The organism is Shinella sp. WSC3-e (genome assembly GCF_945994535.1).
GTDB classification, from domain to species: Bacteria; Pseudomonadota; Alphaproteobacteria; order Rhizobiales; family Rhizobiaceae; genus Shinella; species Shinella yambaruensis.
Map to the genome: position 1 here is coordinate 227,501 of NZ_OZ000532.1, position 55,780 is coordinate 283,280.

Annotated in this window: 52 protein-coding genes (2 of these 52 cut by a window edge); 18 read left to right on the top strand and 34 right to left on the bottom strand. The window is 66.6% G+C overall.

Annotated elements, in window-relative coordinates:
- From AABF56_RS27770 to AABF56_RS27795, 6 genes are all read left to right on the top strand, one after another.
- Window positions 1-168: the 3' portion of an FAD-dependent oxidoreductase gene (locus tag AABF56_RS27770; protein ID WP_272808303.1), read on the top strand. It extends 945 nt beyond the left edge of the window; only the last 168 of its 1,113 coding nucleotides appear in the window; its start codon lies beyond the left edge, outside the window; the stop codon is at window positions 166-168.
- A 124-nt stretch (window positions 169-292) separates the two neighbouring features.
- Complete coding sequence (locus tag AABF56_RS27775) at window positions 293-919, top strand: hypothetical protein (RefSeq protein WP_272808304.1); 627 nt, start codon at window positions 293-295, stop codon at window positions 917-919.
- Window positions 920-1,016: 97 nt separating this feature from the next.
- Window positions 1,017-2,771, top strand: coding sequence for an alkaline phosphatase (locus AABF56_RS27780; RefSeq protein WP_272808305.1), 1,755 nt, complete (start codon window positions 1,017-1,019; stop codon window positions 2,769-2,771).
- A gap of 72 nt (window positions 2,772-2,843) precedes the next feature.
- The gene (locus tag AABF56_RS27785) at window positions 2,844-3,308 is read left to right on the top strand and encodes a hypothetical protein (RefSeq protein ID WP_244770260.1); all 465 of its coding nucleotides are present in this window, start codon (window positions 2,844-2,846) and stop codon (window positions 3,306-3,308) included.
- A gap of 2 nt (window positions 3,309-3,310) precedes the next feature.
- Window positions 3,311-3,997: an ABC transporter ATP-binding protein gene (locus AABF56_RS27790; protein ID WP_272808306.1), complete on the top strand. Its 687-nt coding sequence runs from the start codon at window positions 3,311-3,313 to the stop codon at window positions 3,995-3,997.
- The gene (locus AABF56_RS27795; RefSeq protein ID WP_272808307.1) at window positions 3,994-5,256 is read left to right on the top strand and encodes an FtsX-like permease family protein; all 1,263 of its coding nucleotides are present in this window, start codon (window positions 3,994-3,996) and stop codon (window positions 5,254-5,256) included. The genes AABF56_RS27790 and AABF56_RS27795 overlap by 4 nt, the downstream gene beginning before the upstream one ends.
- 77 nt (window positions 5,257-5,333) lie before the next feature.
- Here AABF56_RS27795 and AABF56_RS27800 read toward each other — a convergent pair whose 3' ends face one another.
- From AABF56_RS27800 to AABF56_RS27825, 6 genes are all read right to left on the bottom strand, one after another.
- Window positions 5,334-7,034 carry a dihydroxyacetone kinase family protein gene (locus tag AABF56_RS27800; RefSeq protein WP_272808308.1) on the bottom strand — a complete coding sequence of 567 codons (1,701 nt, stop codon included), beginning with the start codon at window positions 7,032-7,034 and terminating at the stop codon, window positions 5,334-5,336.
- A 35-nt stretch (window positions 7,035-7,069) separates the two neighbouring features.
- Entirely contained in the window at window positions 7,070-8,008 is a 939-nt protein-coding gene (locus AABF56_RS27805) for a sugar phosphate isomerase/epimerase family protein (protein ID WP_272808309.1), read from the bottom strand.
- A 39-nt stretch (window positions 8,009-8,047) separates the two neighbouring features.
- Window positions 8,048-9,586, bottom strand: coding sequence for a tripartite tricarboxylate transporter permease (locus AABF56_RS27810; protein WP_272808310.1), 1,539 nt, complete (start codon window positions 9,584-9,586; stop codon window positions 8,048-8,050).
- 33 nt (window positions 9,587-9,619) lie between these two features.
- Window positions 9,620-10,120 (bottom strand): tripartite tricarboxylate transporter TctB family protein, encoded by a 501-nt coding sequence (locus AABF56_RS27815; RefSeq protein WP_244770254.1) that lies wholly within the window; start codon window positions 10,118-10,120, stop codon window positions 9,620-9,622.
- A gap of 64 nt (window positions 10,121-10,184) precedes the next feature.
- Complete coding sequence (locus AABF56_RS27820; RefSeq protein WP_272808311.1) at window positions 10,185-11,177, bottom strand: Bug family tripartite tricarboxylate transporter substrate binding protein; 993 nt, start codon at window positions 11,175-11,177, stop codon at window positions 10,185-10,187.
- A gap of 70 nt (window positions 11,178-11,247) precedes the next feature.
- Window positions 11,248-12,282, bottom strand: a complete 1,035-nt coding sequence (locus AABF56_RS27825) for a 4-hydroxythreonine-4-phosphate dehydrogenase PdxA (RefSeq protein ID WP_272808312.1) — start codon at window positions 12,280-12,282, stop codon at window positions 11,248-11,250.
- 187 nt (window positions 12,283-12,469) lie between these two features.
- Here AABF56_RS27825 and AABF56_RS27830 point away from each other — a divergent pair, with 187 nt between their 5' ends.
- The 6 genes from AABF56_RS27830 to AABF56_RS27855 all read left to right on the top strand — a co-directional run bounded on the left by AABF56_RS27830 (window position 12,470) and on the right by AABF56_RS27855 (window position 19,239).
- Window positions 12,470-13,171 (top strand): GntR family transcriptional regulator, encoded by a 702-nt coding sequence (locus AABF56_RS27830; RefSeq protein ID WP_272808313.1) that lies wholly within the window; start codon window positions 12,470-12,472, stop codon window positions 13,169-13,171.
- A 583-nt stretch (window positions 13,172-13,754) separates the two neighbouring features.
- Window positions 13,755-14,717: a galactofuranose ABC transporter, galactofuranose-binding protein YtfQ gene (ytfQ, locus tag AABF56_RS27835; protein WP_272808314.1), complete on the top strand. Its 963-nt coding sequence runs from the start codon at window positions 13,755-13,757 to the stop codon at window positions 14,715-14,717.
- 105 nt (window positions 14,718-14,822) lie between these two features.
- Window positions 14,823-16,343, top strand: a complete 1,521-nt coding sequence (gene ytfR / locus AABF56_RS27840; protein ID WP_272808315.1) for a galactofuranose ABC transporter, ATP-binding protein YtfR — start codon at window positions 14,823-14,825, stop codon at window positions 16,341-16,343.
- Window positions 16,340-17,362 carry an ABC transporter permease gene (locus tag AABF56_RS27845; protein WP_272808316.1) on the top strand — a complete coding sequence of 341 codons (1,023 nt, stop codon included), beginning with the start codon at window positions 16,340-16,342 and terminating at the stop codon, window positions 17,360-17,362. Before ytfR ends, AABF56_RS27845 begins: the two co-directional genes overlap by 4 nt.
- Entirely contained in the window at window positions 17,359-18,327 is a 969-nt protein-coding gene (yjfF, locus tag AABF56_RS27850; protein WP_244770247.1) for a galactofuranose ABC transporter, permease protein YjfF, read from the top strand. The genes AABF56_RS27845 and yjfF overlap by 4 nt, the downstream gene beginning before the upstream one ends.
- Before the next feature lie 189 nt (window positions 18,328-18,516).
- Window positions 18,517-19,239, top strand: coding sequence for a FadR/GntR family transcriptional regulator (locus AABF56_RS27855; protein ID WP_272808452.1), 723 nt, complete (start codon window positions 18,517-18,519; stop codon window positions 19,237-19,239).
- 17 nt (window positions 19,240-19,256) lie between these two features.
- On the opposite strand, the gene AABF56_RS27860 is transcribed toward AABF56_RS27855, so the two are convergent.
- The 9 genes from AABF56_RS27860 to AABF56_RS27900 form a co-directional block, all read right to left on the bottom strand.
- Window positions 19,257-19,961 carry a cytochrome c3 family protein gene (locus AABF56_RS27860; protein ID WP_272808453.1) on the bottom strand — a complete coding sequence of 235 codons (705 nt, stop codon included), beginning with the start codon at window positions 19,959-19,961 and terminating at the stop codon, window positions 19,257-19,259.
- Between the two features lie 2 nt (window positions 19,962-19,963).
- Window positions 19,964-20,455: a nitrate reductase cytochrome c-type subunit gene (locus AABF56_RS27865; protein ID WP_244770245.1), complete on the bottom strand. Its 492-nt coding sequence runs from the start codon at window positions 20,453-20,455 to the stop codon at window positions 19,964-19,966.
- Entirely contained in the window at window positions 20,425-22,929 is a 2,505-nt protein-coding gene (napA, locus tag AABF56_RS27870) for a periplasmic nitrate reductase subunit alpha (RefSeq protein ID WP_244770244.1), read from the bottom strand. The genes AABF56_RS27865 and napA overlap by 31 nt, the downstream gene beginning before the upstream one ends.
- The gene (locus AABF56_RS27875; RefSeq protein ID WP_272808317.1) at window positions 22,904-23,188 is read right to left on the bottom strand and encodes a chaperone NapD; all 285 of its coding nucleotides are present in this window, start codon (window positions 23,186-23,188) and stop codon (window positions 22,904-22,906) included. Before AABF56_RS27875 ends, napA begins: the two co-directional genes overlap by 26 nt.
- Window positions 23,181-23,681, bottom strand: coding sequence for a ferredoxin-type protein NapF (gene napF, locus AABF56_RS27880; protein WP_272808318.1), 501 nt, complete (start codon window positions 23,679-23,681; stop codon window positions 23,181-23,183). The genes AABF56_RS27875 and napF overlap by 8 nt, the downstream gene beginning before the upstream one ends.
- A 10-nt stretch (window positions 23,682-23,691) precedes the next feature.
- Window positions 23,692-23,859: a periplasmic nitrate reductase, NapE protein gene (gene napE, locus AABF56_RS27885; RefSeq protein WP_398432221.1), complete on the bottom strand. Its 168-nt coding sequence runs from the start codon at window positions 23,857-23,859 to the stop codon at window positions 23,692-23,694.
- Window positions 23,860-24,253: 394 nt separating this feature from the next.
- Window positions 24,254-25,333, bottom strand: a complete 1,080-nt coding sequence (locus AABF56_RS27890; protein ID WP_272808319.1) for a siderophore-interacting protein — start codon at window positions 25,331-25,333, stop codon at window positions 24,254-24,256.
- A gap of 9 nt (window positions 25,334-25,342) precedes the next feature.
- Window positions 25,343-26,443 (bottom strand): ABC transporter substrate-binding protein, encoded by a 1,101-nt coding sequence (locus AABF56_RS27895; RefSeq protein ID WP_272808320.1) that lies wholly within the window; start codon window positions 26,441-26,443, stop codon window positions 25,343-25,345.
- Between the two features lie 41 nt (window positions 26,444-26,484).
- Window positions 26,485-28,710, bottom strand: coding sequence for a TonB-dependent siderophore receptor (locus AABF56_RS27900; protein WP_272808321.1), 2,226 nt, complete (start codon window positions 28,708-28,710; stop codon window positions 26,485-26,487).
- Between the two features lie 222 nt (window positions 28,711-28,932).
- On the opposite strand from AABF56_RS27900, the gene AABF56_RS27905 reads away from it, so the two are divergent.
- Entirely contained in the window at window positions 28,933-29,943 is a 1,011-nt protein-coding gene (locus tag AABF56_RS27905) for a helix-turn-helix transcriptional regulator (RefSeq protein ID WP_244770237.1), read from the top strand.
- A gap of 10 nt (window positions 29,944-29,953) precedes the next feature.
- Here the strand turns inward: AABF56_RS27905 and AABF56_RS27910 are convergent, their stop codons facing one another.
- From AABF56_RS27910 to AABF56_RS27935, 6 genes are read right to left on the bottom strand one after another with little or no spacing between them, the layout of a single operon-like run.
- Complete coding sequence (locus tag AABF56_RS27910; RefSeq protein ID WP_272808322.1) at window positions 29,954-30,943, bottom strand: phosphotransferase enzyme family protein; 990 nt, start codon at window positions 30,941-30,943, stop codon at window positions 29,954-29,956.
- A gap of 4 nt (window positions 30,944-30,947) precedes the next feature.
- A complete protein-coding gene (locus AABF56_RS27915) occupies window positions 30,948-32,231 on the bottom strand; it encodes an aspartate aminotransferase family protein (protein ID WP_272808323.1) in 1,284 nt (427 codons plus the stop codon).
- Window positions 32,228-33,592: an aspartate aminotransferase family protein gene (locus AABF56_RS27920; RefSeq protein WP_272808324.1), complete on the bottom strand. Its 1,365-nt coding sequence runs from the start codon at window positions 33,590-33,592 to the stop codon at window positions 32,228-32,230. The genes AABF56_RS27915 and AABF56_RS27920 overlap by 4 nt, the downstream gene beginning before the upstream one ends.
- Before the next feature lie 11 nt (window positions 33,593-33,603).
- Entirely contained in the window at window positions 33,604-34,257 is a 654-nt protein-coding gene (locus AABF56_RS27925; protein WP_272808325.1) for an HAD family hydrolase, read from the bottom strand.
- The gene (locus AABF56_RS27930; protein ID WP_272808326.1) at window positions 34,254-35,510 is read right to left on the bottom strand and encodes a Tm-1-like ATP-binding domain-containing protein; all 1,257 of its coding nucleotides are present in this window, start codon (window positions 35,508-35,510) and stop codon (window positions 34,254-34,256) included. The genes AABF56_RS27925 and AABF56_RS27930 overlap by 4 nt, the downstream gene beginning before the upstream one ends.
- On the bottom strand, window positions 35,507-35,722 hold the full coding sequence (locus tag AABF56_RS27935; protein WP_272808327.1) for a hypothetical protein: 216 nt from the start codon (window positions 35,720-35,722) through the stop codon (window positions 35,507-35,509). Before AABF56_RS27935 ends, AABF56_RS27930 begins: the two co-directional genes overlap by 4 nt.
- Window positions 35,723-36,088: 366 nt before the next feature.
- Here AABF56_RS27935 and AABF56_RS27940 point away from each other — a divergent pair, with 366 nt between their 5' ends.
- A complete protein-coding gene (locus AABF56_RS27940) occupies window positions 36,089-37,582 on the top strand; it encodes a pyridoxal phosphate-dependent decarboxylase family protein (RefSeq protein ID WP_272808328.1) in 1,494 nt (497 codons plus the stop codon).
- Window positions 37,583-37,642: 60 nt separating this feature from the next.
- On the opposite strand, the gene AABF56_RS27945 is transcribed toward AABF56_RS27940, so the two are convergent.
- Together AABF56_RS27945 and AABF56_RS27950 are read right to left on the bottom strand one after the other, a co-directional pair.
- Entirely contained in the window at window positions 37,643-39,121 is a 1,479-nt protein-coding gene (locus tag AABF56_RS27945) for an aldehyde dehydrogenase (protein ID WP_272808329.1), read from the bottom strand.
- 46 nt (window positions 39,122-39,167) lie between these two features.
- Window positions 39,168-40,619, bottom strand: a complete 1,452-nt coding sequence (locus AABF56_RS27950) for an APC family permease (RefSeq protein WP_272808330.1) — start codon at window positions 40,617-40,619, stop codon at window positions 39,168-39,170.
- A gap of 270 nt (window positions 40,620-40,889) precedes the next feature.
- On the opposite strand from AABF56_RS27950, the gene AABF56_RS27955 reads away from it, so the two are divergent.
- Window positions 40,890-41,639, top strand: coding sequence for an IclR family transcriptional regulator (locus tag AABF56_RS27955; RefSeq protein WP_064334037.1), 750 nt, complete (start codon window positions 40,890-40,892; stop codon window positions 41,637-41,639).
- A 15-nt stretch (window positions 41,640-41,654) separates the two neighbouring features.
- On the opposite strand, the gene AABF56_RS27960 is transcribed toward AABF56_RS27955, so the two are convergent.
- The gene (locus tag AABF56_RS27960) at window positions 41,655-42,119 is read right to left on the bottom strand and encodes an Lrp/AsnC family transcriptional regulator (protein WP_064333838.1); all 465 of its coding nucleotides are present in this window, start codon (window positions 42,117-42,119) and stop codon (window positions 41,655-41,657) included.
- Window positions 42,120-42,244: 125 nt separating this feature from the next.
- Here AABF56_RS27960 and alr point away from each other — a divergent pair, with 125 nt between their 5' ends.
- Window positions 42,245-43,375 carry an alanine racemase gene (gene alr, locus AABF56_RS27965; RefSeq protein ID WP_272808331.1) on the top strand — a complete coding sequence of 377 codons (1,131 nt, stop codon included), beginning with the start codon at window positions 42,245-42,247 and terminating at the stop codon, window positions 43,373-43,375.
- A gap of 27 nt (window positions 43,376-43,402) precedes the next feature.
- Window positions 43,403-44,653: a D-amino acid dehydrogenase gene (locus AABF56_RS27970; RefSeq protein ID WP_272808332.1), complete on the top strand. Its 1,251-nt coding sequence runs from the start codon at window positions 43,403-43,405 to the stop codon at window positions 44,651-44,653.
- A gap of 46 nt (window positions 44,654-44,699) precedes the next feature.
- Here the strand turns inward: AABF56_RS27970 and AABF56_RS27975 are convergent, their stop codons facing one another.
- From AABF56_RS27975 to AABF56_RS27990, 4 genes are read right to left on the bottom strand one after another with little or no spacing between them, the layout of a single operon-like run.
- Complete coding sequence (locus tag AABF56_RS27975; protein ID WP_272808333.1) at window positions 44,700-45,749, bottom strand: extracellular solute-binding protein; 1,050 nt, start codon at window positions 45,747-45,749, stop codon at window positions 44,700-44,702.
- 17 nt (window positions 45,750-45,766) lie between these two features.
- Window positions 45,767-46,540: an ABC transporter permease gene (locus AABF56_RS27980; protein ID WP_272808334.1), complete on the bottom strand. Its 774-nt coding sequence runs from the start codon at window positions 46,538-46,540 to the stop codon at window positions 45,767-45,769.
- Window positions 46,537-47,409 carry an ABC transporter permease gene (locus AABF56_RS27985; protein WP_272808335.1) on the bottom strand — a complete coding sequence of 291 codons (873 nt, stop codon included), beginning with the start codon at window positions 47,407-47,409 and terminating at the stop codon, window positions 46,537-46,539. Before AABF56_RS27985 ends, AABF56_RS27980 begins: the two co-directional genes overlap by 4 nt.
- Window positions 47,406-48,473: an ABC transporter ATP-binding protein gene (locus AABF56_RS27990; RefSeq protein WP_272808336.1), complete on the bottom strand. Its 1,068-nt coding sequence runs from the start codon at window positions 48,471-48,473 to the stop codon at window positions 47,406-47,408. Before AABF56_RS27990 ends, AABF56_RS27985 begins: the two co-directional genes overlap by 4 nt.
- A gap of 562 nt (window positions 48,474-49,035) precedes the next feature.
- Here AABF56_RS27990 and AABF56_RS27995 point away from each other — a divergent pair.
- The gene (locus tag AABF56_RS27995) at window positions 49,036-50,271 is read left to right on the top strand and encodes a flavin-containing monooxygenase (protein WP_272808337.1); all 1,236 of its coding nucleotides are present in this window, start codon (window positions 49,036-49,038) and stop codon (window positions 50,269-50,271) included.
- 49 nt (window positions 50,272-50,320) lie between these two features.
- On the opposite strand, the gene AABF56_RS28000 is transcribed toward AABF56_RS27995, so the two are convergent.
- The 6 genes from AABF56_RS28000 to AABF56_RS28025 all read right to left on the bottom strand — a co-directional run.
- On the bottom strand, window positions 50,321-51,373 hold the full coding sequence (locus AABF56_RS28000; RefSeq protein WP_272808338.1) for a D-alanyl-D-alanine carboxypeptidase family protein: 1,053 nt from the start codon (window positions 51,371-51,373) through the stop codon (window positions 50,321-50,323).
- Between the two features lie 159 nt (window positions 51,374-51,532).
- Window positions 51,533-52,846, bottom strand: a complete 1,314-nt coding sequence (locus tag AABF56_RS28005; RefSeq protein ID WP_272808339.1) for an MFS transporter — start codon at window positions 52,844-52,846, stop codon at window positions 51,533-51,535.
- A gap of 223 nt (window positions 52,847-53,069) precedes the next feature.
- Window positions 53,070-53,726 carry an SGNH/GDSL hydrolase family protein gene (locus AABF56_RS28010; RefSeq protein WP_244770217.1) on the bottom strand — a complete coding sequence of 219 codons (657 nt, stop codon included), beginning with the start codon at window positions 53,724-53,726 and terminating at the stop codon, window positions 53,070-53,072.
- Window positions 53,727-53,758: 32 nt separating this feature from the next.
- Window positions 53,759-54,709: an ABC transporter permease gene (locus AABF56_RS28015; protein ID WP_272808340.1), complete on the bottom strand. Its 951-nt coding sequence runs from the start codon at window positions 54,707-54,709 to the stop codon at window positions 53,759-53,761.
- 2 nt (window positions 54,710-54,711) lie between these two features.
- Complete coding sequence (locus tag AABF56_RS28020) at window positions 54,712-55,686, bottom strand: ABC transporter permease (protein WP_272808341.1); 975 nt, start codon at window positions 55,684-55,686, stop codon at window positions 54,712-54,714.
- 16 nt (window positions 55,687-55,702) lie between these two features.
- A protein-coding gene (locus tag AABF56_RS28025) for a sugar ABC transporter ATP-binding protein (protein WP_272808342.1) crosses the window boundary here: on the bottom strand, window positions 55,703-55,780 show its end. The gene runs 1,416 nt beyond the window's last position; 78 of the gene's 1,494 nt are visible here — the last part of the coding sequence; its start codon lies off the right edge, out of view; it ends in the stop codon at window positions 55,703-55,705.

The following is a 55,780-nucleotide window of genomic DNA, read 5'->3' on the forward strand; positions in this document are numbered from 1 at the left end:
CGCGGGGAGAAGGGCGGCATCGTCATGGCCGGACGCCTCGCCACGCAGGTCGGGAAGGACCCGCGCATCCATCTCGTCGGCTACGGCCCCTCCGCCTCCACCATCGGCGCCAACCGCGCGGGCGCGGCGGCGGCGCGCGAGCTTGCGACCCATCTCGGCCTGTTGTGAGCCCTGCACGGGCCGCGGCGTCGGAACGGCAAGGCGGCTGCGATCGAGCCGCGCCCTGAAAGGAAGACGACGAGTGCCGCTTGGGGATAGGATGGCGCATCGTCCCTGATCCCGGTGGAGCACCATGCCCCTTCAAAACCGCGTCACCCCCTTCGGCGAGATCGTCGCGCTCCCGCAGCGCGGCCTCTTTACCGGCAATCGCGGCATCATCCATGACCCGGCGACGAAGACGCTGCTTTCGAAGCGCTGGGCGTCCAGGGCCTGGCTGGTCTGCCTCTGCGACTTCCAGGGTCGCCGCCGGAAGGTGATGGGAGGGCGGAGCTGGACCGAGCTGTTCTTCCTCGACGAGGCGGTCGCCCTTGCCGCCGGCCATCGGCCCTGCTTCTTCTGCCGCAGGGAGGCAGCGCAGCGCTTCCAGGCGTGCTGGGCATCGGCGAAGGACGAGCCGCCGCCCGCCGCCGGCGCAATGGATGCCGTCCTGCACGGCGAACGCCTGGAGCGCCGGCGCAAGCGCCTGCACCCGATCGCCGGGCCGCTGGCGGCGCTTCCCGACGGCGCCGTCGTGGCGGCGGGCGGGCACGCCTTCACGCTTCGTGCCGGCCTCGCCCACCGCTGGACCGCCGAAGGCTACGCCCTACCGCAACGCCTCGACAGCGCGGATGCCCTGCTGACGCCGCCGTCGACGGTCATGGCCCTCGGTGCCGGCTATCGGCCCGTCTTCCATCCATCGATCGAGCGAGGTCCGGTTTGAGCGACGATCACAGGAGTGTCACGGCCGTGTAATACGCCTGTCATCCAGGCTTTCTATGCGCAGGGGGCCAACGCACCGCTCAAGAGAGGCTCCTCCCATGCGTGAACTCATCCTCGCCCTGGCATCGGCAACGATCCTGGCCGGCACTGCAAACGCCGCAACCGTCTATCCCATCGATCGCGCGACGATCCTCGTCGGCTCGCCATTCGACTTCAAGGTCGAGTTCGATGCGGTCGTGACACCGGAAGACGTGAAGGTCACCGTCAACGGCAAGGACTATGCCGACGTCTTCGGCAAGGCCGCCGAATTCGTCGCGGAGGAAAAGGGCGCCGAGGACAAGGTACTGGGTTCGGCGCTCATCCTGCGCGACCTGGCGATCGGCACGGCCGGCGCCTACACGGTCGAGGTTTCCGCCGGCGGCGAAACACAGTCGGTCAACTGGGAGGTCTACGAGACCGCCGCCCAGCCGAAGGCGAAGAACATCATCTTCCTGATCGCCGACGGCCTGTCCGTCGCCCACCGCACCGGTGCACGCATCATGTCCAAGGGCATGACCGAGGGCAAGGCGAACGGCCGCCTGGCGATGGACGACATCCCGCCGGTCGCCTTCATCGGCACGTCCTCCACCCATTCGATCGCCACCGACAGCGCCAACACCATGTCGGCCTACATGACCGGCCACAAGTCGCGCGTCAACGCGCTCGGCGTCTATGCCGACCGCACGCCGGCAAGCCTCGACGACCCGAAGGTCGAGACCATCGCCGAGGCGCTGCGCCGGAACACCAAAAAGTCCATCGGCATCGTCTCCACCTCGGAACTTCAGGATGCGACACCCGCCGCGCTCGTCGCCCATACGCGCAAGCGCGCCGACAAGGCCGAGATCGTCGGCATGATGCTCGACGTCAAGCCGGACGTCCTGCTCGGCGGCGGCTCGGCCTATTTCCTCTCCAAGGATGTGCCGGGCTCCAAGCGCAAGGACGACAAGGACTATATCGCCGAGTTCCGTAATGCCGATTATGCAATCGCGACCGACAAGGCCGAGCTCGCCGCGGCCGCAGGATCGAACCAGGAGCGTCTGCTCGGCCTGTTCCATACCGGCAATCTGGACGTGACCCTCGACCGCGAATTCCTCAAGAAGGGCACCGTCGACAAGTTCCCGAGCCAGCCCGGCCTCGTCGACATGACCAGGGCCGCGCTCGACAAGCTTTCCAAGAACCCGGAAGGCTTCTTCCTGATGGTGGAGGCCGCGTCGGTCGACAAGATGAGCCACCCGCTCGACTGGGACCGCGCGCTCGTCGAGACGATCGAGTTCGACAAGGCCGTCGGCGTTGCCCGCGAATTCGCCGAGAAGAACCCGGACACGCTGATCGTCGTGACCGGCGACCACACGCACGGCGTCGCCATCATCGGCACGGTCGATGACGAGAAGCCCGGCGAGGTGATGCGCGAGAAGGTCGGCACCTATGACGATGCCGGCTTCCCGAACTACGAGGACAAGGACGGAGACGGCTATCCGGACCGCATCGACGTCTCGCGCCGCCTGTTCCTGGCCGCCAACAACGGCCCGGACCATTACGAGACCTTCCGCCCGAAGCTGGACGGCCCGTTCGTGCCGGCCGTGCAGAACGAGGCGAAGGAATACGTCGCCAACGAGGCCTACAAGGATGTGCCCGGCGCCGTCTTCGTCGAGGGTAACATCCCGAAGGAAGGCGACACGGGCGTGCATGCCGTGGACGACGTCGTGCTGCAGGCCGCAGGTCCCGGCTCCGAAGGGTTCCGCGGCTACATGGAGCAGAGCGACGTCTACCGCGTGCTGGCCGATGCCTTTGCGCTCGGCGTACCGAAGGAATGACACCAGACCTTGCTGGACAGGCGGCCCGCGCCGCCTGTCCACGCTCCTGCCGATAAAGAAGGAGGCCCGGCCATGACGCAGATGGACCGCGTGTCGTTCGAAAGGCGCCGGCTGCTTTGCGCGCTGGCGGCCTTGCCCGCTCTCGCCCTTTCCCGCCCGGCCCTTGCCGGCGAAACGCTCGGCTTCGGCGAACTCTACAAGAGCTTCGGCGTGCTCGGCCTCGAATTCTCCGACAAGGTGAAGCGGCTGAACGGGCGGGAGGTCGCCATGAAGGGTTTTATGGCCCCGCCGCTGAAGGCCGAGGCGAATTTCTTCGTGCTCACCGAAATCCCGATGTCGCTCTGCCCCTTCTGCTCCTCGGATGCCGACTGGCCGGACAATATCCTTGTCGTCTACCTCGCCGAAAAGCAGACCTTCGTGCAGTACAATGCGCCGATCGAGGCGCGGGGCATGCTGGAATACGGCTCGTGGGTCGATCCCGAAACCGGATTCGTCAGCCAGCTGCGCCTGCGCGACGCCGCATTCGAGACGGTCTGACGATGCTCGCGCTCGATATTGCCGCCCTGGAGATGCGCTTTCCCGGCCTTGATGCGCCGGTGCTTTCCATCGAAAACCTGCACCTTCCCGCCGGCGGCGGACTCGCGATCACGGGCGCCTCCGGTTCGGGCAAGAGCACGCTGGTCAATGTCGTCACCGGGCTGGAGCCCGCAACGCAAGGGTCCGTTTCCTGGGGGGACATGGAAATCACCCGCCTGCCCACCGGCCGGCGCGATGCCTTCCGCGCCGCCCATATCGGCCTCGTGATGCAGGATTTCCACCTCTTCCCCGGCCTTTCGGCCTACGAGAACGTCGTGCTGCCGGTGCGGCTCGCCCGCCGCCTGAAGCCGGGCGAGCGCGAACGCGCCCTCCACCTGCTCGAAATCAGCGGCATTGCCCGCCCCGGCCAGCCCATCGAGACGCTGTCGCGCGGCGAGATGCAGCGCGTGGCGGTGGCGCGGGCGCTGCTGCCGAAACCCGGCGTGATCGTCGCCGACGAACCGACGGCGAGCCTCGACCGCCGCATCGGCGGCGAGGTGGCCGACCTCATCGTGCGGCTTGCCCGCGCGGAAGGTGCCACGCTGCTCGTCGTGACCCACGACCCGGCCCTGGTGGAGCGCATCGGCCGGCATATCATCCTCGACGGCGGCCGCATCATCGAGGACGCCGGGAAGGCGGAAGCGGCATGATGGGCTTCATCCTCGCCGATCTTCGCCGGTTCAAGGGCGGCGCGCTCGCCGTCGTCGTGCTGATCGCGCTTTCGGTCGCGCTCAGCGTCGCCGTCACGCTGCAGGAGCGGGCCGTCCGGCTCGGCAGCGCGCGGGCGGCGGAAAAGTTCGACCTCGTCGTCGGCGCTGCCGGCAGCGAGACGCAGCTTGCCCTGTCGGCCGTCTTCCTCCAGCCATCCCCCCTGCCCCTGATGTCCGGCGCCGTGCTGGAAAAGCTCGCGCGGGATCCGCGCGTTTCCTTCGCCGCCCCCGTCGGCTTCGGCGATTCCGCCGATGGCCGCCCGGTCGTTGGCACGACGACGGCGCTGGTCGCCGCCCTGTCGCCGACGCTTGCGGAAGGGGCGGTCTTCGCCCGCCTCGGCGAGGCGGTGATCGGCGCCGACGTGCCGATGCGCCTCGGGGCGCAGATCAAGCCGATGCACGGCGCGGCCGATAGCGGCGGCCATACCCATGTCGAACTCGCCTATACGGTGCGCGGCCGCATGGCGCCGACCGGCACCGCCTGGGACCGGGCGATCCTCGTGCCGATCCGGGCCGTCTGGCAATTGCACGGCATGGGAGCGGAGGCCGAACACGAGCACGACCACGGCGACGAAGCGCCAGACGGCGCCGCGGCGGAGGATCATGACCACGCGGTCCATGTCGAGCCGGACGCGGCGCTCGACGAACATTTCGATGCCGAAACGCCCGGCATCCCCGCCGTCCTCGTCAAGCCGAAGACCATGGGCGACGCCTACCGCCTGCGCCAGGAATATCGCAGCGAGACGACGCTCGCCGTGTTCCCCGCCGAAGTGCTGACCCGTCTCTATGCGACGCTCGGCGATGCCCGCAGCTTGCTGCTCGCGATCGCCATCGCCACGCAGGCGATCGTCGTCGCCGCCATCCTGCTCGTCACGATCATGCATGTCGGCGCCCGCCGGCGGCAGATCGGGGCGCTCAGGGCCTTTGGCGCCCCGCGGCGGGCGGTCTTCGCCATCGTCTGGGGTGAACTCTTCCTGCTGCTGCTGGCCGGTTTCGCCCTCGGCCTTGCCGTCGGCTATGGCGCGGCGCGGGCCATCTCCGCCGCCCTCGCCTCCGCGACGGCGGTCCATATGCCCGTGGAATTCGCCCGGGCGGATCTCCCGCTGGCGATATGGTTCGCCGCTCTTGCGGTGCTGGTGTCGATCGTACCGGCGCTCTCGGCTCTCCGCCTCAGCCCGGCGGCCGCCTTGAGAGCCTGATGCAGCTGAAGGCAGGTTGGTCCGCATGGCCCGGCAAAAATCGCCGGGCCCGTTTCCGGAATTGCTCTGTCGACCGGTCAGATAGCCTCGCCGATGATCTTTGCGACCAGCGCCAGTGAAATCGCGCCGGCGTCCGGATGGCCGATGCTGCGTTCGGCGAGCGGGCGGGCACGGCCGAGTTTCGGCGTCAGCGCGGCGGTGGCGTCGGCCGCTGCCGTCGCAGCGGCCGCAGCATCGATCCAGGCGGATTTCAGCGGCTTGCCGGCCGCAAACGACGCCTCCAGCGCCTCGACGAAGGGCACGAGCGCATCGACGAGGGTCTTGTCGCCGACGCGGGCGCGGCCAAGCCGCGTCACGGCATCGAGCGCAAGACGCGCGCCCCTGACCACGGCAGCGTCATCGAGAACGGCATCGTCGGAAAGCGCGTTGCTCCAGGCGCGCAGCAGCAGGCCCCAGATGGCACCCGACGTGCCGCCCGCGCGGTCCGCCCAGGCATCGCCGGCGACCGCAAGCGTGCTCGCGGCGCCGGCACCGGCGGCGAGTGCCTGCCTGACGGCGTCCGCGGCGGCGGCGGAGCCGCGGCGCATGCCCTGGCCATGGTCGCCGTCGCCGGCCTGCGCGTCGATGCGGCCCAGCTCGTCCTCCGCGTCCTTCAACCCTTTCGCGGCAAGGCCGAGAAGCCTTGCGATGCAGGCCGCGTCCTTGCGCGAGGCGGCCGAGGACGGGCCGAAGGTCGGCGCGGCATCCTCGTTGACGATGGCGTCGGTGGCACGCTCCGTGCGGATCTCGCCGCCGCGGCGGAGGACGGGCGCATCGCAGGCCGCTGTCCAGTAGGTTTCGAGCTCCGCATCCAGCCACATCAGCGTCAGCGAGCAGCCCTGCATGTCGAGGCTGGTGACATATTCCCCCGCCTCGGGTGCCACGATCTCCAGCCCCGCCGCCTTCAGCAGCCCGGAGATCGCGGTCCAGAGGACGAAGAGCTCCTCGTATTTCGTGGCGCCGAGACCGTTCAGCACCGCCGCGACACGCGTGACGCCCTGCGGGCGCTCGGCAAGAAGCCTTTCGACGAGGAGGGCCGCAAGATCCTTCGCCGGCACGACGGCCTCCTCGCGGATGCCCGGTTCGCCATGGATGCCGAGGCCGAGCGCCATGCGGCCTTGCGGCACGGTGAAGAGCGGGCCGCCGGCGCCGGGCAAGGTGCAGCCGTCGAAGGCGACGCCGAAGGAGACGGTGCGGTCGTTGGCATGGCGCGCAATGCGCTCCACCTCGTCGAGGGAAAGACCGGCTTCCGCCGCCGCGCCCGCGACCTTGAACACGGCAAGATCGCCCGCAATGCCGCGGCGCTTTCCATGCGCCTCGGCCGGCGCGCTCGCCACGTCATCGGTGACCGGAACGATGCGGACATCGATGCCCTCGGCCCTGAGACGCTCGGCGGCGACACCGAAATTCAGCACGTCGCCGGCATAGTTGCCGAAGCCGAGCAGGATACCGCCGCCGTGATCGGCCTGCCGGCAGACGCGGGCGACCGCCGCCGTCGAGGGCGAGGCGAAGACATCGCCGGCAACCGCCGCGTCCGCCATGCCCGGGCCGACATAGCCGGCAAAGGCCGGATAATGCCCCGAACCGCCGCCGACGACGACCGAGACCTTGCCCTTCGGTACCCGCGTCGCCCGCACCACGCCGCCGCGCACGAGGCGGACATGGCGGCTGTAGAGATCGGCAAAGCCGGCAAGCGCGGTGGCCGCGAAATCCTCCGGTGCATCGAAGATGGTGGTCATGGTGATCGTCCCTCGTCTTGTGCTGGATCGTCTTGTCAGCGGCGCGGCAGGATGCGCCGCAGGTAATCGCGGTTGGCTGCCGAGACCGAAAGGCCATCGCCGCCGTAGTGCTCGCAAAGGAAGGCGCTGCGGAAGCCGTGCGCAAGCGCCATGCGGATGGCGGCGCGGTAATTGATGATGCCGGTCTCCAGCGGCGCCGGATGGGTGACGATCGCCCCCGTTCCCGGATCCTCCGTGCGCGTATAGTTCTTGACGTGCCAGTATTTCGCGAAGGGCGCGACCTTCTCCATCATCTCCTGCCAGTGCTCCACGGGGCGGTGCAGGCGGATGAGGTTGCCGATATCCGCGTTGATGCCGACATTCGGCAGGCCGACCGCCTCGACGAAGCGCACGCTGCTGTCCGCCGTGCCGAGATAGGTGTCCTCGTACATTTCCAGCGCCATCTCGATGCCGAGCTCCTCGGCATGGCGACCGAGCTCGCGGATGCGCGCGACGGCCTTCTGCCAGACGGCCGGATCATCGGGATTACACGGGCCATCGACCGTCCAGAACCAGAGCGCCTTCTTCTGCCCGGCCGTCAGCGGCTCGAAGAGGCCGAAGGAGACGGCGCTCGCGCCGATCGCCTTCGCCGTGTCGATGACGCGGTGGCCATAGGCGAGATAGGCATCGCCGTGGACGGCATCGATAACGCTGCGGCGGGAGGTCGAGATCGCCGGGATCGTCAGGCCGAGCGAGCGCACCAGCGCCATGAAGGCGTCGAGCCGTGCCGGCGAAAGATCGGCGAGCCGCAGCCAGCTGTCCGTCGGGTCGAGCTCGGTGAAGCCGGCATCGACGACGTCGTCGAGCGTCGCGGCCCATTCCTCGACGGACTGGTCCTGCACCGAACGGCCATCCGCCAGGAGGTTCGGATACTGGATCATCGCGGCCGCGATCGGCCAGGTTTCACGGGTCCATGCGGGCGCCGGAACGGTCATGACGAACTCCTGGTGCGGAAAAGGCGGGGAGCCGGCGGATCAGACCGCCGGCGTGCCGTCCTGCGGGGACTTGGGAACGCCGAGCCGGCGGCGGCGCGAGATGCCGAGGAGCCAGAAGACGAGCGGCGAGAAGAGCAGCGCAAGGCCGACCAGCATCAGCGTCGTCACCAGCCCGTTCGACCAGAAGACCGAGAGCTGGCCGCCGGACAAGAGCATGGACTGCCGGAAGGCATCCTCCGCCTTGTCGCCGAGCACCATGGCAAGCACGAGCGGGGCAAGCGGATAATCGAGCTTCTTGAAGACATAGCCGAGGAGGCCGAAGAGAAGCACCAGCCACATGTCGCTGACGGCATTGCCGACCTGGTAGGCGCCGGACAGGATGATGGCGACGATGATCGGCCCGATGATGGCGAAGGGCACGCGCAGGATCGAGGCATAGAGCGGCACGGTGGCGATCACCAGCACGACGGCGACGATGTTGCCGAGATACATGGAGGCGATCAGGCCCCAGACGAAATCCGGCCGGTCGGTGAAGAGCGTCGGACCGGGCGTCAGGCCCCAGATCATCAGGCCGCCCATCATGACCGCCGCGGTGGCCGAGCCCGGCACGCCGAGCGCCAGCATGGGCAGCAACGCGGAGGTGCCGGCGGAATGGTCGGCCGTCTCCGGCGCGACGACGCCGCGCGGATCGCCCTTGCCGAACTGCGACTTGTCGCGGGCCGAGCGGCGGGCGACGCCGTAGCTCATGAAGGAGGCCGCCGTCGGGCCGGCGGGCGTGATGCCCATCCAGATGCCGATCAGCGTGGAGCGGGCAATGGTGAACCAGTAGCGCGGCATCTCGACCAGCGTGCGGCCGATCTCGACGAGCCTCACGCGCGCCTTGATGCCCTCGAAGCGCAGCCCCTCCTCCGTGGTCAGCAGCAGTTCGCCGATGCCGAAGAGACCCATGACGGCGATGAGGAACGAGACGCCCTTGATGAGTTCGGGAATGTCGAAGGTCAGGCGCAGGTTGCCCGAGATCGTGTCCATGCCGACGGAGGCGAGCGCGAAGCCGATCATCATGGAGACGAGCGTCTTGAACGGCGACTGGGCGCCCATCGAGATGAAGCTTGCGAAGGCGAGGAAATAGACGGCGAAATATTCCGGCGAGGAGAAGCGCAGCGCGAAATTGGCGACCCAGCCGGAGAGCAGCGTGATCATCACGACACCCGCAAGCGCGCCGAGGCCGGCCGAGACGAAGGCGAGCGTCAACGCCCGGCTCGCCTCGCCCTTCTTGGCCATCGGATAGCCGTCGAAGGTGGTGGCGACGGAAGAGGGCTCGCCCGGAATGTTGAAGAGGATGGAGGTCGTCGACCCGCCGAAGAGCGCGCCCCAATACATGCAGGAGAGCAGGATGATGGCCGAGATCGGATCCATCGAGAAGGTGAGCGGCAGGAGCAGCGACACGCCGTTGGGCGCACCGAGGCCGGGCAGCACGCCCACCAGGATGCCGAGCGTGACGCCGAGCATCATGAGCAGGATGTGGTTGAAGCTCAGGATATGGCCGAAGCCGTCCATGAGAAGACCGATATTTTCCATGTCTTTCCTCCGAAGACCGGCGCCCTCGCGCGATCAGTAGATCCCGAAGAAGGCCTCGACCGGACCCTTCAGGAGCGGAACCTTGAAGCCGATCTCGAAAATGACGAAGAAGAAGAGGGCGACGCCCATGCCCGCGGCAAGGCCGGCCCACCACTTGTACTTGCCCTGGAAGGTCATCGTTCCGGCGATGTAGAGCGCCGTGCCGACATAGAGGCCGAGGAGGGTGGAGACCGCCGCGAAGGCGACGAGCGGCAGCAGGAAGCCGAGCACGACCTTGAAGCGCGCCATGTCGACGAAGATCTCGCCGCTGCCGCGATGCTTGACGACAGCGTAGACGAGGTTCATCGCGCTGCCGAAGACGATCAGCAGGCCGATATAGAAGGGGAAATAGCCGGCATCCGGCCCCATCTCCGTCCAGCCCGCGCCGGCCTCTATCGAGCCGTAGGCGACGGCGATGCCGAAGGCGCCCGTCAGGAGGGCGACGCCCGTTTCCATGGCGAAACGGGAAAGCCCATTCGCGCTGTTCTCACGCATGGATCAGACCTTTCCGAAAGGGGGTGCGGATGCCGTGGGGCATCCGCGCGGAACCTTGGGAGGTTCAGTTCGCAAGCCAGCCTTCGCGTTTCAGCACGGCGCTGACGGCGGCTTCGTCCTTCTTGATGAAGTCCGCAAACTCCGCGCCGCTCATATAGGTGCCGGACTGCGAGGTGTCGGCAAGATATTTCTGCCATTCCGGCGTCTCGGACACCTTCTTCAGGACATCCGCATAGAAGCTGACGACCTCGGGCTCGACACCGGCGGCAAGCCAGACGGTGCGCGGCATGGCGTAGTTGTCGATGGCGATGCCGCTGTCCTTGCAGGTCGGGATGTCAGCCCAGCCCTGGTCGCCGGCCACCTTCGCATCGCTCTTCAGCTTTTCCGACTTGAAAACGCAGACCGGCTTGACCATGCCGGCCTGCCACTGGCCGAGGTTCTCGCTCGGATTGTTGACATTGGCCGCGACGTGGTCGCCGGCAAGCTGCACGGCCGCCTCGCCGCCGCTCTTGAACGGAACGTAGCCGATATCGGCACCGGTCGCCTCGTTGATCATCGAGGTGAGGATCTGGTCGACGTCCTTGGACTGGCTGCCGGCGACCTTCAGCGTGCCCGGCGCCGCCTTGGCCTTCTCGACGAAATCGGCGGCCGTCTTGATGTCGGACTTGCCGTTGACCCAGAGCACGAACTCGTCGGAGGCGAGCGCGGCGACCGGCGTCAGGTCGGCGGCGGTGTAGGGCACCTTGGCGCGCACGGGCAGCAGATAGGCATTGTTCGTCCCGAAGGTCAGCTTGTGGGCATCGCCCTTTGCGGTCGCGGCATAGACGAAGCCCTCCGCGCCGCCGGCGCTGCCCTTGTTGGTCACCACCACCGGCGCCTTCATCAGCTCGTACTTGGCGATGATCGACTGGATGGTGCGGGCGAAGATATCCGTGCCGCCGCCGGGGCCGGCCGTGACGACGAATTCGACCGGGCGCTCCGGCTCGAAGGCGAAGGCCGGCAGGGCGACGCCCGATGCGGCCGCGACGATGCAGGCAATGGTAAGGGACTTTTTCATCTTGCTCCTCCGTTGGGATGATCCCGGCACGAACCTCCTCCGTGCCGGTATACCTCAAAAATTCGACAGGTCAGGCGGCGGCCGAAAGCGCGGCGGCCTTTTTCGCCATGCGCGCGGCCAGAAGCAGCGCCTCGCGGCTCGCCCCGACATCGGCAATGCCCTTGCCGGCAATGTCATAGGCCGTGCCGTGGGCCGGCGTGCAGAGCGGGAACGGCAGGCCGCCCATCATGGTGACGCCCTTGTCGAAGCCCATGAGCTTCATCGCGATCTGGCCCTGGTCGTGATACATGGTCATGACCGCCTGGAAGCCGTCCTTCAGGGCACGCAGGAAGACGGTATCGGCCGGGAACGGACCCTCGACATCGAAACCGCGCGCCTTCGCCGCCGCGACGGCAGGCTCGATGATGTCGATCTCCTCCATGCCGAAGGAACCGCCGTCGCCGGCATGCGGGTTGAGGCCGGCGACCGCGATCCTCGGATTGTCGTAGCCGGCATTGCGCAGGCAGGCCGCGGTGAGCTCGATCTCGGCGAGGATCGCCTCGACCGAAAGCGCCGCCGCCACGTCCTTCAGCGGAATGTGCGAGGTGACGCGCGCATTCCAGACCTTTTCCAGCACGTTGAACTCGCGGACCTTGCCGGTGAAGCCGATGACATCGGCGACGAAGCGGATCTCGTCGTCATAACCCGGATAGGCATAGCGCATGGCCTTCTTGTTGAAGGGCGTGAAGCAGACGGCCCCGGCCTTGCCCTGATCGGCAAGCTGCAGCGCGGTGCGGAAATTGGTCGTCGCGAATGTGCCGCCGGCAAGCGTCGCCTCACCGCGCGCCACGTCCGCCGGATCGAGATGGGCAAGGTCGATGAAGACATGGCGCTCGCCGCCCGCCGCACCGAAGGTCTCGAGCGTTGCGGCCTCCAGGTCGAGGGTGAGGCCGGCCGCTTTCGCGCCCTCGTCGAGAATGCGGCGATCGCCGATCACCACGAGATGGGCCGCGGCCTTGACGTCGTCGAGCGCGATGATGCGGGCGGTCAGCTCGGGGCTGATGCCGGCCGGGTCGCCCATGGCGAGCGCGATAACGGGACGCGCGTCTTTTGCGCTCTCGGTCATGATGAAGCTCCTCCGCTGCATTCTGTATGCAGCTTTCATACGGCATCCAAAATGCTGCATCAAGTCTTTTGTATTCTGTATGCAGCATTTTTTATTGACGCCACCGTCCCGGCTCTTCATGCTCGCACCAAATCGCCAACGCGGCCGGCGCCCTCGGGCCGGACCTGAAAGACGCAAGATCAAAGACATGGATGAGATCAGAAGCTTGGGGCTCCCGGAAAGCAGCCTGCCGGAACCGATCCGCCGCACGGCGCTGCACGACACGCTCGTCGGCCGCCTGCGCGACATGATCATCGAGGGGCACCTGTCGCCGGGAACGCGCCTCAACGAAGGCCAGCTCGGCCAGATGCTCGGCGTTTCGCGCACCCCCCTGCGCGAGGCCATCAAATATCTGGCGAGCGAAGGCCTGGTCGAGCTCGTTCCCAGCCGCGGCGCCGTCGTGAAGCGCTTCGGGGCGAAGGACGTCAAGGACATGCTTTCGGTCCTCGCCACGCTGGAGGAACTGGCCGGCAGGCTTGCCTGCGCGAGCGCGCGCGACGAGGAGATCTCGGAAATCCGCGCCCTGCACGACCGCATGGTCCGGCATTACAAGGCGGGCGACCGCCTAGAATATTACAAGCTCAACCAGGCGATCCACACGCGAATCGTCGCCATTTCCGGCAATGCCGCGCTGGCCGAGGTGCACGGCATGCTGCAGACCAGGCTGAAGCGCATCCGCTTCGTCGGCCACGAGGGCGCCGAGAAATGGGCGGCCGCGGTCGGCGAGCACGAGGAAATGGTCGCCGCGCTGGAGGCGCGCGATGCCGACCGGCTGTCCGAAGTTCTGGGACGCCACCTGAAAAAGGCCTGGGAGCGCGTCAGCGAGACGCTGGAAGGCGCCGGCCGTTAAGAAACCGGAAGCCCCTTATAAACCGATCCCCTGTGGGAATGCCCCCCGCCTGCTTCCCCTTCCCCGGGGAAGGAAAGAACGGCAATGTTGCATTCCAAAGGCAATTGCCCCGCTTGTAGACCAGATGGTTCGCCCTGTTTCGACGAGAGCGCTCCGCTTTGCCGTCGTCGAGGTTCCGGCCATATCTCGGCAGCACCGGCCCCGAGAGCGTGCATGCTTCGATCGCACGGGCGAATCATCGATCGGCTATCCACTGTGGGACCCTTGCCCGTTCCACGGTTTCGCCGGCATCCCTGTCGGCCCCTCGTTCTTCTGTTCGCCGCCTTGCCCGCCAGCATGGGCTCGCGAACGGCAGCGGCGCCTGTTCCAGCGCGTGTTCAGTGTTTCCGCCGCAAGGCAGGCGATCTTTCGCATTCGCCGACAAGCCCTTGAAACAGCTTGCAGAACCCATCCGGCAATTCGCGCCCCTGCCCGCCTCCACGCAAAGAAAATCCCGGCACCGCAAATTTGATGGTTTACAATAGTAATACAATATGATGTTTTACCTTCGCTGCTGAGGAGCAGCTTTCTTTGGGAGGACATCATGAAATTCAAAATCGCACTCGCGAGTGCCACGATCCTTGCTGCCTCGATGTTCAGCGCCGCGTCCGCGGCCGAGCTGACCGTCGGCTTTTCGCAGATCGGGTCCGAGTCCGGCTGGCGCGCCGCCGAGACGACGCTCACCAAGCAGCAGGCCGAACAGCGCGGCATCGACCTGAAATTCGCCGATGCGCAGCAGAAGCAGGAAAACCAGATCAAGGCCCTGCGCTCCTTCATCGCGCAGGGCGTCGACGCCATTCTCGTCGCCCCGGTCGTGGCAACCGGCTGGGACGAGGTGCTGCAGGAAGCCAAGGATGCGGAAATCCCGGTCATCCTGCTCGACCGCACGGTCGACGCCCCCGACGACCTCTACCTGACCGCCGTCACCTCCGACCTCGTGCACGAGGGCAATGTCGCCGGCAAGTGGCTGGTCGACACGGTCGCCGGCAAGCCGTGCAACGTCGTCGAGCTCCAGGGCACGACCGGCTCCTCGCCCGCCATCGACCGCAAGAAGGGCTTCGAGGAAGCGCTCGCCGGCCATGACAACCTGAAGATCGTCCGCAGCCAGACAGGCGACTTCACCCGCACCAAGGGCAAGGAAGTCATGGAGAGCTTCCTGAAGGCGGAGGACGGCGGCAAGAACATCTGCGCGCTCTATGCCCACAACGACGACATGGCCGTCGGCGCCATCCAGGCGATCAAGGAAGCCGGCCTGAAGCCGGGCACCGACATCCTCGTCGTCTCGATCGACGCCGTGCCCGACATCTTCCAGGCGATGGCTGCCGGCGAAGCCAATGCCACGGTCGAGCTGACGCCCAACATGGCAGGCCCCGCCTTCGACGCCCTCGACGCCTTCCGCAAGGACGGCAAGGCGCCGCCGAAGTGGATCCAGACCGAATCGAAGCTCTATACGCAGGCTGACGATCCGGCGAAGGTCTACGAGGAGAAGAAGGGCCTCGGCTACTGATCTCACCCTGGAGCCCCGTGTCCGGCCAATGGCCGGGCGCGGGGCCTCCGCCAGGCCCGTTCGCCTCCTAGGCTGCGGGCGGCCATCCTCATCCGGGTCGGGACCATGCAGCCTGCCAGTTCCTATATTCTTTCGGCGACGGGGATCGACAAGATCTTTCCAGGCGCCAAGGCACTGAACCGCGTCGATTTCTCTCTGCGGCGCGGCGAGGTGCATGCCCTGCTCGGCGAAAACGGCGCGGGTAAGTCGACGCTCGTCAAGTGCCTCACCGGGGCCTATCGCCGCGACGGCGGGCGCATCCTCGTCGATGGCGCCGACGTCGATCCGCAGAGCACGCTGGAGGCCCAGAACCTCGGCATCGGCACCGTCTACCAGGAAGTGAACCTGCTTTCGAACCTGACGGTCGCCGAAAACCTCTTCCTCGGCCGCCAGCCGAAGCGCTTCGGCCTCGTCGACGCCCGCGAGATGAACCGCCGGGCAAGGGCGCTGCTTGCCGAATACGACCTCGACATCGACGTCACCGCCGAACTTGCCGCCTATTCCGTCGCCGTGCAGCAGGTCGTCGCCATCGCCCGCGCGGTCGACCTGTCGGGCAAGGTGCTGATCCTCGACGAGCCGACGGCCAGCCTCGACACGCACGAGGTGGCGATGCTGTTCCGCATCGTACGCCGGCTGAAGGAGCGCGGCCTCGGCATCGTGTTCATCACCCACTTCCTCGAGCAGGTCTACGCGATTTCCGACCGCATCACCGTGCTGCGCAATGGCCAGCTCGTCGGCACGCGCGAGACCGCCGATCTGCCGCGCCGCGACCTGATCGCCATGATGCTCGGCCGCGAACTGGTGCAGGAAGTGGCGGGCGAACATGGCGCGAAGGGCGAGGCCGGCCCCGTGCGCTTCAGCTTCCGGGGTTTCGGCCGCAAGGGCCATATCCAGCCGTTCGACCTCGATGTCGGCACGGGCGAGGTCGTCGGCATTGCCGGCCTGCTCGGCTCCGGCCGCACGGAAACGGCCGAGATCCTCTTCGGCGCCGAGCGCGCCGACAGCGGCACGGCGGAGAGAGACGGCCGGACGCTCGACCTCTCCTCCCCCCGCGCCGCCATCCGCGAGAAATTCGGCTTCTGCCCGGAAGACCGCAAGGTCGATGGCATCGTCGGCGACCTCTCCGTGCGCGAGAACATCGCGCTCGCCCTCCAGGCCCGGCGCGGCTGGGCCCGGCCGATCAGCCGCGGCGAGCAGGACCGGCTGGCGGACCACTACATAAAGGCGCTCGACATCCGCACGAGCGACCGAGAGAAGCCGATCAAGCTGCTCTCCGGCGGCAACCAGCAGAAGGCGATCCTCGCCCGCTGGCTCGCCACCAATCCGGATTTCCTCATCCTCGACGAGCCGACGCGCGGCATCGATGTCGGCGCGCATGCGGAAATCATCCGCCTCATCGAATCCCTGTGCGAGAAAGGCATGTCGCTGATCGTCATCTCCTCCGAACTCGAAGAGCTGGTCGCCTATTCCAGCCGCGTCATCGTGCTGCGCGACCGGGCGCATGTCGCCGAACTCACTGGCAGCGCGGTCACCACGGACGGCATCGTCGAGGCGATCGCCGCCTCCGCCGGGAGGGTCGATCCATGAACGCGACCTTGAAAACCTATGCCGTCAGGCTCTTTCCGCAGGTCGCCGCACTCGCCGTCATCCTCCTGATGGTGTCGATTGCCTTTCCGGGCTTCTTCCGCCTCGAAATGCAGAACGGCCGGCTCTATGGCAGCCTCATCGACATCCTCAACCGCGGCGCGCCGGTGGCGCTGCTGGCGATCGGCATGACCGTGGTCATCGCCACCAAAGGCATCGACCTGTCGGTCGGCGCCGTCATGGCGATCTGTGGGGCTGTCGCCGCCGCCTGCATCACGGCGGGTTACGGGCTGGCGCTGACGCTGCTCGTCACCATCGGCACCGGCCTCTTGTGCGGCCTGTGGAACGGGTTCCTCGTCGCCGTGCTGGATATCCAGCCGATCATCGCCACGCTGGTGCTGATGGTCGCCGGCCGCGGCATCGCCCAGCTCATCACCGAGGGCGCGATCCTCACCTTCAACGATGCCGGCCTCATCTTCCTCGGCAGCGGTTCGCTCTTCGGCTTGCCCATGCCGGTCGTCATCTGGCTCGTCTTCGGCCTTGCCGTGGCGCTTATCGTGCGGCGCACGGCGCTCGGCATGCTCATCGAGGCGCTCGGCGTCAACCGGCGCGCCTCCATGCTCTCGGGCGTTTCCACCGGCGTGCTGCTGATCGCCGCCTATGTGCTCTCGGGCCTCTGCGCCGCGCTCGCCGGCATCATCGCCGCCGCCGACATCCGCGGCGCGGATGCCAACAATGCCGGCCTCTGGCTGGAGCTCGACGCGATCCTCGCCGTCGTCGTCGGCGGCACCTCGCTGCTCGGCGGACGTTTTTCCATCGCTGCCTCGCTGCTCGGCGCGCTCATCATCCAGTCGATCAACACGGGCATCCTGCTGTCCGGTTTCCCGCCCGAATTCAACCTGATCATCAAGGCGGCGATCATCGTGCTGATCCTCGTCATCCAGTCGCCGCGCGCGCAGTCGGCCTTCGTCTTCCTCTCCCGCCCGCAGGCGGCAAGCAAGACGGGCGAGGAGACGAAATGAACCCGCGTTATCTCCCCCTCACCGCCACGATCGCCATCTTCCTCATCGCCTATGCCGTCTGCATCGCGCAGTATCCCAACATGCTGTCGACGCGGGTGATCGGCAACCTCCTGACGGACAATGCCTTCCTCGGCATCGCGGCGGTCGGCATGACCTTCGTGATCCTGTCCGGCGGCATCGATCTTTCCATCGGCGCGGTCATCGCCTTCACCGGCGTCCTTCTCGCCGTGCTGCTGCAATCGACCGCGATCCATCCGCTTGCCGCCTTCGTGCTGGCGCTTGCCGTCACCACGGCCTTCGGCGCCTTGATGGGCGCGATCATCCATCACCTCGAAATGCCGCCCTTCATCGTCACGCTTGCCGGCATGTTCCTGGCGCGCGGCATGGCCTTCGTGCTGTCGATCGATTCCATACCGATCAAGCATCCCTTCTACGCCACGCTGAAGAGTGTCTATTACAAGCTGCCCGGCGGCGGACGCATCACCCTGATCGGTGGCCTGATGCTCCTCGTTTTCGCTGCCGGCATCCTGATCGCCCACCGCACCCGCTTCGGCGCCAACATCTACGCGCTTGGCGGCGGCACGGCGACGGCGCGGCTGATGGGCGTGCCGATCGGACGCACGACGGTGATGATCTACGCCCTCTCCGGCTTCCTCGCGGGCCTCTCCGGCATCGTCTTCTCGCTCTACACCTCCGCCGGTTACTCGCTCGCCACCGTCGGGGTGGAACTCGACGCCATCGCCGCGGTCGTCATCGGCGGCACGCTTCTGACGGGCGGGTCCGGCTTCGTCGCCGGCACGCTGGTCGGCATCCTCATCCAGGGCCTCATCCAGACCTACATCACTTTCGACGGCTCGCTGTCGAGCTGGTGGACGAAGATCCTGATCGGCCTCCTGCTCTTCGCCTTCATCCTGCTCCAGAAGGGCCTGATCCTCGCGACGGACCGGCGGAGGCGGCATGCCTGACATGCATCCCGCCGCCCTCGCCCGTACCCGAAACCCCAACGGCCAGAGCACTTCCGCTTTTCTTCAGAACGCGAAAGCGCTCTAGCCTTTTGTTTTAACGCAATTCCGGACGCAAAACCGCTTCGCACCTTTGCTGGAATTGCTCGATGCGAGGACGGACCGGTGCGCAAGAAGGGCCTGCTCGAAACGATGATGAACGGACCCGTGGCCCGCACCAGCCACTCGCAGGTCGTGGGCGAGCTCGGCAGGGCGATCATCGCCGGCGAGTTTGCGGTGGGTGCCACGCTGCCCGGCGATGCGGATCTCGAAGCCCGCTTCGGCGTCTCGCGCACGGTGCTGCGCGAAGCGATGAAGACGCTGGCGGCCAAGGGGCTGGTCGTGCCGCGCGCCCGCATCGGCACGCGCGTCACCGCAAAGACCCAGTGGAACCTCTTCGACAGCGACATCCTCACCTGGCATTTCGCAGTCGGCGTGGATGAGCAGTTCCTCGTTCATCTCAGCGAGATCCGCCTCGGCTTCGAGCCGCAGGCCGCGGCCCTTGCCGCCCGTCACGCCAGCGAGGCCGACATCAACCAGATGATGCTGCTCGCCGTCGCCATGGGCGACCCGGCCCACACGCCGGAGACCCTGGCGCTCGCCGACCTGCGTTTCCACCTCAGCGTCATCGATACGGCGCGCAATCCCTTCATGCGCACGGTGGGCAGCCTCATCGAGGCGGCGCTGGCCGGCATCTTCAAGCTCTCCTCGCCCGCCGCCGACCACATCAAGATCGGCGATGTCGCCGCAAGCCACATGCGCATCGTCGAGGAAATCCGCCGGCGCGACGAGGACGGCGCGCGGCGCGCCATGGAAACCGTCATCCGCGTCGGCCGCAGCCGCCTGACGGATACGCTGGTGCAGAAGCGGCCATAGCGCCCAAGCCCCCGGAACTAGAACGTCATCGCCCCATGGGCGCTCGCCACCGCCTTGCGCAGGTCCTCGATCGCCCCGTTGGACGCCGCGGGAAGCTCTTCGCCCTCCAGTTCGCGCGGCATCTTCCAGCCGGGATCGACGCCCTCCATGTTGGGCAGCTCGTGGGCGATGCCCTTGTGGCAGTCGATGCAGGTCGCCTTGCCGGGCAGGAGGAACTTCGCGTGGATATCGGCCGCGCGCTGGGTCTGCTTGGTGAAGTCCATCGCGACGGCCGAATGGCAGTTGCGGCATTCCAGGCTGTCGTTCGCCTTCAGCCGTGCCCATTCATGCTGGGCAAGCTCCAGCCGATGGTCGAGGAATTTCTCGCGCGTGTTGATCGTGCCGAAGATCTTGCCCCAGACCTCCTTCGAGGCCTGCATCTTGCGGGCGATCTTGTCGGTCCATTCATGCGGCACATGGCAATCCGGACAGGAGGCGCGCACGCCGGAGCGGTTGGTGAAATGCACCGTGTTGGTCAGCTCCTGGTAGACGTTGTCCCGCATCTCATGGCACGAGGTGCAGAACTTCTCCGTGTTCGTCAGCTCCAGCGCGGTGTTGAAGGCGCCCCAGAACATGACCCCGCCGACGAAGCCGCCGAGCGTCAGGAAGGCGAGGCTGAGGGTCGCCGCAGGCGTGGTCAGAATGGTCCAGACCCAGGCGAGGACGGCCTTGATGCGCGCCACCATCACTCGCTTCCCGCCTTGGTGACGCCCATGTCGCTCATGTCCTTGAACGTGTTCTCGACGAGCGGCTTGTGATCGGCCTGCGGCACATGGCAGGCGGTGCAGAAATAGCGCCGCGGCGAGACGTCGGCGAGCATCTGGCCCTCGCGCGTCATGTAATGGGTGATGCTGATCATGGGCGCGCCGGCATCCTGCGAGAATTCACGCTTGTGGCAGGAAAGACAGCGGTTGGCGTTGACCGACAGCTGGTAGCCGTCGATCGAATGCGGGATGACGGGCGGCTGTTCCGGATAGGCGCGCATGCGGCGGATGTCGTCGATGACCCATTTCGGCAGGGGATCGGCCGGCAGGGTCTGCATCGCGTCGCCCTGCGGGCCGGAAAGCTGCGGCACCATCTGTGCCATGGCGCCGGTGGCAAGCACCGCCACGCCGATCGCGGCGAAAATCCATCCGGGGCTCGGGGTCAGGCGACGGGTTCGATCTTGACTGCGCATTTCTTGAAATCCGTCTGTTTCGAGATGGGGTCGGTGGCGTCGAGCGTGACCTTGTTGATGAGCTGGCTGGCATCGAACCACGGCACGAAGATCACGCCCGGCGGCATGCGGTTGCGCCCGCGCGTCTCGACGCGCGAGCGGATCTCGCCGCGCCGCGATATGATGCGGATCTCCGATCCCTGGTTGAGGCCGCGCTTGCGCGCATCGTCGGCATTCATGAAGCAGCGGGCGCCGGGGAAAGCCTTGTAGAGCTCGGGGACGCGCATGGTCATCGAACCGGAATGCCAGTGCTCCAGCACGCGGCCCGTGACGAGCCAGATGTCGTATTCGTCATCCGGGGATTCGGCCGGCGGCTCGTACGGCACGGCGATGATCGCGGCCTTGCCGTCCTTGTTGCCGTAGAACTTCACGCCCTCGCCGGGTTTCACATAGGGATCGTACCCTTCGCGATAGCGCCACAGCGTCTCCTTGCCGTCGACCACCGGCCAGCGCAGGCCGCGCACCTCGTGATAGGTGTCATAGGGCGCAAGGTCGTGGCCATGGCCGCGGCCGAAGGCGGCATATTCCTCAAAGAGGCCCTTCTGGATGTAGAAGCCGAAATGCTGTGCCTCGTTGTTGGCGTGCTCGGGCTTAACCTCGTCGATTGAAAATTTCGCGACGTCGCTCTCGGCGAAGAGCACTTGATAGAGCGTCTTGCCCTTGTAGTCCGGGTTGGCGGCGAGAAGCTCCGCCGGCCAGACCTCGTCCGTGGTGAAGCGCTTGGAGAACTCGACCATCTGCCAGAGATCGGAGCGCGCCTCGCCCGGCGCCTGCACGAGCTGGTGCCAGACATGGGTGCGCCGCTCGGCATTGCCGTAGGCGCCCTCCTTCTCCACCCACATGGCGGCGGGAAGGATGAGGTCGGCGCTCATCGCCGTGATCGTCGGATAGGCATCCGACACGACGATGAAGTTTTCCGGATTGCGGTAGCCCTGATAGGTCTCGTTCGAAGTGTTCGGGCCGGCCTGGACGTTGTTGTTGACCTGCACCCAGTAGAAATTGAGCTTGCCGTCGCGAAGCATGCGGTCCTGCTGGACGGCATGATAGCCGGGCTTTTCCGGAATGATGCCATGCGGCACGCGCCAGATCTCTTCGGCATGCTTGCGGTGTTCCGGGTTCGTCACCACCATGTCGGCGGGCAGGCGGTGCGCGAAGGTGCCGACCTCGCGCGCCGTGCCGCAGGCCGAAGGCTGGCCGGTCAGCGAGAAGGGGCTGTTGCCGGGCTCGGAAATCTTTCCCGTCAAAAGGTGGAGGTTATAGACCATCTGGTTCGCCCAGACGCCGCGCACATGCTGGTTGAAGCCCATGGTCCAGAGCGACATGACCTTGCGGTCGGGATCCGCATAGAGCTCGGCGAGCTGCCTGAGGAAGCCGGCCTCGACGCCGGTCATCTCGACCGCCTTTTCCAGCGTGTATTCCGCGACGAAAGCCTTGAAGGCCTCGTAGTCCATCGGCTCCGTCTTGCCCGGATCGGCGGAATTGGCGGCATTCACCTCCACCGGATTGTCCGGCCTGAGGCCATAGCCGATATCGGTGACGCCGCGCACGAACTTCGTGTGATTGCGCACGAAATCCTCGTTCACCCGGCCGGACTGGATGATGTGGTTGGCGATGTAGTTGAGGATCACCAGGTCCGTGCCCGGCTTGAAGACCATCGGGATATCGGCGAGGTCCATGCTGCGATGGGTGAAGGTGGACAGCACCGCCACGCGCACATGCTCGTTGCCGAGCCGCCGGTCGGCGATGCGCGTCCACAGGATCGGGTGCATCTCCGCCATGTTCGAGCCCCAGAGCACGAAGGCGTCGGCATGCTCGAAGTCGTCGTAGCAGCCCATCGGCTCGTCCATGCCGAAGGTGCGCATGAAGGCGACGGCTGCGGACGCCATACAGTGGCGGGCGTTCGGGTCGAGATTGTTCGAGCGGAAGCCGGCGCGCATCAGCTTTGTCGCGGCATAGCCCTCGAAGATCGTCCACTGGCCGGAGCCGAACATGCCGACGGCGGTCGGCCCCTTTTCCTTCAGCACCTTCTTGGCCTGTTCGGCCATCACGTCGAAGGCTTCTTCCCAGGTCACTGGCTCGAACTCGCCGTCCTTGGCATAGACGCCGTTCCGCCTGCGCAGGAGCGGCGCCGTCAGGCGGTCGGAGCCATACATGATCTTCGAGAGGAAATAGCCCTTGATGCAGTTGAGGCCGCGGTTGACCTCCGCCTGCATGTCGCCGTGCGTGGCGACGACCTTGCCTTCCTTGACGCCCACCATGACGCCGCAGCCGGTGCCGCAGAAGCGGCAGGGCGCCTTGTCCCATTTGATCTCCAGCGCACTCACCCCGCCCGGAACCGGCTGCGCGGCAGCGGGAAGCGCGATGCCCGCCGCCGCCGCCGCGACGCCCGCCGCCTGGGCCTTCAGGATGTCACGCCGCGTCAGTTCGCTGCCCATGCACCTCGTCCTCTTCCAATTCGACATGTTCGAAAACCATGTTCGCCGCGATCACGCCGTCGAGGACGGAGATGCGCATCAGTGTATCCCCGAGCACGCCGGTGCTCGGCCCCTCGATGACCACGACGATCCTGCCCTTGTCGCAGCCGTGCACCTCGACATTGGCAAAGCCGGCAAGCGCCTCGAGCACGTCCGCCACGAAGCCCGGCTTGACGGCGATCACCGCGCTTGAAATGTGATAGCGGCGCCCATCAGGCATAGGCCACCTCCACGCTGCGGGGCGCGATGGCGACCGCGCCGACCGGACAGACGGAAATGCAGGCGCCGCAGCCGGTGCAGGCCTCGGCCACAAGCTGCGGCACGAAGGGGCCGCCGCGCACCGGACGGAAGCGGATCGCCTCCGCCGGACAGGCGTCCCGGCAGGCCTGACAGTCGACACCCTGGAACGGCAGGCAGGAGGACGCGATGGCGACGACATGATCGAAGCGGCCGGCGACGCCATCGGCGAACACCGGCTCGGGACAGTGCTCCGCGCAGGCACCGCAGAAGGTGCATTCCGCCGCCGCAAAATCGAGCACGGGCAAATCGTCAGTGAGGCGTATCACGCCGGTGGGACAGTGCTCCACGCACGACCCGCAGCCCGTGCAGGCGGCAAGGGCGTCCTCCGCGATGCCGGGCGGACGGATGCGGGCGGTCGCGTCATGCCTTCCGCCGCGCAGGAAATTCCGCCTGGAAAGAACTTGCTGCGTCATGGCCTTCCCCTCAATGGCCCGGCGGACCGGGCGGCCCATAGAGGATCTGGAACATCCAGACGAGGAAGCCGTAGCCGCCGACGACACCGACGGCGACGATGGGCCAGATGCCGAAAGCAAGGACGAAGAACGTGATAAGCTCGCGCCGCCGGCGTGATCCGGGCGTTTGTGGCGTCAGTTGTTCCGGGGCGACGTCAGACAAGGTATGCGTCCTCCGATACCAATCATCGTCGTGATACTAGCATCGCCCCAATGAAAATAAAGTGAAATAAACTTTCCACTTTCACTCATGAATATACTTGTGAAACATCAATTATCGATATATTTTTATAAATATAACGAATTGAAGAATTTCGTATAAAATGAACAAAAAATACAGGATTAATTCATATTACGCCGGAGAAATATTAGAAGACCATCATTCCAAAGACATGGCTATTCATGGAAGCCCGGCTTTCGCACCGCAATCGACGACGCAAAAGCCGGATATTGCCGGCACGCATCCGGAGCTACTCCGGAACCTTGTTTTACCTGGATTGTCCGGCACCGAAGCGATGCCGCTGCGGCCGGTTCTAGTCCTCTTCCGCGCGCCCGCGACGCCAGTAGGAAACGACGAGGTGCTCGGTGTTGGAAAGGCGCCTTTCCTGCCGCGCGAAGCTGCGGATCGCCCGGAAGGCTTCGAACTCGCAGCCCGCCCAGACATAGACGGCCTCGCCATCCATCGGGAATGCCACGGACCGCACGGCATCGATCAGCAGGCTCGTGCTGCCCGCCGGCCGGCCATCGCGGAACAGCCATTCGACGATGACCGCCGGCGGCGGCGCGAGGACCTGAACCTCGCCGGCATCCTCGACCTCGATGAAGACCCGGCCACGCGCCCCTGCCGGCAGGTTTTCCAGCATGCGGGCGATGGCCGGCAGCGCCGTCTCGTCGCCGGCGAAGAGATACCAGTCGGCCGCAACGAGGCCGCCGCCGCCGGGACCGACCACGCCGACCCGGTCGCCGACCGCCGCGGCCGCCGCAAAGCCGGAGCCGGGACCTGCATCCGCATGGAGCACGAAATCGATATCGAGCGTGCCGGCGGCCAGATCGACGGAGCGCACGGTATATTTGCGCATCAGCGGACGCAGCTCGGGTTTCTCCCAGGCAATCACCCCGTTCGCGCCGACATGCGGCCATTGCGGTTCGCCCGCCTCCGGCCGCTGTACCATGAGATTGAGGTGCAGCGCGTCGAGCCCGGCGAACCGCGCAACGTTTTCGCCGGACAGCGTCAGGCGGCGCATGTGCGGCGTCAGCGTCCGGCAGGCGACGACTTTGAGTATCTGGAAGTTCGGCGGGCGGACGATCTCCCCGCCATCGCCCGTCCAGGTGATGGCCGGCGGATCGTCGCCGGCAAATTCCAGGATATGCGAGGCGACGGCCATGCGGGCGAGATAGAGCCCTTCGAGATCCGGCGCGGCGACATCGACCAGCGTCGCCTCGCCCTCGCGCGAGAACTGCGCGCGGATGCTCCCGAGCCGAAGCAGCGGGCCGGTCGGCCCCTCGCTCACTTCTGCATTGTGCTCCTGCATGTGGTCGCAGAATTCCGCGATGACGGGAGCGGGGTTGCGCAGGGCGATCCGCGCCCGGGCGGTGTACTGTCTTGCGTGCATGTCAATTTCCTATTGCGCGTCGATCCAGAAGGTGCCCTCCAGCGGCACCGCCAGGAAACGGTCGTTGATCTCGGCGAGCGTCTTGGCGGGATCGACATCCGCGAAGAGATCGGGGTGCATCCACTTCGCGAAACACTCGAAGACGAGGATGTTGAGAACCGAGATCGACAGCTGGTGCGACACCGCATGCGCCCGGCCCTGCTGCACCGCCGTCAGCCCGTCGCGCAGGCCCTTGCCAAGAATGCCCGCGAAGGATTTTCGCGCGCTTTCGGCATCGACATCGCCGCCGAGCACGAGGCCGCCCTGGGCGGCAAGATGCGGGCCGCCGGTCGCGATATAGACCGTGGGATCCGCGCCGAGCACGAATTCCGGGCTGAGCTGGCCGTCATAGCCCGGCACATCCGCGCCTATGCTCTCGCCGCCCGCAAGCCGCAGATAGTCCGTCATGCGGTTGCCCTTTCCGGGCGTCGAGCAGCACGTAGCCCCCGCATGGGCATCGACCAGCACGGAAACCGGTTTCGCCCTCGCCGTGCGCTCCGTGATGCGCCGGTAGCGTTCGCGCAGGAAATCGCCGAACGCCCTGCCCTTCGCCTCCTGGCCAATGGCGGCGGCAAGCAGCGTGACGGAGAAGGCGGTCGTTTCCGCCGGTCCCTTGCCGTCATTGACAGGCCCGTCGAGGAAGAGGACGGGCACGCCCGCTGCCTCCAGCATCGCGGCCGCCTCCGTCCAGCCGCTCTCCCAGATGGAGACGACGAAAAGGTCCGGCTTGACCGAAAGGATCGCCTCGACAGAGGTCTTCCCCGGCAGCACGGCGCCGACGGTGGGGATGGCGTCGATGGCCGGGAAGCGCCGGCGATAGGCCTCGTACATGCCGCGATCGATGCGCTGCGGCGCGGCCCAGCCGGCGATGCGCGCGACGGGATCGGGATCGACAAGGGCGAGCGAGAGGAGCAGCAGGCTTTCGTTCGTGACGATGCGGCGCGCCGGCTCCGCAAGGCGCACGCTGCGCCCGGCGGCATCCGACAGCAGGATCTCGGCCCGCGCCGGCAAGGCGAATGCCGGAAACGCCAGCAGCAACAGGAGCGACAGCCGACAGAGGGCCGCCGGCAAGCCGGCGCCCCCTCCGCTCGTCCGGGTTCGATGCGAAGCGCTCACCACGAATATTTCAGGCTCGCGGTGATGGCGCGGCCCGCGCCGTAGTTGCAGCTTCCGCCGGTGCTGTTGAGGCAATGGGAGACATACTCCTTGTCGAACAGGTTGGTGACGTTGACCCGAAGCTTCGTGCCGGAAAAGTCCTTGTCGATGGCGCCGAAATCGTATTCCGCGCCGATATCGACAAGCGCCCGGCCGGGAATGCGCAGCTCCGCCTTGTAGGTGCTGTCCGTCTGGTAGGAGGACATGGCCCGCACGCCCCCGGTGAGCGTCAGCCCGTCGGCGAAGGCCGGCCGATAGCTGAGCCAGACGCTGCCCTGATGCTCGGGCAGGCGCAGCACCTCACGGCCGAGCTCGACGGGATTGTTGGACTTCAGCACTTCCGAATGGGAATAGGCATAGGCGGCGAGAAGGTCGAGCTCCGGCGTCAGCTCGTACTTGCCCTCGATCTCCAGACCCCGCACCCACTGCCGGCCCGATTGCACGTCGAACAGGATATCGGCCGGATCCGGCGTCAGGGCATTGTCGAGCGTCAGGTCGAAGAGCGAGGCGGTGATCATGCCGCGGCCGCCCGGGGGCTCGTATTTCAGGCCGATCTCATACTGCTCGGCCGTCTGCGCCCGGAAGGGATTGCCGTCCCGGTCCGTGCCGAGCGTCGGCAGGAACGAAGTGGCGTAGCTGGCATAGGGCGCAAGACCGTTGTCGAAGAGATAGGTGAGGCCCGCGCGCCAGGTCAGCTCCCGGTCCCGTGTCGTCACGGTCGGCGTGCCGGCAAGGCGGTTCGTGCTGTCGATCTCGGACAGGTCGTAGCGCAGGCCGAAGGTGCCCACCCAGTTGTCGTAGCGGATCTGGTCCTGCATGTAGAAACCGATCTGCTGCTGCTCCTGCAGGCCAGAGCGCTGGATGGCCGGCACGGGGATGTCCACCTCGCCGTAGCGCGGGTCGAAGAGGTCGAGCGGCGGCACGCCGGCGATGGCATTGCCAAAATTGGTGGAGGACGTCGCCTTCAGGTAATCGAGGCCGAAGAGCATCGTGTGGTCGAGCGCGCCCGTGTCGAAGCGGGCTTCGAGCTGCGTGTCGACATTGAAGGCCGAGACCCAGTCGTCGGAAATCGCCGAGGCGCGGTTGAGCGTGTGCCCGTCCGGCTGCCAGGCAAAGGCCGGGTTGACGAGGACGAGGAACATGTTCTGGTCGGAGCGGCTGTAGCGCAGGTTCTGCCGCACCGTGAAGGTCTCGTTGAACTCATGCTCGAATTCATAGCCGAGGGCATAGAAATCCCGGTCGAAGACATCCGCATTGGGATCGCCGAGATAGATATCGCGCGGCACGCGTGCGGTCGGATTGTCGATCAGCGTGCCGACGGCGGGGTAGAAGCGCGGGCTGAAGGTCGGGCGGTCCTTCTGGTAGTAGCCATAGAGCGTGAGCGTGGTCTGGTCGGTGGGCGACCAGGTGAGGCTCGGCGCCATCATCAGCTGCTTCTCCCGTTCCCGGTCGACCTGGCTGCCCATGTTCTTGCCGAGCGCGACGAGGCGGTAGAGCCAGTCGCCGTCCTCGGTCAGGGGGCCGGTCATGTCGAGCGTCGCCTGCACGCCGCCATGCGAGGAGGTCTGGAGGCCCACCTCGTTGTGCGCCGTCGCCTGCGGGCGCTTGCTCACCTGGTTGATGAGGCCGCCCGGCACGGTGCTGCCGTAGAGCACGGAGGCCGGCCCCTTGATGACGTCGATGCGTTCCAGCGCGAAGGCATTGACGCTCGGCGTCGCATAGTTGCTCGGGTCGCCCGGCAGAATGAGCCCGTCGAGCCACATCGTGCCATAGGCGTTGAAGCCGCGGATATAGAGCCAGTCGTAGCGGATGTCGTAGCCGTTCGGATCCGGATGCACGCCCGGCGTATAGCGCAGCGCCTCGGCGACCGTGTTCACACCCTGCGCATCCATCTGGTCGCGCGTGACGACGCTGACCGCCTGCGGTGTTTCGAGCAGGGACGTGTCCGTCTTGGAAGCACTGAGGCTGCGCTTTGCGACGAGGCCCTGGTCCGGCCCCTTCGGGTTGTCCTCGCCGCCCTCGACGGTGATCGTCTGGAGCGCCGTCGCGCCGGCCTCCTGCGCCTGTGCCGGGCCGGCAAGCCCCGCCAGCGCCACGGTCGCGGCCAGCCACAGGCGCCTGCGCCAGATCGCGCGCCCCGCCCTCTCCGTTGCTCCCATCACCGTCTCTTCTGCCAATCTCATGATCGCGGTCCCACCGTCCGATAGCCTTTTCCTAAACTTGACCTTGTAAATCAAGTTAAGCTATCTCTAGGGCAACACTTGCACGACGGACAATGTCGGCACCTTTGCGCACCGCGCAGATGCCTTTGCGCACCGGCAAATCTCCGCGCGGTGCCGGAATTCGATCACCAATCACGGGTCATCCTGCGCAATGCCGGTGACCGGAACAGTGAAGGACAGGGGATGGCGGCCGCACCTGGCAACGCCGGAAACGAGGGCAAGGGGGGCCGCGTGCGCGTGCGCGATTTCCTGCGCCATGAGGGCATCGCCTTCGACAGCCCCGACGACCGGCTTTCGCCCGACGACACGCTGATGAAGGGTAAGTTCCTGCACAGGGAGCTGCGCCGCGGCCTCGTCCTGCATGTCAGCGACGCGATCGAGGAGAGGGCCTTCACGGCCACCTCGCTCCTGCCGGAGGAGCTTTCCTGCATCTTCTTCCTGGAGGGCAGCGTCGATCTTTCGATCGGCGACCGCCGCTTTGCCTTCCAGGCGGACCGCAGCGCGGTGCGCGGCGTGGCGATCATGAATGCCTGCCCGGAAAATTTCGAACGCGCCTCGCGCGGCGGCCAGCACCTGCGCCATCTCGTGGTCTCCGCAACGCCGGAATGGCTGCACCGCGACGCGCTGGAAGCCGTGGCGGATACGACGGGCGGCGCGCGGCTGCTGCGCGATCACCTCAGCGAGCACCGCTGGACGCTGACGCCGCGCATGATGGAGCTGGTGCGGCAGATCTTCAGCCCCTCGCCGCTCATTCCCGAACTGCGCGACCTCTATCTCGAAGGCCGCGCCGTCGAGCTCGTGGCGGAGACGATGGCGGCGGTGCTGCAGGCCGACCGGCGCGGGGCGGGCGGCACGCTGCTGAGCCGGCAGGACGCGATCTGCCTCGGCCGCGCCCGGGACTTCATCGCAGCCCGCGCCACCGAGGCGCTGAGCGTGGAAACGATCGCGCGCGAGGCCGGCATCAGCGCGAGCGGCCTGCAACGCCTGTTCCGCGTCGCGGAAAACCGCAGCGTCTTCGACTATGTGCGCAATATCCGGCTGGAGCGCGCCTTTGCCGCCCTCGACCGGGAAAACGTAACCGTACAGGAGGCGAGCGCGATCGCCGGCTATACCAGCGCCGCCAATTTCGCCACCGCCTTCCGCCGCCGCTTCGGCATTGTGCCGACGGCCGTGCGCAAAGCCGATCCGCGCTGACGGGCTGCCGTCAAAGGCCGAGATCCCGCGCAAGCGTCTCCATGTCGCCAAGATAGCGCTGCAGGCGCGCGGAATTGTCCGGAAGCTCCGGCCGCGCCGCCGCCCAGCCGATATAGGTGAGCGCGCGCAGCAGCAGGAACAGCGGCAAGTGCCGGAACTCCGCTTCCGCCTGCGGCCGGACGGCGGCATATCCCTCCAGCAGGGCCGCACGCAATCGCGGATAGTCGGGTTCGTGCCGGTTGCGCAGCAGCGCGGTGGCCAGATCGAACAGCCGGAAGCCGAAGCCGCAATCGTCGAAATCGATGAAGGCGACGGCGCCTCCCGCCACGAGGACATTTTCGCGGACCAGGTCGGCATGGATCAGGCCGTAGTCCAGCCCCGGCGCCAGCGCCGAAAACCGCGGCAGGAGGCGGGCGCGCAGGCGCGCCAGGGCATCCCGCTGCACCGGCGTGATGACCGGGCAATCCCAGAACCGGCCCCAGAAGGGCGCTTCGCCCAGCAACCCCTCGACATCCCAGGCTGGACGCTCGAACCCGGCCAGCCGCACGAAGGCATCGGCCGCATCGTGCAGGCGGGCCATCTCCCGGCCGATGGCGCCAAAGAGCGCCGGCAAATCCCGGCCGCCGCGGGGAAGCGGAGCGCCCGTATCGCCGAGCGGCTCGCCCTCCATCCAGTCGATCAGGTCGGCATAGTGTGGTTCGCCCGGCGCCAAAGACGGCAAGACGGCAAGCAGGCTGCCGTCCGGCGCGGCGATCGGCAGCGGCACGGCGATGCCCTTTTCGCGCAACGCCGCCATGAAGACGAGTTCCGAGGCGAGCGCCGCCGGCGAATGATAGGCCGGGCGGTGCAGCCGCAAGGCCGCCGGCCGGCCGTCGCGCAGGCGAACCTTGAAGACCGCGTTCTCGCGATATTTCAAGAGTTCGGGCACCTGGTCCGGCAGGTCCCAATGGGCAAGGGCGCCCGCCGCCCGGGCCGTCAGGGTTGCGATCATGTCGTCCATCGCGTCACAGCCCGCTCAGCACGTCGTCGAGCACCGCCAGCATCAGGTCGGCATTCTCCCGGGAAAAGGGCATGGGCGGGCGGATCTTTGTGGCGTTCTGGTGGATGCCGAGCTTGCCCATCAGGACGCCGCGCTCGCGCATGCCGTTGATCACCCGCGTGGCGATGTCCGAGGCCGGCGTCTTTTCCTGCCGGTCGAGCACCAGCTCGGCGCCGAAGAACAGGCCGCTGCCACGCACATTGCCGATCAGCCCATGCTTGTCCGCCAGCTTCCGCAGCCCCTCGCGGGCATGGGCGCCGACATGAAGCGCGTTCTCCTGCAGCTTCTCCTCCTCAAGCACGTCGAGAACGGCCATGGCCGCCGCGCAGGAGACCGGATTGCCGCCGAAGGTGTTGAAGTAGCGGAACGCCTTGCGGAAGGCATTCAGCGTTTCGGATGCCGCCACGACACCGCCGACCGGATGGCCGTTGCCCATCGGCTTGCCAAGGGTGACGATATCGGGAAGGATGCCGGCCTTCTGATGGCCCCAGAAATGCGTGCCGGTGCGGCCGAAACCGGGCTGAACCTCGTCGCAGATTACAAGGCCGCCGGCCTTCCTGACAGCAGCGACGGCGGGCGCGAGGAAATCCGCCGGCAGGTCCGGAAACCCCTCATTGGCGAAGAAGGGGTCGATGATCAGCGCGGAGAAGCCGAAGGGGCTTTCCTGCAGCGCGGCGATCGCCGCCTCCACCGTGGCGGCCCAGGCCTCGGCGAAGGCCTCTCCGCCCTCTCCGCCAAGCGGACGATAGGCATCCGGCGCCGGCACATGACGCACATGCCCGCCGTAGCCGCCGACCGGCGGCATGCGCGTCGAGAGCTGCGAGACCGCCGTCGTGTTGCCGTGATAGGTGAAGTCGGTGGCGATGACGCCCGTCCGGCCGGTCACCGCCTGTGCCATGCGCAGGGCCACGTCGTTGGCCTCGCTGCCGGTGCAGGTGAGGATCGCCGTGTCGAGGCTCCTGTCGAAGGTCGCCGTCAGCCGCTCGACATAGTCGAGAATGCCCTCGTGCAGGTAGCGTGTATGGGTGTTGAGCATCGACGCCTGCCGGCAGATCGCCTCGACCACCCGCGGATGGCAATGGCCGACATGCGGCACATTGTTGTAGCAGTCGAGATACCGTCGCCCGTCCGCATCCCACAGCCAGACGCCCTCGCCCCTCACCAGATGCACCGGGTCATCGTAGAAGAGCGACATGTTGCGGCCGAGCAGCCGCTCGCGGCGGGCGCGCAGGGCCTGCACATCGGTCATGGCGACACCCCTCGTGCTGCCGACAGCCCCGCATCCAGCGCCGAGACGATCTTCTGCACATCGGCCGCCGTGATGACGAGCGGCGGCGAGATGATGACATTGGCGCCCGACGTGCGGACCATCACGCCCTCGTCATAGGCGGCATCATAGACCTTCTGCACCACGTCCTTGGCGGCCGCGCTCTTCGTCCGGCGGTCGGAGACGAGCTCCAGCGCGGCCATCAGCCCCTTCCCGCGCACGTCGCCGACCAGGTCGTGCTTCGCCTTCAGGCCTTCCAGCCCGGCGATCAGCTCGGCGCCGCGTGCGGCGGCATTGACGGCTGTGTCGATCCGGGCGGTTTCCTTCAGCGTCGCCAGCGCCGCCGCCGCGCCGACCGGATGGCCGGAATAGGTATAGCCGTGGCCGATGGCGCCGAAGGAATCCCTGTTGGCTTCGAAGGCATCAGCAACCTTGTCCGCGATCATCACCGCGCCGAAGGGGAAGTAGCCGTTGGTGATCGCCTTGGCGGTGGTCATCATGTCGGGCTTGACGCCAAAGCCGCGCGAACCGGTCCAGGCCCCGGTGCGGCCGAAGGCGGTGATGACCTCGTCGGCGATGAGGAGGATGCCGTGCCTGTCGCAGATCGCACGCATCAGCGGCATGAAGGTCTCGTGCGGCACGATGACGCCGCCGGCGCCAAGCACCGGCTCCATGATGAAGGCGGCGATGGTGTCGGCGCCCTGGAAGGCGATCTCGTCCTCGAACTGGCGGGCGATCGCCTGGGCGATCTCCACCGGATCGGCCGTGTTGAAGGGGTTGCGATAGGGATAGGGCGCGGCAAGGTGGAAGACGCCGGGCAGCAGCGGCTCGTAGTTGCGGCGGAAATTGGCATTGCCATTGACCGAGGCGCCGCCGAAATGCGTGCCGTGATAGCCCTTCTTCAGCGCCACGAACTTGGTGCGCTCCGGCTGGCCGTTGATCTTGTGGAACTGGCGGGCGAGCCGCAGCGCCGTCTCGACGGAATCCGAGCCGCCCGAGGTGAAGAAGGCCCGGGTGAGCCCGTCCTCCCTGAAGAACGCCGCCAGTTCATAGGACAGTTCGATCAGCGGCGAATTGGTGGTGCCGCGGAAGGTGGAATAATAGGGCAGCTCGTCGAGCTGGTCGCGGATCGCCTTCTTCACCGGCTCGCAGGAATAACCGAGATTGACGTTCCACAGGCCGCCGACGGCATCCAGCACCGTCTTGCCATGGATATCCACCACCGAAACGCCCTCGCCCGCATTGATGATGCGTGGGGGCTTGGCCTGCATTTCCGCCGGATGCGCCATGGGATGCCAGAGATGACGGGCATTGTTCTCGATCAGGAAGTTGGAATCGCGCATGGGATATCCTTTCAAAGTCCAAGCATGTTCAGCGCCTGCGCATAACTTTCGGCAGGCCGCGTCACGTCGAAATGCACATGGGGAAGGCCGAAGGCCGCCGCGCCCTCGATGTTCTTCTTCTGGTCGTCGACGAAGACGCAGTCGGCACGGCTGAGAGCGAGTTCCGCCAGCACCTGTTGATAGGCGCGCGGATCGGGCTTCAGGATCTTCGTGTATGTCGCATCGACGATGACGTCGAAAAGGTCGATCAGCGGGAAGCGCCTGCGGAAGCTCTCGCCGTAGAAGAGGTCGAGCTCGTTGGAGAGGATGGCGAGCTTCAGCCCGGCCGTCCTGGCTTTCAGGATCGCATCGCGCGCCTCGGGGCGCAAAACGAGTTCGGGATCGGCCCCGCGCGCCCGCTGCACGAAGGTCTTCATGTCCGTCCAGTCCTCGCCGAGCAGCGCGCCGACCTCCCGCGTGCGCGTCATCCAGTAGTCGCGCTCGGTGATTTCTCGCGCTTGCATCGACTGCCAGAGCGGATCGCTGGCCGGGTCGAAGGGACCACGCCAGGTTAGCGTGCCTGCCGGCAGGCCGAGCGCCCGCTCGGTGATGTCATGCGTTTCGAACAGCGTGCGGGTGACGACGCCGCCGAAATCGAGGATCAATGCCCGCCTGGCGTCTGTCATGCCGCCTGTCCCTTCTCGACGATGCCTTCGGCCACCCAGCGGTCGAAGATTTCCAGCGCTCTTGCGGCAAAGTCCGGGGCGTTGATATGCGCGTCGACCTCCTCGAAGGCGACGGAGGCCGGCACGGCCCGGCGCATCTCGTCGAGGAAGGCCTCCAGCGCGTCCGGTTCGTGCAGCGGCTCGCCCTCCCGGTCCCATTCCTGGATGCCCTTCGTCGGCAGCAGGAAGGCGACGGGGGCGCTCGCCCCCTCCAGCTTGGCGGCGACGACGCGGGCGACCGCGCGACGCTCGTCGGGCGAAACGGTGACGGAGGCGATCAGCCGGTTGTGCGCATGATAGGGCCGGCCGGCGAAGCGGTCCGGCGTCTCCTGCCAGGCGGGCATGTCCACCATGTCGACCGCGCCGGGCGCGACGATCTGCGGAATGCCGGCGCGGCCGGCATTTTCCAAACGGTCCGGCCCGGAGACGGCGACAGAGCCGTTCTGCGCATTGGTCACCTCCTGGATGCAGAAATCGAAGACGGCGGCAAAGCCCCGCTGCGCCGCCACCGCCTCATAGGCGCGCCCGCCCATGCCGGTGGAATGGAACACGGCGACATCATAGCCGCGCCGCTCCAGCTCCGGCTTGAGCAGCTTCATGTAGCTGAGGCAGGAGGAGCCGAGCGAGGTCATGCCGACCAGCGGGCGCTGGCGGCCGGGCCGCTCGCCGGCCTTGGCTGCGCCCACGACCGCGCCCGAAGCCTGCGACAGCACCGCCCGGCAGATCGGGTTGAGGCCGTAGAGCCCGCCGGCCCACAGGATCATCATCAGGTCGGGCGCGATGCGCTCCGGCGGCAGCAGATGGGAATAGGCGATGGTGGAGACGATGAACTTCGGTACGCCGAGCGGCAGCACGGCGGCGACGTCGAGGGCGAGGTCCGTGCCGAGCGAGCCGCCGAGCGCGATCATGCCGTCCACCTCCCCCGCCTCCGAAAGCCGGCGCACCAGCGCCGCGGCGCCCTTTGCCATCAGCGCCATGGCGGTGTTCTCGTCGCCACTGCCGGTGATCGCCTCCATGGTGGTGCCGGCCGCGGCGGCGATGTCGTGCTTGGAATGGTCCGGCACATAGGGCGGGTCGCCGAGCACGCTGACATCGACCAGGACGGGAACGCCTCCGGCCTTGCCGATGACATCGGCCATGAACAGGAGCTCCTCGCTCTTGGTATCGCCGGTGCCGATCACCAGAATATGGGGCGGACGGCCGTTCGCGCTCATCGACCATTCCTCCTCGATACGAGCAGCGGAACAAATCGCCCGACCTGCCCCGAAGGCGCATCCGGCCGGCGCAAGACGTGGCATGCCGTCTCGCTGCCAAGACGGTCTCCCGCCGGAGGATAGCGGGCCGGCACGGCCTGCGTCAGCTCCATCTCGATATCCGGTGTGGACAAAGACCCCCGCAGCATCCGGGCCGTGTCGTCGACGTGCATTTCCGTTCTCCTCCCGCTAAGTCCGGCTCCGCCCGCAGCAGCCTTCGGGAGTCGCGGCCAATATACTTAACATGCGAATTAACTTGGCAGGAAGCGCAGCCGTTTGCAAGTCTATATTTGAAGTGTCGGTTCATATATTGAACCAGAGATGAGTTTCCCCATCGCAACCACGGCGCTCGCAGCCGCATCGACAAATGCCCCTTCGCGGGCTTGACAGGCACCAAAAATTATTAACGCGTTAAATATATTCGTGCGGATACCCTGCGGAAACCGCGCACGGCAAGCTCGGATTGCAGGACCCTTCACGGGCCTTGCAAATCGACGGACGAACACCGAGAACTGCGTAGCGCCAGACAGGAGCAAGAGATGGACAGCGAAGAATTCCGCAAGTGGTCGCGAACGGCCGCCGACTGGGGCGCCGACTACCGCGCGGGCCTGCGCGACCGGCCGGTGCGGGCGCAGACGAAGCCGGGCGACATCGCCCGGCAGATCGCCAGTGCAGCCCCGGAAGACGGCGAGGCGATGGAGGCGATCTTCGCCGATTTCGAGCGCATCATTCCCGATGGCCTCACCCATTGGCAGCATCCGCGCTTCTTCGCCTATTTCCCGGCCAATGCCGCGCCCATTTCGGTGATTGCCGACTATCTCGTCACCTCCGTCGCCGCCCAGTGCATGCTCTGGCAGACCTCGCCGGCCGCCACCGAGCTTGAGACGCGGGTGGTCGACTGGCTGCGCCAGGCGCTCGGCCTGCCGGAAGGCTTTTCCGGCGTCATCCAGGATTCCGCCTCCACCGCGACGCTCGCCGCAGTGCTGGTCATGCGCGAGAAGGCGCTCGGCTGGAAAGGCAACAGCGAGGGGCTGGCGGCGCACGGGGCGGTACGCGTCTATGCGTCGAAGCAGGTGCACACCTCCATCGACCGGGCGATCTGGATTGCCGGCATCGGCGAAGCGAACCTCGTGCGCATCCCGATCAAAGGCCCCCTCAACGGCATGGACCCCAAGGCACTCGATGCCGCGATCCGCGCGGACCGTGCCGCCGGCCATATCCCGGCCGGCGTCATCGCCTGCACCGGCGGCACCTCCATCGGCGCCTGCGACCCGATCCGCGCTGTGGCGGCAGTGGCCAAGGCGCATGGCCTCTACCTGCATGTCGATGCCGCCTGGGCGGGCTCGGCCATGATCTGCCCCGAATTCCGCGAGCTCTGGGATGGCGTCGAGGCGGCCGATTCCATCGTCTTCAACCCGCACAAATGGCTCGGCGCCAATTTCGACTGCTCGGTACAGTTCATCCGCAGCCCGGAAGACCAGGTCCGCACGCTGGCCATCCAGCCGGAATACCTGAAGACGCACGGCCATGACGGCATCATCAACTATTCCGAATGGTCCGTGCCGCTGGGCCGCCGCTTCCGCGCACTGAAGCTGTGGTTCCTGCTGCGCTATCATGGCCTCGAAGGGCTGCGCACGATGATCCGCAATCATGTCGCCTGGTCGAGGGAACTGGCGGAGCGTCTTGCCGGCGAGCCGGATTTCGAGATCGTCAGCGAGCCGGTGCTCTCGCTCTTCTCCTTCCGCCACAAGGGCGGCACGGAGGCCGACCGGCACAATATCGCCCTCGTCAACGCCATCAACGACGACGGCCGCATCTACCTGACACAGACCCGCGTCGACGGCCGCATCGCCATCCGCTTCCAGGCCGGCCAGTTCGAGATGACCCGCGGCGACGCGGACACCGCCTTCACGGTCATCACGGAAATCGCCCGCGCGCTGGAAGGCGCCCAGGACCGATCGACATTCAGTTCGGGCCGTGGCGAAAATGGTGGTTTTCCGCGACCCGGAGCGCAGCGTACTGAACGTACGTGAGCACCGGAAGCGCGGAAAAGCGCCATTTGCAGACCGGCATGGATTGAATGTCGATCGGTCCTAGAGCTGGATCCAGGCCGTCTTCAGGTCGAGATATTTGTCCAGCGCATGCAGGGACTTGTCGTGCCCGTTGCCGGACTGGCGAACGCCGCCGAGCGGCACGGTGTTGTCGGCCCCGCCATAGGTGTTGACATGCACGACGCCGGCGCGAATGCCGCGCACCATGCGATGCGCCCGTGACAGGTCGGCGGTCCACACGGCCGAGGCGAGGCCGTAATCCGTACCGTTGGCGATGCGCAAGGCCTCCTCCTCGCTGTCGAAGGGGATGACGGAGAGGATCGGCCCGAAAACCTCCTCGCGGGCGAGCGTCATGTCCGGCGTGACGTCGAAGACGGTGGGCTGCATGTAGAAGCCGCCGGTCTCGGCAAGGACACGTTTGCCGCCGGTGCGCAGCTTGGCGCCCTCGGAAAGCGCCTGTTCGGCAAAGCCGAGATTCTTGCCGAGCTGCGCCTCACTGGAGACGGCGCCGGCCTCAGTGGTCAACAGCAGCGGATCGCCGACCGTCATCGCGGCGGCGATCTCGGCCACCTTCTGCGAAAATTCCTCCGCGATGGAGCGCTCGACGAGCAGCCGCGAGCCGGCCACGCAGACCTGCCCCGAATTGCGGAAGATGCCATAGGCCGAGACCTTGGCCGCGCGGTCGAGGTCCGGCGCGTCGGCGAAGACGATATTCGGCGACTTGCCGCCGAGCTCCAGATAGACACGCTTCAGGTTGGAACGGGCGGAATATTCGAGCAGGCGCCGGCCGACGGGGCCTGAGCCGGTGAAGACCAGCACGTCGATATCCGGATGCAGGCCCATCGCCTCCCCGGCCACCGCGCCACGGCCGGTCACGACGTTCAGCACGCCCTCCGGCAGCCCGGCCTCGGCGCAAAGTTCGGCAAGGCGCAGCAGCGTCAGCGAGGCGGCCTCCGCCGGCTTCAGCACGACGGAATTGCCGGCCGCGAGCGCCGGGGCGATCTTCCACGCGCCGATCATCAGCGGGAAATTCCACGGCACGATGGCACCGACGACGCCGACCGGCTCGCGGTGGACGAGGCCGAGGATGTCGCCGGCCGTCGGCGCGATCTCGCCATAGACCTTGTCGATCGCCTCGCCATAGTAGCGGAACGTGCCGGCGGCGCTGCCGGGTTCGGCCTTCAGCGCCATGGAAATCTCGGTGCCGTTGTCACGCACGCCGAGCACGGCGAGTTCCAGGGCATGTTTCTCGATCAGCTCGCCGATCCTCAGCAGCACCCGCTTGCGCTCGGCCGGCGCCGCCTTCGCCCAGCGGCCCCTTTCGAAGGCGGCGCGGGCGGCCTTCACCGCTCGGTCGACATCCTCCGCACCGGCATCCGCGATGGTCGTCAGCCTGCGCCCGTCGATGGGCGAGACGACATCCAGCACCGCGCCATCCGCCGGGTCCTGCCGGATGCCGTTTATGAACAGCGCCTGCGGCGCGACGGCGAGGTTGCGGAACGCTTCGATCTTTTCCTGCATGATCTTTCCTTCAAGGACGGGTGGCGCCAGAGCGCCACCCGGATTCTCACACTTCCCGGCGGACGCCGAGCCGGGCAAAGGCACCGGCATCGCCCGCCTTCAGGCGCAAGGCGCACAGGAGGCCGATGATCGCGGCGATCAGCACGAGGCCCGGCAGGAACACCGCAAGCGCCCCCTCCGCACCGGCCAGCGCGCCGAAATTCGTGGCAATGTAGAAGACCAGCGCCAGGAGGATAAGGCCCGTCAGCACCGGCAGCACCGTCGTGACGATGCGGTTGCCTTCGAGGCCCGGATTGCGGCCGAAGAAGGCGACGATGGAGAAGGCGGTCAGCGCCATCAGCAGGATGATCGCCAGCGTGCCGACATTGGTGAGCCAGGAGAACAGCGCCAGCACCGGATCCTGCCCCGTGAAGGCGAAGAGCGCGACGACGGCGACAGCAATGACCGTCTGCACGACCGAGCCGGCATGCGGGCTCTGGAACACCGGATGGGTGACGCCGAGCGCCCTGGGCAGCAGGCCCTCGCGGCCGGCGACGTAGAGATAGCGGGCAACGCCGTTGTGAAAGGCGACGACGCCGGCAAAGAGGCTGGTGATGAAGAGGATGCTCATGATGGTGGTGATGCCACCGCCGACATAGCGGTCCGCCAGGCCGAAGAGGAAGGTGGTCGGGTCGGCGAGGCCCTGGATTTCCGGCACCAGCTTGTCGACGCCCGCGCCGTTGACCATCAGCCAGGAGGTCAGCATGTAGAAGAGGCCGATGATCAGCACGGAGATGTAGGTGGCGCGCGGCACGGTCTTTTCCGGCTCGCGGGCCTCTTCGCTGTAGATGGTCGTCGCCTCGAAGCCGATGAAGGCGGCAAAGCAGAACAGGATGCCGATGGCCGGCGTGCCCGAGAAGAAGGCCGACGGCGTGAAGGGCGCGGCGGAAAGGCCGCTGTCGCCGCCCTTCACGAGGATGGCGGCGTCGATGACCAGCACGACGAGATATTCCAGCACGACGAGCACGGCGAGCACGCGGGCGGAAAAATCCACCCTGCGATAGCCGAAGACCGCGACGAGGGCGATGCCGATATAGGTCCAGACCCACCAGGGCAGGTCGAGGCCGTAGCCGGCGAGGAAGCCGGCCGTGGCGGCGCCGAACAGGCCGAAGACGCCGATCTGCATGGCATTGTAGGCGAGGATGGCGACGAGCGCCGCGGCGCCGCCGGCAAGGCCGCCGAGGCCCTGCGCCGTATAGGCGTAGAAGGCGCCGGCATTGCTGATATGCCGGGCCATGGCGACATAGCCGATAGCAAAGAGCAGCAGCACCGTCGTCACGAAGGCGAAGGTCAGCGGAATGCCCGGGCCGTTGCCCAGCATCATCGACAGCGGCACGCCGCCGGCAACCGCCGTCAACGGCGCGGCCGCCGAGACGACGAGGAATGTGACCGCCCCGACGCCGAGGCTGTTCTTGCGCAACTGGTTCGCGCCGCCGGGCGGCACGCTGTGTTCTGTCATGATCTTGCTCCCATCCTGGCGGCCGCCTTCATGCGTCCGGCAGCCGCTTGTCCGATGCCGTGCCGAGGCGACGGCGGTTCCCACGAAACATTTTCCTTGAGGTTCATTATTTGAACCAGTATTTTAATTATAGATTTGCAAAAGCCAGTTCCGCCGTCAAGTTATTTCTCATGTTAAGTATCTCGATTGGTCGAGCGTGCGGAAACAGGAATGGCAGGCAGCAGGAACTGACCCTTGCGGGATGACAGACACAACGCCGCGGAGCGCAGCATGAGCACCATCGGAAAGGCCCTTTCCCTCCTCGACCTGATTTCCGAACTCGACAAGGATATCGGCCTCAGCGACCTCGCGCGGCTTTCCGCGCTCGACAAGGCGACGGCGCGGCGCTTTCTGGTGGAGCTGGAAAGACACGGCTTCGTGGAACAGGACGAGGAGACGCGCCGCTACCGTCTCGGCGCGGCACCCGTCCGCCTGGCGCGCCTGCGCCAGGCGCGTTTCCCCTTCGTCGCCGTGGCCGCCCCCTTCGTCAAGGCGCTGGCGGAAGAGGCCGGCGAGACGGTGCACCTGTCGGAATTTTCCGGCGGGCGGCTCTCCACCATCCATGTGGAGGATTCCGCGCAGGCGCACCGCGTGATCGTCGATCCCGGGGCCGTGCTGCCCTTCCATGCCACCGCATCGGGGCTCGCCTATCTCGCCTTCCTACCGCCCGGCGAGATCGACCGTGCGCTGGCGCGGCCGCTAGAGCGCTTTTCCGCCCATACGGCGACGGATGCGGACGCCGTGCGCACGCTCCTGCGCGAAACGGTGGAGCGGGGCTATTCGATCAGCCAGCAGGGCTTCGAGATCGGCGTCATCAGCGCCGCAGCGCCGATCCTCACGCCCGGCGGGCGGCCGATGGGCGCGCTGGCGGTGGCGGCGCCGACCGCGCGCGCCGACATGGCCCGCATGCATGAGATCGGCCGCAAGGCCGCCGCCGCCGCCCGCGGCATCGCGGAGAAATACTACGGCGGCCGGACCTGACGCCCGGGGTTCCGCCTACCGCCGCCCCCGCGGCCGCGTCGCCAGCACGTTGCGGATCGCGAAGCTCGAATGGATGCGCGAGACACCCGGCATGGCCGAGAGGATTTCCTTGTGGATGCGCTCGAATTCGCCCGCATTGGCCACCTCGACGCGCAGCAGGTAGTCCGAACCGCCCGTCATCAGGAAGCATTCGCGGATTTCCGGATGCTTGCGCACCGCAGCCTCGAAGCGATCGAGATGATCCTCCGTCTGCCGCTCCAGCGTGATGTTGATGATGACGGCGATGCTCGCCTCGACATTCGACGTGTCCACCAGCGCCGTGTAGCCGCGAATGACGCCCGCCTGCTCCATCAGCTTGATCCGGCGAAGGCAGGCGGACGGGGAGAGGCCGACATCGGCCGCAAGGCTGGCATTGCTCATGCGCGCATCAAGCCGCAGGAGCCGGAGGATGTTGCGGTCGATCGCGTCGAGGGCGGCCATGGCAGATCATTCCAAATCGTCGTCGTTTCGTTCAAAAATCATGCTTTGACGCAACAATCAATCGCTGTTTCCTCGGCAATTTCACGATCGTTTCACTAGGCTTCGCGCAACTGAGGGGGCTTGGGATGGACGGCGGCATACTACGGGACAGGACCGGCGGAACGACCGTGATCGACGGTGCATCGGGTTATCTCCGCATCGATCTCGGGGCGCTCGCCCGCAACTATGAAAAGCTCGCCGCCGAGGTCGCCCCGGCGCGCGCCGCTGCCGTCGTCAAGGCCGATGCCTACGGGCTCGGCGCCGGCCGGGTGGCCGAGAAACTCTACGCCCATGGCTGCCGCCACTTCTTCGTCGCGCAGTTCGTCGAGGCGCTTCGCCTGCGCCCGCTTCTGGCGGCCGACGCCGCGGTCTTCGTGCTGAACGGCCTGCAGCCCGGAAACGAAAACGCCTGTGCCCGCGAAAACATCGTGCCGGTCGCCAATTCGCTGGAACAGTGGCACGCGTGGAGCGGCATGGCGAAGGCCCTCGGCCGCACGCTGCCGGCGGTACTGCAATTCGACACCGGCATGTCGCGCCTCGGCGTGCCGCCGGAAGAGCGCGCGGCGCTTGCCGGCCTCGTCAGCGCCAGCGGAATCGACGTCCTGTTCCTGATGAGCCACCTCGCCTCCGCCGACGATGCGCAGAGCGAACAGAACGAAGACCAGCGCACCGAGATGGAGCGCGTTGCGGCGGAATTTCCCGGCCTCGACGTCTGCTTTGCCAATTCGGGCGGCATCTTTCTCGGCAAGGCCTATCACGGCGTGCTCGCCCGCCCCGGCATCGCGCTCTATGGCGGCGCGCCAACCGCCGGCCGGGCGAACCCGATGGAGCCGGTCGTCAGCCTCGACGTCGCCGTGGTGCAGACCCGTTGCGTGCCCTCCGGCACGCGCGTCGGCTACGGCGCCAGCCATGTCACGGCCGGTCCGGCGCGCCTTGCCACCATCGCCGCGGGCTATGCCGACGGCCTGCCCCGCAGCCTCTCGGGCCGGGGCGCCGCCTATTGCGACGGCGTGCGACTGCCCATCGTCGGGCGCGTTTCGATGGACAGCATCACGATCGACATCTCCGCCCTGCCGGAGGGCCGCCTCACGCTCGGCAGCCGTGTCGAGATCCTCGGCCCCAATCAGAACCTTGAGGACGTGGCGCGCGATGCGGGCACCATTGCCTACGAAATCCTGACCGGCCTCGGCCAACGCTACCGGCGGCAGTACCGCTGAGCCTTCTTCTTCCCCAATGAGGACATCATGAAAGTCATCGTTCTCGGCGCCGGCATCGTCGGCGTCACCTCGGCCTACCAGCTTGCCCGCGCCGGCCACGAGGTCACGGTCGTCGACCGCCAGCCCGGCCCGGCGCTCGAGACGAGCTTTGCCAATGCCGGCGAGGTCTCCTTCGGCTATTGCTCGCCCTGGGCCGCGCCCGGCATTCCGATGAAGGCGATGAAGTGGCTGTTCATGCAGCATGCGCCGCTGATCCTGCGCCCCAAGGTCGACATGGCCATGCTGTCCTGGATGACGCAGATGCTGCGCAACTGCACCTCGGCCCGCTATGCCCTCAACAAGAGCCGCATGCTGCGCCTTGCCGACTACAGCCGCATCTCGCTCGCCGCGCTGCGCGCGGAGACGGGCATTTCCTATGACGAGCGCATGCAGGGCACGCTGCAGCTCTTCCGCACCGAGGCCCAGCTCGACGCCTCGGCCAAGGACGTCAAGGCGCTCGCTGCCGACGGCATTCCCTATGAAGTGCTCGACCCCGAGGGCTGCATCCGCGTCGAACCCGCGCTGAAACATGTGCGCGAAAAGATCGTCGGCGGTCTCTTGACGCCGAAGGATGAGACCGGCGACTGCTTCAAGTTCGCCAATGCGCTGGCGGCGAAGGCCGCGGCACTCGGCGTCACCTTCAACTATGGCAGCATCATCCGGGGGCTCGACGTGGACGGCGGCCGTGTCCGCGGCGTCGTCACCGCCCACGGAGTGCTCGCGGCCGATGCCGTGGTCGTCGCGCTCGGCAGTTTCTCGCCGCTCCTCGTTCGCCCGCACGGCATCCGCCTGCCGGTCTATCCGGTCAAGGGCTATTCGCTGACGATCCCGATCACCGATGCCGCGCGCGCACCGGAATCGACCGTGATGGACGAGACCTTCAAGATCGCCATCACCCGCCTCGGCGACCGCATCCGCGTCGGCGGCATGGCCGAGATCTCCGGCTATACCAACGATCTCGGCGAGCCCCGCCGCCTGACGCTGCAGCACTCCGTCACCGATCTCTTCCCCGGCGGCGACGTGTCGAAGGCGAGCTTCTGGTCCGGTCTTCGCCCGATGACGCCGGACGGCACGCCCGTCATCGGCCCGACCAAGGTCGCCGGCCTCTTCCTCAACACCGGCCACGGCACGCTCGGCTGGACGATGAGCTCCGGCTCGGCCCGCGTCATCGCCGACCTCGTTTCCGGCCGGAAGCCGGAGATCGACGCCACCGACCTCGCCGTCGCGCGTTACGCCTGAAGTCGCACCGGCGCGGCCCGCGAAGGGCCGCGCGGTCTCTGCAGCGTCAACCCTTCAGGCGCGTCCAGATGCGGTCGCGCAGCTCGCGGGCCTTGCCGTTGCAATCCTGCGTGGCCACGAGGCGCGAGGCGAAGTCCTCGGGCATGTTGATGGCATCCATCTTGCGCCACTGGTCGCTCAGGAACTCGTCGGACTTCATGGCATTGGCATAGGCGATGGCGTTGGAGACGGCCGCGGCGTTTTCCGGCGCCATCATCCAGTTGATGAAGATCTTCGCGTTTTCCGGATGGGGCGCATTGGCGGGAACCGCGAAATTGTCACGGAACATCGGCGTCCCCTCCTTCGGATAGAGGAAGCGGATCGTATCGCGCTGGGCGGTGGCCCGCGCCGTGGCGCCGTTCCACAGATGGTGCATCGCCACCTCGCCCGAGGCCATGCGGTCGACGGTGCTGTCGGAGCTGTAGAGCTTCAGCTTCTCCTTCTGCGCCTGCAGCAGCGCCAGGATGCGGGCGGCATCCTCGTTGCTCTCCGTGCACTGCGGAATGCCGAGATAGAGCGAGGCGGCGAGGATCTCGTCGCTTGCGGTGTCGAGCGCGGCGATCTTGCCGGCGAGCTCCGGCCGCGGCTCGAAATACTCCTTCCAGCTCGGCTCCAGTGTGCCGCCCGGCACCTGGGCGCTGTCATAGGCAAGGCCGGTGACGCCCCACAGATAGGGCGCGGAATATTCGTGCCTGGGGTCGAATTCCGGGTTCTTGAAGGCATCCTTCATATGGGCGTAGTTCGACATGGCATGCGTGTCGATCTTCATGAGCAGCCCGTCCTTGACGAGGCCGGGGATGACATAGTCGCTGGGCACGATCACATCGTAGGAGGCACCGCCCGACTGCAGCTTGGCGAGCAGCGTGTCGTTGCTGTCATAGCCGTCGAGGATGACCTTGATGCCCGTCTCCTTCTCGAACTTCGCCAGAAGCTCGACCGGGTAGTAGTCGGTCCAGTTGTAGAAATAGAGCGTCTTTTCCGCATCCTGCGCGCCCGCGGGCGACGCAAGAAGGGCGACGGCGGCAAAGGCCGCGCCGAGGCAGGATTTCAGGGACATTGCGGGGCTCCTCCAGGTTATCGGCGCAGGCGGCCGAGGAAAAACGAAAGCGACACGAGCAGGACCGAGACGACCAGCATGACCGCCGAGATCGCGTTGATCTCCGGCGAGATACCCGCGCGGATGGCGGAGAAGATGTAGACGGGCAGCGTCGTCATGCCGGGGCCGGCGAGAAAGAACGAGGTCAGGAAGTCGTCGAGGCTGGTGACGAAGGCGAGCGTGAAGCCGGCCATGACACCGGGCCAGAGCAGCGGCATCGTCACCCGGCGGAAGGTGCGGACGCGATTGGCGTAAAGGTCGTGCGCCGCCTCCTCGTAGGTGCCGCTGATGCCCTCCAGCCGCGCGCGGATCGGCAGGTAGGCGAAGGGGATGCAGAAGGCGGTGTGAGCCGCTACCATCGCGCCGAGCCCGAGCTTCACGCCGAGCGAGACGAAGAGGATGAGCGTGGCGACCGCCACCACGATCTCCGGCAGGATCAGCGGCATGTTGAGCACCGCCTCCGAGGCGCCGCGGCCGAGAAAGGCGCGGCGGGTCGCAAGCGCCGCCAGCAGCGCGAGGACGGTCGCGGCCGTGGCGGCGCAGACCGCGATGACCAGCGAGTTCCAGGCCGCCGCCTGGATCGAGGGATTGACGAGGATGCGGCCGTACCAGTCCACCGAGGCATGGGTCCAGACCGTCGCCGTGCGATTGGCATTGAACGAATAGACGATCAACACCACGACCGGCACGTAGAGATAGGCCAGCACGAGCAGCGCGGTTTCGCGCGTGAAGGGGAAACGCCGCGGGCTCATGCGGTCCTCCTGTTGCGCCAGAGCGCCATGGCGGTCATCACGACGAGCATGATGGCGAGCAGCACGACCGCGAGCGTCGCCCCGAAGGGCCAGTTGCGCGAGGCGCCGAACTGCATCTGGATGATGTTTCCGAGCATCAGCGTCTTGCCGCCGCCGAGCAGCGCCGGCGTCACGAAGGCGCCGAGGCAGGGAATGAAGACGAGCAGCGCGCCCGCCACGATACCGGGCGTGGCGATCGGCAGCACGACCCGGCGCAGCGCCCGCCGGCGCGTCGCGCCGAGATCGTGCGCGGCCTCCAGCAGGCGCCAGTCGAACTTCTCGAACACCGTGTAGAGCGGCAGGATGGTGAAGGGCAGGAAGGAATAGGTGAGCCCGATCGCCACCGCCGCGTCGTTGTAGAGCAGCTGCACCGGCCAAGGCGAGAGCATGTTGACGAATTGCGAGACCCAGCCGTCCTCGCGCAGGATGATCAGCCAGGCGTAGTTGCGCACCAGAAGGTTCGTCCAGAACGGAATGGTGATCAGCAGCAGCATGACGTCGCGCCCGGTGCGCGAAAGGCTCGCCATCCACAGTGCCACCGGCAGGCCGAGCGCAAGGCTGAGCACGGTGGTGACGGCGGCGAGCGCCACCGACCGCAGGAAGATCACCAGATAGCCGGTGTTGAGGATCATCGTTCCGTCGAAATCCTCCTCCCAGACGAGGCGCACATAGTTCGCCGCCGAGGGAGCGGACGACCAGTCGACCCCGGCACTGCCGCCCTTGTCGAGCAGCGAGACCCAGGCCATGAGGCACAGCGGCACGCCGACCAAAAGCAGGATGACAAGAAGGGCCGGCGACAGGAGGCAGAGACGGCGAAAGGCGACGCTCATTGCGCGAGCACCCGCAGCGCCTCGCCGGGCAGCGAAAGGCCGACGCGGCGTCCCGCTTCCGGCGCGGCCTCGGCGGGATCGGACTGGCGCAGCAGGAAGGTGCCGCCGCCGGGCAGCTCGAGCTTGTGCAGCATGGCGGTGCCGAGATAGGCGGAATGGACGAGCGTCGCCTCCAGCGCCCCCGTGCCGGCCGGCACCAGCCGCGCCCGCTCGGGGCGGATGGCGACCGTCACCCGGCCGGACGCAGCATGAGCGGCCGGCAGCACGGTGCCGCTATCGAGGCGAACGCCGCCGCCCGGCAGCGCCTCGCCATCGAGCAGGTTGATGTCGCCGATGAAGTCGGCGACGAAACGGTGGGTCGGCGCCTCGTAGATCTCGCGCGGCGGCCCCATCTGGAGGATTCTGCCGGACTGCATGACGGCGACGCGATCGGAGAGCGTAAGCGCCTCCTCCTGGTCGTGCGTGACGAAGAGGAAGGTGATGCCCGCCTCCTCCTGCAGCATCTTCAACTCGATCTGCATTTCCTTGCGCAGCTTCAGGTCGAGCGCCGAAAGCGGCTCGTCCAAGAGGAGCACACGCGGCCGCGGCGCCAGTGCGCGGGCAAGCGCCACGCGCTGCTGCTGGCCGCCGGACAGCTCGGCCGGGCGACGCCTGGCGAAGGCGCCCATGCGCATCATCTCCAGCGCCTCGCCGACGCGCCTGCGGATCGCATCGCGTGCCATGCCCTGCTCCTCGAGCGCGAAGGCGACGTTCTGCTCCACCGTCAGGTGCGGGAACAGCGCATAGCTCTGGAACACGGTGTTGACGGGACGGTGAAACGGCGGCTTTGCCGTGACGTCCTCGCCCTCGATGGCGATGGCGCCGCTATCGGCCGTCTCGAAACCGGCGATCAGCCGCAGCAGCGTGGTCTTGCCGCAGCCGGACGGCCCGAGCAGCGTGAAGAACTCGCGCCGTCCTATGTCGAGCGAGACATCATCGAGCACGCGAAAGGCATAGATTCCCTTGCCGAAGCTCTTGGAAACCGTCCGGATCGAAACCGCCGGGGATGGGGGCACCTGGGTCATGCTTTCCTCTTGGCCATTTGACCAAGCGTCCTACAAGCTATCACATCTGTCAATATTGTATGCAAATATTTGCAACAATCATGCATGCGATTATGCCTGGGATGGCCAGAATTACCTTTCCGCTTCCACTTCGAGACGAGCCCCGGAAAAGAAGCAGCCAGCCGCTCCCGGCTCGACGCCACCATCCAGGGTCCTTGGATTTTTTATTATTTTTCAAATGTTAAGCGTGCACGATATGATATGAAGCCCTATCCTGGCGCCTCCAATCCGAGGCCACTTTTTTGTAAGGAGCGACTCGTTCTCCGAAAATCTTCTGCTGAAGATTGCACGCCTCACGAGCCCAAGGGTGTTGAGGAGACCCAGCTCGCTCACAAATCTCCGGTTTTATTCAATGAAAGCAGAGAGTAATTGTATACATAAATCATGATCCAAAGGCGAGCTTAGCGGCCGCCTAACCAGCGCTGAACCAAACGCTCATGTCCGCCTCTTTCGCCTTCCACTACACAAATCCGCATGGGTCGGCTGCAAGGTCGACGCTTCGGCAAGGGAAGAGGAAAGCGGCATGCCAGTGGAAAAAGTGGACACGCTCGTCATCGGTGCCGGCCAGGCCGGCGTCGCGATGAGCGAGCATCTCGGCAAACGCGGCGTGCCCCATCTCGTGATCGAAAAAGGCAGGATTGCCGAAAGCTGGCGCAGCGCCCGCTGGGACTCCCTCGTCGCCAACGGCCCCGCCTGGCACGACCGCTTCCCCGGCATGACCTTCGAAGGGCTCGACGGCGACGCCTTCGCCTCCAAGGAACAGGTGGCCGACTACTTCGTCACCTATGCCGAGAAGATCAAGGCGCCCATCCGCTGCGGCGTCGAGGTCAGGGTCCTGCGCAAGGAGGGCGACGCCTTTCGCGCCGAGACGTCCGACGGTGTGATCGAGGCGAGACGCGTGGTCTCCGCCACCGGCGCCTTCCAGCGCCCGGTCATCCCGGCCGTCGTGCCGGCCGAGGCGGGCATCCGGCAGATGCATTCCAACACGTACCGCAATCCGGGCCAGTTGCCCGAAGGCGCGGTGCTGGTGATCGGCGCCGGTTCGTCCGGCACGCAGATCGCAGACGAGCTGCTGCGCGCGGGCCGGCGCGTCTATCTCTCCGTCGGCCCGCACGACCGCCCGCCGCGGCGCTATCGCGGGCGCGACTTCTGCTGGTGGCTGGGCGCGCTCGGCATCTGGGACCTCAAGGTTCCCGCCCCCAATACGGAACATGTCACGATCGCGGTCAGCGGCGCCTATGGCGGGCAGACGGTCGACTTCCGCCGGCTCGCGACGCGCGGCATGACGCTCGTCGGCCGCGCCGAGGCCTTCCGGAACGGCGTGATGACATTCGCGCCGGATCTCGCCCGGAACATCGCGCTCGGCGACGCCAACTACCTCTCCCTGCTCGACCTCGCCGACGACTATGCCGCCCGCAACGGCCTCGACCTGCCGGAAGAGCCCGCCGCGCGCATCCTGGAGCCCGACCCGGCCTGCGTGACCGATCCGCTGCTCACGCTGGACCTCCGCGAGGCCAGCGTCACGACGATCCTGTGGGCGACCGGCTATGCGGTCGATTACGGCTGGATGAAGATCGACGCCTTCGACGAGAAGGGACGGCCGGTGCACGAGCGCGGCGTCTCCAAGGTGCCGGGCCTCTATTTCCTCGGCCTGCCCTGGCTATCACGCCGCGCCTCGTCCTTCATCTGGGGCGTCTGGCACGATGCAGACCATCTGGCAGGCCACATCGCCCGGCAACACGAGGCCGCATCCTCATGAAGGGCCGCCCCTTGGAGGGCGGGCGCCGCCAAGCGGTTCGTTGCAGCGGTCAGGAAGGACGGCGCGTGGGTATCGGCACGTCGTCCGCATTGTCCACGGCCCAGGTGCTGATCACGCGGACCTGCCCCGGCACCTCGTCCTGCAGATAGGTCTCGTGACCCGGCAGGCCCATCGGATAGAGCGCGTTCCGGCTCGCCTCGTAGGCTGCGCTCTTGTCGGTGCAGAGAAGGATGCGCATGTCCTGCGGCGCGACATCGGTCCGGTTCTTAAGGTCTTCCAGAAGTCCCGCATCGGAAGACAGGCGGCCATCGAAGGCCTCCGTCAGGTATTGCGCCGACCGTTCGTTGCGTTCCCGTTCGGTCGTCGCGCCCAGAACGACCACCATCACGCGTTTTCCATTGCGCGTCGCCAGTCCGACGAAATTCCGCCCGGATGCGCACAGGAAGCCGGTCTTCATTCCGATGGTGCCGCTGAAGCGGGTCAAGAGCAGGTTGTTCGACTTGATCTCCTTGCCGTCGATCGTGACGGCCGACGCCAGAAAGAAGCGGCGATATTCCGGGAACAGCCGGTCCACTTCCATGCCGAGAACAGCAAGATCGCGCGCCGTCGTATAGTTCTTCCGGTCGAACAGGCCGTTCGGATTGGAAAAATGCGTGCCGGTGAGCCCGATGCGCGCCGCCGTCTCGTTCATGCGTCGAACGAAGGAGGCCTCATCGGAGGCCACCGCCTCCGCCAGCGCCACGGCGACATCGTTTGCCGAAGCGGTGATCATGGCAAAGAGCGCGTCTTCGAGCGTCATCGTCCGACCGAGGGTGAGGCCGGATTCCAGAAAGGCCTGCTTCGTTGCGTTGCGGGTCATGGTGACGGGTGTCGTCAGGGTCACCTCGCCGGCGCGGATCGCTTCGAACACGACGAGCGCCGTCATAAGTTTGGTCGTCGAGGCGGGATACCAGGGCACCCCGGCATCCTCCGCATGCAGCACCCGATGATTGTCGGCATCCACGACGAGCACGGGCGTTGCATGTGCCGATGTCCACAGGAAAAGGGATGCAACAAACACCAGGCTCTTCCATGGTCGTCCGGCCATTGTGTTCTTGATCATGTACCAGTCTCCGCAGGAAGACGTCCTAATGGCATGATGCGCCCCGGCAGCACAAGGGTTTGCTGTAGCGCGACGCCGGCTGTGCCGCGCCGAGGCGGAGCAGGCAGCGCTTTGCCGCTCCCCGCCTCTGCCGCAGGATTTCGCCGGATTGGGGCCGGCTCAGGCCAGCGATGCCTGCCGCGTCTCCGCATCGATCAGGAAGGCCGCGACCGCGGCGGCGACGAGAAGGCCGGCAAAGATGCCGATGGCAAGGCCGAAACTCTGCTCCACGACAAGCCCCGTCAAGGACGGCGCCAGCAAGCCGCCGAGCCGGGCCACGGCGCCTGCCGTGCCCATGCCTGTCGCCCGCGATGCCGTGGGATAGAGCTCCGGGGTAAAGGCATAGAGCGCGCCCCAGGTGCCGAGCAGGGCGAAGCTCATGAGCAACAGGGACGCACCGATCAGCATCCCCGTTCCGGCGACGACGAACAGCAGGCATCCCAGCGCCGACAGCAGGCAGAAGCCCGTCAGCGTCGGCCGGCGTCCCCATGTCTCCACGCCGTAGGCGGCCAGCGCATAGCCGGGTATCTGGGCCAGCGCGAGGAAAACGAGGAAGCCGTATCCCCGGACGAAGCCGAAGCCCTCCCCCGCCAGCCTCGGCGGCAGCCAGGTGAAGACACCGTAATAGGAGACGGAGACGAGAAACCAGATCGCCAGGATCATCAGGCTGCGCTGGCGCAGATCGGCGCCGAAGATGCCGGGTTTACCGACGACGGGCGGCGAGACCAAGGGCACATCCGCCGCCAGCGGCGCCTTGCCATTGGCAACGAGGATCCTGTCGAGGACGGCCTTCGCCTCCTGCGTCTTCCCGAGGCGCAAGAGGTAGAGGGGGGATTCCGGCACCAGGAAGCGCAAGCCGATGCCGATGAGCGCCGGAAGCGCTGTCGCCGCGAAGATGTAGCGCCAGCCGTCCGCGATGCCGGCAAGGCTGACGGCCCAGGCGACAAGCGCGACGATGAGCGTACCGACGGCCCAGAACCCTTCGAGCATGACCAGCCAGCGGCCGCGATTCCTGGCCGGCAGGAACTCCGCCATCATCGCATAGTCGACGGGCAGCGTACCGCCCACGGCCACGCCGGTGAGGAACCGCAGCACGAGCAGGATGGTGAAATCCGGCGCGAAGACCGACAGCGTGCCGAAGAGCGCATCGCAGGCGACCGTGACGATCAGAACCCGTCGCCGGCCTATGCGGTCCGCAAGCCTGCCGAAACCGGCGGCGCCGACGAGCATGCCGAGGAAGAAGAGCGTGCCGGTCTGCAAGGCTTGCGGAACCGTGAGGCCGAACGTGGCGGCGATCGATGCCGCCGTAAAACCGACCGCGAGCACCTGCATCGCATCGGCCGTCCAGACCAGGCCGAAGATCGCCAGAAGCCGCCGCTGATAGGCCCCGGCGCCGGCACGATCGAGGACCGCGTCCACTGTGATTGTCGTCATTCGGCCGCTCTCCGCATGTGCAGTCCCCTGGCAATGGCAGCGGCACCTTAGCCGCCCGGCCGGACCGGTGGAATTGCCTGTGCGAGGAAATCCACCGGGAAGGGCAGCGGCAAGCACTCAAATGACATGATGCGGCGCAACAGCAGCCGGCCTGCCGACGTTCGACAGGAGCGAGGCCTGGGAAGGTGCCACTCCGGCCGGGGAGGAGCCGGAGTGGCCTTGCTCAGAACAACGCCGCGACCTTGTCCGCGATGGCGTGCCCGAGCTTGATATTGGTTTCCGCCGAGAAATGAATGCCGTCGACGCCATCGGTGGCGACGTGGTCGCCGGCGGCCAGGAACTCGACCTTCATGAAATCGGCAAGTGCCTTGTAGAGGCCGGCCAGCTGCTTCGACTTCTCGTAGCCGCCGCCGAACATGCCCTCGAACCAAGGGTCGGGCATCGGCGCCAGCGGCGGCGGGGCGACGACGAGCACCCGCGGCGCCGGATAGGGCGTGCCGACGCCGCCGGCCGAGGTCAGCACCTGGCCGACGAGCTTGCCCATGCCGTTGGCGATCTCGTAGGGCGTACGGTGGAAATAGGACTTCGTGTCGTTCGTGCCCAGCATGATGATGACGAGATCGAGCGGCAGGTGGCTGGCGAGCGCGGCCGGAAGATAGGCACTGCCGTTGAGCCGCGTGTCGTTCGGATCGTCGAGGCTGGTGGTGCGGGCGCTGAGGCCTTCCTCGATGATATGGTAGCCCGTGCCGAGCCTTGCGGCCATGGCCCCGGTCCAGCGTTGCTCATAGGGATAGCGCAGGGTCGGTGCGGATTCCTTCACCGGGATCCAGCCCCATGTCAGCGAGTCTCCAAAGCACAGGATTGAGCGCTTGTCCGCCATTGACGTCCTCCTTGAATGGCTGTCGGTTGTTGTCACTTGCCGGCGCGAAGGCCGTAGAAAATGGCCGCGAGCAGGATGATCAGGCCCTGGGCGACGAGCTTGCCGGCGTCGCCCACGCCGAACATCGTCATGACGACGAAGAGGAAGGCGAAGCAGAGCACGCCGAAGAACGGCCCCCAGACGCCGCCCTCGCCCCGCCCGAAGACGACACCGCCGAGAATGGTCGCGGCGACCGAGAGAATCGGCAGGTCGAGCCCGACGCGCACGCTGCCGACGGCGATGGAGGCCGTCTGGACGAGCGCGGCAAGCGCGGCCATGAGGCCGGCGAGCGTGTGGGCAAGGATCACCGTGCGCTCCACCGGCACGCCGGAGAAATGCGCGGCCGGCATGCTTTCCCCGACGGCGGCGACGAAACGGCCGAAGACGGTCTGCGACAGCAGCAGCGCCATCAGCGCGGTGAGCGCGATCCAGAAGAGAACCGGGCTCGGCAGGCCAATGAAACGGGTATTGAACAGCTCACCGAAGATTTTCGGCACGTCGCCCGGCGGCTTGCCGCTCGAAAGGTATTGCACGAAGCCGACGAGCACGATGGAGAGCGCCAGCGTGACGATGACCGCCGAAACGCGACGCTTGGCCACCATCAGGCCGTTGAAGAGGCCGATGGCAAGGCCGGTCGCCAGCGCGAGCGCGACGTAGAAACCGAGCGAGGCGCCGGGAAAGATGCCGGACGAGATGCAATAGTTGATGAGAAGGATGATGCCGCCACCCGACAGGTCGATCGACTTCACCCGCATCACCAGAAGCTGGCCGAGCACGAGGATGCCGAGCGGCACGACCTGGCGCACGAAGACGCCGAGTACATTGGCGTTGAGCATCTGCGGGCGCGCGACGAAGAGGATGACGAGCAGCGCGGCGAGCAGGTAATAGGATGGCGGGACCCTGGAAATCCGCCGGAAGAGAGGCGAGCTGACGAAAGCCGACATGGTCACAGTCCGATCTTCTTGCGCGACTGGAGCGCGACGACCGCCAGGAGCAGGACGCCCTTGACCGCCGTCTGGACGAAGGGGGTAACGTTGAGCAGGTTCATGCCGTTGGAGAGCAGCGCGAGCACCGCAACGCCGATGATGGTGCCATGCAGGCTGCCGACGCCGCCGGAAAGCTGCGTGCCGCCGATCGCGACCGCCGTGATGGCGTCGAGCTCCATCAGCAGGCCGACATTCGGATCCCCCGAGACGATGCGCCCGGCAAGGAACACGCCGGCAAGAGCGGCAAAGAGCGAGCAGATCACATAGGCGAGAAGGATGTTGCGGCTGGCGGGAATGCCGAAGTTGCGTGCAGCATCGCTCGAGCCCGAGGCAACGCCGCCGCCGATGGCGAAGAGATGCAGGCCGTAGCGCGAGCCGTAAAGCAGCTTCCAGGCGAGAAGGATCGTGACGATGCCCCAGAAGACCGGCAGCGGAAGGCCGAGAAACGTTCCCTCGACCATCCAGCGCACGCCATCCGGCACTGCGCCGCCCGAGACCGGGCGCAGCACGCGGGTGATGCCGAGCACGACATATTGCATGGACAGCGTCGCAACGATCGGGTGCACGTTGAGCCGGGTGACGCAGTAGCCGTTGGTCGCGCCGATCAGCGCGGCAAGCAGGAAGACGCCGGGAAGGGTGATGACGCCCGGCAGGTCGAGCGCGAGGATCGCCGTGGTGAAGCTGACGACGGAACCGATGGACAGGTCCAGCCCGCCGACGAGCACGACGAACATCTGCCCGACCGCAGTGATGAGCAGCGGCATGCCCTGCGCGACGAGATTGGCAAGGTTGCTCCACTGGCCGAACTGGCTGGTGGCCGCCGCAAGCCAGAGCGCCATGGCAAGCGCGATGACGAGCGGCAGCAGCCAGAGGCCCTGCCGGCTGCCGCGGCCCGCCAGCAGTTTTCCGAAGAGGGAGGAAGAAGAAGGGTTCATCGGGCGGTCCAGTCCGTCATGCGCTGAGGGCCGCGTCGAGAATGCCGTGCTCGGTCGCATCGCTGGCCCGCATTTCCGACACGATGGTATTGCC

What these genes read in the sequence shown, in the direction of transcription:
- AABF56_RS27775 (WP_272808304.1), top strand. Translation starts at nt 293, where the DNA reads ATGCCCCTTCAAAACCGCGTCACCCCCTTCGGCGAGATCGTCGCGCTC.
- AABF56_RS27780 (WP_272808305.1), top strand. Translation starts at nt 1,017, where the DNA reads ATGCGTGAACTCATCCTCGCCCTGGCATCGGCAACGATCCTGGCCGGC.
- AABF56_RS27785 (WP_244770260.1), top strand. Translation starts at nt 2,844, where the DNA reads ATGACGCAGATGGACCGCGTGTCGTTCGAAAGGCGCCGGCTGCTTTGC.
- AABF56_RS27790 (WP_272808306.1), top strand. Translation starts at nt 3,311, where the DNA reads ATGCTCGCGCTCGATATTGCCGCCCTGGAGATGCGCTTTCCCGGCCTT.
- AABF56_RS27795 (WP_272808307.1), top strand. Translation starts at nt 3,994, where the DNA reads ATGATGGGCTTCATCCTCGCCGATCTTCGCCGGTTCAAGGGCGGCGCG.
- AABF56_RS27800 (WP_272808308.1), bottom strand. Translation starts at nt 7,034, where the DNA reads ATGACCACCATCTTCGATGCACCGGAGGATTTCGCGGCCACCGCGCTT.
- AABF56_RS27805 (WP_272808309.1), bottom strand. Translation starts at nt 8,008, where the DNA reads ATGACCGTTCCGGCGCCCGCATGGACCCGTGAAACCTGGCCGATCGCG.
- AABF56_RS27810 (WP_272808310.1), bottom strand. Translation starts at nt 9,586, where the DNA reads ATGGAAAATATCGGTCTTCTCATGGACGGCTTCGGCCATATCCTGAGC.
- AABF56_RS27815 (WP_244770254.1), bottom strand. Translation starts at nt 10,120, where the DNA reads ATGCGTGAGAACAGCGCGAATGGGCTTTCCCGTTTCGCCATGGAAACG.
- AABF56_RS27820 (WP_272808311.1), bottom strand. Translation starts at nt 11,177, where the DNA reads ATGAAAAAGTCCCTTACCATTGCCTGCATCGTCGCGGCCGCATCGGGC.
- AABF56_RS27825 (WP_272808312.1), bottom strand. Translation starts at nt 12,282, where the DNA reads ATGACCGAGAGCGCAAAAGACGCGCGTCCCGTTATCGCGCTCGCCATG.
- AABF56_RS27830 (WP_272808313.1), top strand. Translation starts at nt 12,470, where the DNA reads ATGGATGAGATCAGAAGCTTGGGGCTCCCGGAAAGCAGCCTGCCGGAA.
- ytfQ (WP_272808314.1), top strand. Translation starts at nt 13,755, where the DNA reads ATGAAATTCAAAATCGCACTCGCGAGTGCCACGATCCTTGCTGCCTCG.
- ytfR (WP_272808315.1), top strand. Translation starts at nt 14,823, where the DNA reads ATGCAGCCTGCCAGTTCCTATATTCTTTCGGCGACGGGGATCGACAAG.
- AABF56_RS27845 (WP_272808316.1), top strand. Translation starts at nt 16,340, where the DNA reads ATGAACGCGACCTTGAAAACCTATGCCGTCAGGCTCTTTCCGCAGGTC.
- yjfF (WP_244770247.1), top strand. Translation starts at nt 17,359, where the DNA reads ATGAACCCGCGTTATCTCCCCCTCACCGCCACGATCGCCATCTTCCTC.
- AABF56_RS27855 (WP_272808452.1), top strand. Translation starts at nt 18,517, where the DNA reads ATGATGAACGGACCCGTGGCCCGCACCAGCCACTCGCAGGTCGTGGGC.
- AABF56_RS27865 (WP_244770245.1), bottom strand. Translation starts at nt 20,455, where the DNA reads ATGCGCAGTCAAGATCGAACCCGTCGCCTGACCCCGAGCCCCGGATGG.
- napA (WP_244770244.1), bottom strand. Translation starts at nt 22,929, where the DNA reads ATGGGCAGCGAACTGACGCGGCGTGACATCCTGAAGGCCCAGGCGGCG.
- AABF56_RS27875 (WP_272808317.1), bottom strand. Translation starts at nt 23,188, where the DNA reads ATGCCTGATGGGCGCCGCTATCACATTTCAAGCGCGGTGATCGCCGTC.
- napF (WP_272808318.1), bottom strand. Translation starts at nt 23,681, where the DNA reads ATGACGCAGCAAGTTCTTTCCAGGCGGAATTTCCTGCGCGGCGGAAGG.
- AABF56_RS27890 (WP_272808319.1), bottom strand. Translation starts at nt 25,333, where the DNA reads ATGCACGCAAGACAGTACACCGCCCGGGCGCGGATCGCCCTGCGCAAC.
- AABF56_RS27900 (WP_272808321.1), bottom strand. Translation starts at nt 28,710, where the DNA reads ATGAGATTGGCAGAAGAGACGGTGATGGGAGCAACGGAGAGGGCGGGG.
- AABF56_RS27905 (WP_244770237.1), top strand. Translation starts at nt 28,933, where the DNA reads ATGGCGGCCGCACCTGGCAACGCCGGAAACGAGGGCAAGGGGGGCCGC.
- AABF56_RS27910 (WP_272808322.1), bottom strand. Translation starts at nt 30,943, where the DNA reads ATGGACGACATGATCGCAACCCTGACGGCCCGGGCGGCGGGCGCCCTT.
- AABF56_RS27915 (WP_272808323.1), bottom strand. Translation starts at nt 32,231, where the DNA reads ATGACCGATGTGCAGGCCCTGCGCGCCCGCCGCGAGCGGCTGCTCGGC.
- AABF56_RS27920 (WP_272808324.1), bottom strand. Translation starts at nt 33,592, where the DNA reads ATGCGCGATTCCAACTTCCTGATCGAGAACAATGCCCGTCATCTCTGG.
- AABF56_RS27925 (WP_272808325.1), bottom strand. Translation starts at nt 34,257, where the DNA reads ATGACAGACGCCAGGCGGGCATTGATCCTCGATTTCGGCGGCGTCGTC.
- AABF56_RS27930 (WP_272808326.1), bottom strand. Translation starts at nt 35,510, where the DNA reads ATGAGCGCGAACGGCCGTCCGCCCCATATTCTGGTGATCGGCACCGGC.
- AABF56_RS27935 (WP_272808327.1), bottom strand. Translation starts at nt 35,722, where the DNA reads ATGCACGTCGACGACACGGCCCGGATGCTGCGGGGGTCTTTGTCCACA.
- AABF56_RS27940 (WP_272808328.1), top strand. Translation starts at nt 36,089, where the DNA reads ATGGACAGCGAAGAATTCCGCAAGTGGTCGCGAACGGCCGCCGACTGG.
- AABF56_RS27945 (WP_272808329.1), bottom strand. Translation starts at nt 39,121, where the DNA reads ATGCAGGAAAAGATCGAAGCGTTCCGCAACCTCGCCGTCGCGCCGCAG.
- AABF56_RS27950 (WP_272808330.1), bottom strand. Translation starts at nt 40,619, where the DNA reads ATGACAGAACACAGCGTGCCGCCCGGCGGCGCGAACCAGTTGCGCAAG.
- AABF56_RS27955 (WP_064334037.1), top strand. Translation starts at nt 40,890, where the DNA reads ATGAGCACCATCGGAAAGGCCCTTTCCCTCCTCGACCTGATTTCCGAA.
- AABF56_RS27960 (WP_064333838.1), bottom strand. Translation starts at nt 42,119, where the DNA reads ATGGCCGCCCTCGACGCGATCGACCGCAACATCCTCCGGCTCCTGCGG.
- alr (WP_272808331.1), top strand. Translation starts at nt 42,245, where the DNA reads ATGGACGGCGGCATACTACGGGACAGGACCGGCGGAACGACCGTGATC.
- AABF56_RS27970 (WP_272808332.1), top strand. Translation starts at nt 43,403, where the DNA reads ATGAAAGTCATCGTTCTCGGCGCCGGCATCGTCGGCGTCACCTCGGCC.
- AABF56_RS27975 (WP_272808333.1), bottom strand. Translation starts at nt 45,749, where the DNA reads ATGTCCCTGAAATCCTGCCTCGGCGCGGCCTTTGCCGCCGTCGCCCTT.
- AABF56_RS27980 (WP_272808334.1), bottom strand. Translation starts at nt 46,540, where the DNA reads ATGAGCCCGCGGCGTTTCCCCTTCACGCGCGAAACCGCGCTGCTCGTG.
- AABF56_RS27985 (WP_272808335.1), bottom strand. Translation starts at nt 47,409, where the DNA reads ATGAGCGTCGCCTTTCGCCGTCTCTGCCTCCTGTCGCCGGCCCTTCTT.
- AABF56_RS27990 (WP_272808336.1), bottom strand. Translation starts at nt 48,473, where the DNA reads ATGACCCAGGTGCCCCCATCCCCGGCGGTTTCGATCCGGACGGTTTCC.
- AABF56_RS27995 (WP_272808337.1), top strand. Translation starts at nt 49,036, where the DNA reads ATGCCAGTGGAAAAAGTGGACACGCTCGTCATCGGTGCCGGCCAGGCC.
- AABF56_RS28000 (WP_272808338.1), bottom strand. Translation starts at nt 51,373, where the DNA reads ATGATCAAGAACACAATGGCCGGACGACCATGGAAGAGCCTGGTGTTT.
- AABF56_RS28005 (WP_272808339.1), bottom strand. Translation starts at nt 52,846, where the DNA reads ATGACGACAATCACAGTGGACGCGGTCCTCGATCGTGCCGGCGCCGGG.
- AABF56_RS28010 (WP_244770217.1), bottom strand. Translation starts at nt 53,726, where the DNA reads ATGGCGGACAAGCGCTCAATCCTGTGCTTTGGAGACTCGCTGACATGG.
- AABF56_RS28015 (WP_272808340.1), bottom strand. Translation starts at nt 54,709, where the DNA reads ATGTCGGCTTTCGTCAGCTCGCCTCTCTTCCGGCGGATTTCCAGGGTC.
- AABF56_RS28020 (WP_272808341.1), bottom strand. Translation starts at nt 55,686, where the DNA reads ATGAACCCTTCTTCTTCCTCCCTCTTCGGAAAACTGCTGGCGGGCCGC.